This is a genomic window from Mesorhizobium sp. M0522 (assembly GCF_040321085.1).
In the GTDB taxonomy this organism is placed as follows: Bacteria; Pseudomonadota; Alphaproteobacteria; order Rhizobiales; family Rhizobiaceae; genus Mesorhizobium.
In genome coordinates this window covers 55245-112915 of the sequence record NZ_JAMYQW010000015.1, presented here as the reverse complement: position 1 = coordinate 112915, position 57671 = coordinate 55245, and the positions used below count along the sequence as shown (strand labels likewise).

General features: G+C 63.5%; 53 protein-coding genes, 1 pseudogene and 1 riboswitch (2 of these 55 cut by a window edge). Of the genes and pseudogenes, 35 read left to right on the top strand and 19 right to left on the bottom strand.

Annotation, left to right across the window (positions count from 1 at the left end; all coding sequences use genetic code 11):
* The 9 genes from mtnA to dhaL form a co-directional block, all read left to right on the top strand.
* A protein-coding gene (gene mtnA, locus NKI58_RS18055) for an S-methyl-5-thioribose-1-phosphate isomerase (RefSeq protein ID WP_352455228.1) crosses the window boundary here: on the top strand, positions 1–40 show its 3' portion. 1055 nt of this gene lie to the left of the window's left edge; 40 of the gene's 1095 nt are visible here — the last part of the coding sequence; the start codon falls outside the window, past its left edge; it ends in the stop codon at positions 38–40.
* A 181-nt stretch (positions 41–221) separates the two neighbouring features.
* Positions 222–1106 (top strand): helix-turn-helix domain-containing protein, encoded by an 885-nt coding sequence (locus NKI58_RS18050; protein WP_031211585.1) that lies wholly within the window; start codon positions 222–224, stop codon positions 1104–1106.
* Between the two features lie 130 nt (positions 1107–1236).
* Positions 1237–1896, top strand: coding sequence for a 2Fe-2S iron-sulfur cluster-binding protein (locus tag NKI58_RS18045; RefSeq protein ID WP_023676008.1), 660 nt, complete (start codon positions 1237–1239; stop codon positions 1894–1896).
* Positions 1897–1899: 3 nt separating this feature from the next.
* Positions 1900–2886, top strand: a complete 987-nt coding sequence (locus NKI58_RS18040; RefSeq protein WP_352786819.1) for an FAD binding domain-containing protein — start codon at positions 1900–1902, stop codon at positions 2884–2886.
* 71 nt (positions 2887–2957) lie between these two features.
* Positions 2958–3428, top strand: a complete 471-nt coding sequence (locus NKI58_RS18035) for a nuclear transport factor 2 family protein (RefSeq protein WP_352786818.1) — start codon at positions 2958–2960, stop codon at positions 3426–3428.
* A gap of 146 nt (positions 3429–3574) precedes the next feature.
* Positions 3575–5836: a xanthine dehydrogenase family protein molybdopterin-binding subunit gene (locus NKI58_RS18030; RefSeq protein WP_352621256.1), complete on the top strand. Its 2262-nt coding sequence runs from the start codon at positions 3575–3577 to the stop codon at positions 5834–5836.
* Positions 5837–5952: 116 nt separating this feature from the next.
* Positions 5953–6099, top strand: a riboswitch (FMN riboswitch).
* A gap of 77 nt (positions 6100–6176) precedes the next feature.
* The gene (locus tag NKI58_RS18025; protein WP_352621099.1) at positions 6177–6650 is read left to right on the top strand and encodes a 6,7-dimethyl-8-ribityllumazine synthase; all 474 of its coding nucleotides are present in this window, start codon (positions 6177–6179) and stop codon (positions 6648–6650) included.
* 66 nt (positions 6651–6716) lie between these two features.
* Positions 6717–7724, top strand: a complete 1008-nt coding sequence (locus NKI58_RS18020) for a dihydroxyacetone kinase subunit DhaK (protein WP_352704657.1) — start codon at positions 6717–6719, stop codon at positions 7722–7724.
* Positions 7725–7733: 9 nt separating this feature from the next.
* Complete coding sequence (dhaL, locus tag NKI58_RS18015; RefSeq protein WP_352704655.1) at positions 7734–8372, top strand: dihydroxyacetone kinase subunit DhaL; 639 nt, start codon at positions 7734–7736, stop codon at positions 8370–8372.
* Here the strand turns inward: dhaL and derI are convergent.
* Genes derI through NKI58_RS18000 form a run of 3 tightly spaced genes read right to left on the bottom strand, consistent with a single transcriptional unit; the run spans position 8369 to position 10372 of the window.
* A complete protein-coding gene (derI, locus tag NKI58_RS18010; protein WP_352704653.1) occupies positions 8369–8812 on the bottom strand; it encodes a D-erythrulose-4-phosphate isomerase in 444 nt (147 codons plus the stop codon). The two genes, dhaL and derI, sit on opposite strands and share 4 nt — an antisense overlap.
* Before the next feature lie 26 nt (positions 8813–8838).
* Positions 8839–9597 carry a triose-phosphate isomerase gene (locus tag NKI58_RS18005; protein ID WP_023676016.1) on the bottom strand — a complete coding sequence of 253 codons (759 nt, stop codon included), beginning with the start codon at positions 9595–9597 and terminating at the stop codon, positions 8839–8841.
* A 10-nt stretch (positions 9598–9607) separates the two neighbouring features.
* Positions 9608–10372, bottom strand: coding sequence for a DeoR/GlpR family DNA-binding transcription regulator (locus tag NKI58_RS18000; protein WP_023676017.1), 765 nt, complete (start codon positions 10370–10372; stop codon positions 9608–9610).
* A gap of 256 nt (positions 10373–10628) precedes the next feature.
* Here NKI58_RS18000 and fba point away from each other — a divergent pair, with 256 nt between their 5' ends.
* Positions 10629–11693 carry a class II fructose-bisphosphate aldolase gene (gene fba / locus NKI58_RS17995; RefSeq protein ID WP_023676018.1) on the top strand — a complete coding sequence of 355 codons (1065 nt, stop codon included), beginning with the start codon at positions 10629–10631 and terminating at the stop codon, positions 11691–11693.
* 47 nt (positions 11694–11740) lie between these two features.
* On the opposite strand, the gene NKI58_RS17990 is transcribed toward fba, so the two are convergent.
* The 10 genes from NKI58_RS17990 to NKI58_RS17945 form a co-directional block, all read right to left on the bottom strand.
* The gene (locus NKI58_RS17990) at positions 11741–12679 is read right to left on the bottom strand and encodes a sugar phosphate isomerase/epimerase family protein (RefSeq protein WP_023676019.1); all 939 of its coding nucleotides are present in this window, start codon (positions 12677–12679) and stop codon (positions 11741–11743) included.
* Positions 12679–14196, bottom strand: a complete 1518-nt coding sequence (locus tag NKI58_RS17985) for a glycerol-3-phosphate dehydrogenase (RefSeq protein WP_023676020.1) — start codon at positions 14194–14196, stop codon at positions 12679–12681. The genes NKI58_RS17990 and NKI58_RS17985 overlap by 1 nt, the downstream gene beginning before the upstream one ends.
* Before the next feature lie 19 nt (positions 14197–14215).
* Positions 14216–15256, bottom strand: a complete 1041-nt coding sequence (locus NKI58_RS17980; RefSeq protein ID WP_023676021.1) for a 2-hydroxyacid dehydrogenase — start codon at positions 15254–15256, stop codon at positions 14216–14218.
* Between the two features lie 7 nt (positions 15257–15263).
* Positions 15264–16826, bottom strand: coding sequence for an FGGY-family carbohydrate kinase (locus NKI58_RS17975; protein WP_023676022.1), 1563 nt, complete (start codon positions 16824–16826; stop codon positions 15264–15266).
* The gene (locus NKI58_RS17970; RefSeq protein ID WP_352680414.1) at positions 16826–17950 is read right to left on the bottom strand and encodes an ABC transporter ATP-binding protein; all 1125 of its coding nucleotides are present in this window, start codon (positions 17948–17950) and stop codon (positions 16826–16828) included. Before NKI58_RS17970 ends, NKI58_RS17975 begins: the two co-directional genes overlap by 1 nt.
* On the bottom strand, positions 17947–19065 hold the full coding sequence (locus NKI58_RS17965; protein WP_023676024.1) for an ABC transporter ATP-binding protein: 1119 nt from the start codon (positions 19063–19065) through the stop codon (positions 17947–17949). The genes NKI58_RS17970 and NKI58_RS17965 overlap by 4 nt, the downstream gene beginning before the upstream one ends.
* 4 nt (positions 19066–19069) lie before the next feature.
* Complete coding sequence (locus NKI58_RS17960; protein ID WP_023676025.1) at positions 19070–19927, bottom strand: carbohydrate ABC transporter permease; 858 nt, start codon at positions 19925–19927, stop codon at positions 19070–19072.
* A gap of 9 nt (positions 19928–19936) precedes the next feature.
* Complete coding sequence (locus NKI58_RS17955; RefSeq protein WP_352452414.1) at positions 19937–20860, bottom strand: carbohydrate ABC transporter permease; 924 nt, start codon at positions 20858–20860, stop codon at positions 19937–19939.
* 150 nt (positions 20861–21010) lie between these two features.
* A complete protein-coding gene (locus NKI58_RS17950; protein WP_352472259.1) occupies positions 21011–22456 on the bottom strand; it encodes an ABC transporter substrate-binding protein in 1446 nt (481 codons plus the stop codon).
* 44 nt (positions 22457–22500) lie between these two features.
* The gene (locus NKI58_RS17945; protein ID WP_023676028.1) at positions 22501–23475 is read right to left on the bottom strand and encodes a sugar-binding transcriptional regulator; all 975 of its coding nucleotides are present in this window, start codon (positions 23473–23475) and stop codon (positions 22501–22503) included.
* 228 nt (positions 23476–23703) lie between these two features.
* Here NKI58_RS17945 and NKI58_RS17940 point away from each other — a divergent pair, with 228 nt between their 5' ends.
* From NKI58_RS17940 to NKI58_RS17880, 13 genes are all read left to right on the top strand, one after another.
* Positions 23704–24747, top strand: coding sequence for a LacI family DNA-binding transcriptional regulator (locus NKI58_RS17940; protein ID WP_352569335.1), 1044 nt, complete (start codon positions 23704–23706; stop codon positions 24745–24747).
* 36 nt (positions 24748–24783) lie between these two features.
* Positions 24784–26052 carry an ABC transporter substrate-binding protein gene (locus NKI58_RS17935; protein ID WP_352455244.1) on the top strand — a complete coding sequence of 423 codons (1269 nt, stop codon included), beginning with the start codon at positions 24784–24786 and terminating at the stop codon, positions 26050–26052.
* Positions 26053–26127: 75 nt separating this feature from the next.
* Positions 26128–26973: a carbohydrate ABC transporter permease gene (locus NKI58_RS17930; protein WP_352452410.1), complete on the top strand. Its 846-nt coding sequence runs from the start codon at positions 26128–26130 to the stop codon at positions 26971–26973.
* Complete coding sequence (locus NKI58_RS17925; protein WP_352691225.1) at positions 26970–27812, top strand: carbohydrate ABC transporter permease; 843 nt, start codon at positions 26970–26972, stop codon at positions 27810–27812. The genes NKI58_RS17930 and NKI58_RS17925 overlap by 4 nt, the downstream gene beginning before the upstream one ends.
* A 21-nt stretch (positions 27813–27833) precedes the next feature.
* Positions 27834–28874, top strand: a complete 1041-nt coding sequence (locus tag NKI58_RS17920) for an ABC transporter ATP-binding protein (RefSeq protein WP_352786816.1) — start codon at positions 27834–27836, stop codon at positions 28872–28874.
* Between the two features lie 32 nt (positions 28875–28906).
* On the top strand, positions 28907–30187 hold the full coding sequence (locus NKI58_RS17915; protein ID WP_352786815.1) for an amylo-alpha-1,6-glucosidase: 1281 nt from the start codon (positions 28907–28909) through the stop codon (positions 30185–30187).
* 192 nt (positions 30188–30379) lie between these two features.
* Positions 30380–31780 carry an SWIM zinc finger family protein gene (locus NKI58_RS17910; RefSeq protein ID WP_023676035.1) on the top strand — a complete coding sequence of 467 codons (1401 nt, stop codon included), beginning with the start codon at positions 30380–30382 and terminating at the stop codon, positions 31778–31780.
* Entirely contained in the window at positions 31777–32421 is a 645-nt protein-coding gene (locus tag NKI58_RS17905; RefSeq protein ID WP_352786814.1) for a DUF5691 domain-containing protein, read from the top strand. The genes NKI58_RS17910 and NKI58_RS17905 overlap by 4 nt, the downstream gene beginning before the upstream one ends.
* On the top strand, positions 32409–33209 hold the full coding sequence (locus NKI58_RS17900; protein ID WP_352853575.1) for a hypothetical protein: 801 nt from the start codon (positions 32409–32411) through the stop codon (positions 33207–33209). Before NKI58_RS17905 ends, NKI58_RS17900 begins: the two co-directional genes overlap by 13 nt.
* 20 nt (positions 33210–33229) lie before the next feature.
* Positions 33230–34309 (top strand): ATP-binding protein, encoded by a 1080-nt coding sequence (locus tag NKI58_RS17895; protein WP_352853574.1) that lies wholly within the window; start codon positions 33230–33232, stop codon positions 34307–34309.
* 4 nt (positions 34310–34313) lie between these two features.
* Positions 34314–36572, top strand: a complete 2259-nt coding sequence (locus NKI58_RS17890) for a DUF5682 family protein (protein WP_352853573.1) — start codon at positions 34314–34316, stop codon at positions 36570–36572.
* Positions 36565–37821, top strand: coding sequence for a VWA domain-containing protein (locus NKI58_RS17885; protein WP_352786811.1), 1257 nt, complete (start codon positions 36565–36567; stop codon positions 37819–37821). Before NKI58_RS17890 ends, NKI58_RS17885 begins: the two co-directional genes overlap by 8 nt.
* A gap of 185 nt (positions 37822–38006) precedes the next feature.
* A complete protein-coding gene (locus tag NKI58_RS17880; RefSeq protein ID WP_352786810.1) occupies positions 38007–39407 on the top strand; it encodes an FAD-binding oxidoreductase in 1401 nt (466 codons plus the stop codon).
* Between the two features lie 35 nt (positions 39408–39442).
* Here NKI58_RS17880 and NKI58_RS17875 read toward each other — a convergent pair whose 3' ends face one another.
* From NKI58_RS17875 to NKI58_RS17865, 3 genes are all read right to left on the bottom strand, one after another.
* Positions 39443–40372, bottom strand: coding sequence for a pseudouridine-5'-phosphate glycosidase (locus tag NKI58_RS17875; protein ID WP_023676041.1), 930 nt, complete (start codon positions 40370–40372; stop codon positions 39443–39445).
* 12 nt (positions 40373–40384) lie between these two features.
* Entirely contained in the window at positions 40385–41494 is a 1110-nt protein-coding gene (locus NKI58_RS17870) for a carbohydrate kinase (RefSeq protein ID WP_352853572.1), read from the bottom strand.
* 238 nt (positions 41495–41732) lie between these two features.
* On the bottom strand, positions 41733–42581 hold the full coding sequence (locus NKI58_RS17865) for a MurR/RpiR family transcriptional regulator (protein ID WP_352575542.1): 849 nt from the start codon (positions 42579–42581) through the stop codon (positions 41733–41735).
* Between the two features lie 186 nt (positions 42582–42767).
* Between NKI58_RS17865 and murA the strand changes: the two genes are divergently transcribed.
* The 9 genes from murA (at position 42768) to NKI58_RS17820 (ending at position 53424) form a co-directional block, all read left to right on the top strand.
* Positions 42768–44024, top strand: a complete 1257-nt coding sequence (murA, locus tag NKI58_RS17860) for a UDP-N-acetylglucosamine 1-carboxyvinyltransferase (protein WP_352786809.1) — start codon at positions 42768–42770, stop codon at positions 44022–44024.
* The gene (locus NKI58_RS17855) at positions 44021–44911 is read left to right on the top strand and encodes a glucosamine kinase nucleotide-binding domain-containing protein (protein ID WP_352786808.1); all 891 of its coding nucleotides are present in this window, start codon (positions 44021–44023) and stop codon (positions 44909–44911) included. Before murA ends, NKI58_RS17855 begins: the two co-directional genes overlap by 4 nt.
* A gap of 185 nt (positions 44912–45096) precedes the next feature.
* The gene (gene murQ, locus NKI58_RS17850; protein ID WP_352786828.1) at positions 45097–46020 is read left to right on the top strand and encodes an N-acetylmuramic acid 6-phosphate etherase; all 924 of its coding nucleotides are present in this window, start codon (positions 45097–45099) and stop codon (positions 46018–46020) included.
* A 99-nt stretch (positions 46021–46119) separates the two neighbouring features.
* Positions 46120–47640 (top strand): ABC transporter substrate-binding protein, encoded by a 1521-nt coding sequence (locus NKI58_RS17845; protein ID WP_352786807.1) that lies wholly within the window; start codon positions 46120–46122, stop codon positions 47638–47640.
* Between the two features lie 33 nt (positions 47641–47673).
* Complete coding sequence (locus tag NKI58_RS17840) at positions 47674–48633, top strand: ABC transporter permease (RefSeq protein ID WP_352786806.1); 960 nt, start codon at positions 47674–47676, stop codon at positions 48631–48633.
* Complete coding sequence (locus NKI58_RS17835) at positions 48633–49472, top strand: ABC transporter permease (protein ID WP_352452396.1); 840 nt, start codon at positions 48633–48635, stop codon at positions 49470–49472. The genes NKI58_RS17840 and NKI58_RS17835 overlap by 1 nt, the downstream gene beginning before the upstream one ends.
* Positions 49469–51217: an ABC transporter ATP-binding protein gene (locus tag NKI58_RS17830; protein WP_352786805.1), complete on the top strand. Its 1749-nt coding sequence runs from the start codon at positions 49469–49471 to the stop codon at positions 51215–51217. Before NKI58_RS17835 ends, NKI58_RS17830 begins: the two co-directional genes overlap by 4 nt.
* Before the next feature lie 69 nt (positions 51218–51286).
* Positions 51287–52288: a serine hydrolase domain-containing protein gene (locus tag NKI58_RS17825; protein ID WP_352786804.1), complete on the top strand. Its 1002-nt coding sequence runs from the start codon at positions 51287–51289 to the stop codon at positions 52286–52288.
* Between the two features lie 5 nt (positions 52289–52293).
* Positions 52294–53424 carry an anhydro-N-acetylmuramic acid kinase gene (locus NKI58_RS17820; RefSeq protein WP_352786803.1) on the top strand — a complete coding sequence of 377 codons (1131 nt, stop codon included), beginning with the start codon at positions 52294–52296 and terminating at the stop codon, positions 53422–53424.
* Here NKI58_RS17820 and NKI58_RS17815 read toward each other — a convergent pair whose 3' ends face one another.
* Together NKI58_RS17815 and NKI58_RS17810 are read right to left on the bottom strand one after the other, a co-directional pair.
* Complete coding sequence (locus NKI58_RS17815; protein ID WP_352786802.1) at positions 53425–53853, bottom strand: GNAT family N-acetyltransferase; 429 nt, start codon at positions 53851–53853, stop codon at positions 53425–53427.
* A gap of 49 nt (positions 53854–53902) precedes the next feature.
* Positions 53903–55078 (bottom strand): MFS transporter, encoded by a 1176-nt coding sequence (locus NKI58_RS17810; RefSeq protein ID WP_352826826.1) that lies wholly within the window; start codon positions 55076–55078, stop codon positions 53903–53905.
* Between the two features lie 48 nt (positions 55079–55126).
* Here NKI58_RS17810 and NKI58_RS17805 point away from each other — a divergent pair.
* The 3 genes and pseudogenes from NKI58_RS17805 (at position 55127) to NKI58_RS17795 (ending at position 57262) form a co-directional block, all read left to right on the top strand.
* A pseudogene (locus NKI58_RS17805) lies at positions 55127–55655 on the top strand (Lrp/AsnC family transcriptional regulator).
* Between the two features lie 140 nt (positions 55656–55795).
* Positions 55796–56335, top strand: coding sequence for a dihydrofolate reductase family protein (locus NKI58_RS17800; RefSeq protein WP_352786799.1), 540 nt, complete (start codon positions 55796–55798; stop codon positions 56333–56335).
* A 9-nt stretch (positions 56336–56344) separates the two neighbouring features.
* Positions 56345–57262 carry a sigma-70 family RNA polymerase sigma factor gene (locus NKI58_RS17795; protein WP_352786798.1) on the top strand — a complete coding sequence of 306 codons (918 nt, stop codon included), beginning with the start codon at positions 56345–56347 and terminating at the stop codon, positions 57260–57262.
* 75 nt (positions 57263–57337) lie between these two features.
* Here the strand turns inward: NKI58_RS17795 and NKI58_RS17790 are convergent, their stop codons facing one another.
* Positions 57338–57671: the 3' end of an ABC transporter substrate-binding protein gene (locus NKI58_RS17790; protein WP_352786797.1), read on the bottom strand. It continues 926 nt past the right edge of the window; only the last 334 of its 1260 coding nucleotides appear in the window; its start codon lies off the right edge, out of view; the stop codon is at positions 57338–57340.

Below are 57671 nucleotides of genomic sequence, written 5' to 3'. Positions count from 1 at the left end.
GCGCGAAGGCCTGAGGGCGATGTTTCCCGAGCGCGGATGATCCGCTTTGCCGAGAGGGCGCTCCGGATTTGCCTGATCTCACGATTTCTTGAACGCGGCACGGTTAAAAACGCCCGTTGCCTGTCCCACATGGACGGCCGTATGCGTAGCGGCGGGGCGGCGCCCAACGCTCGAAGCCGGGGTTGCCCACGGCTCGGCGAGTGAACCAGCGGGATACCGCGATGTCATTCAGACCGTTGCTTGGTGACGGACGGGTTCGGAGCCAGGACGAGAAGTCGGAGCCCCTGCAAACCGCGTCATGGGTCAGCTCCTCGATCGTCTTCGACAACCGGCGGTGGGCGTGCCGGGAGGCGGAGCTCCGCTGGACAGCCCCTCATCATCTGATCGTGCTGACCGAAGAAGGCGGCACGTCCCATACATCCATCCGGCACGAGGCACGATCCCTTTACGACGGAATGGACCGTCCCGGAGCCCTCACCTTCGTCCCGGCAGGCGCGGAACGACAGGGCTTCTATCGCGATGTAAACCTCTCCTATTCAGCCCTGTGGATCGATCCCGATATCGGGCTTCCCGGATGCGAACGCCTGAGGAACCTGCCTATACTGGTAAACAAGAAAGACGCGGTCGTCGCCACGCTCTTGAGTTCGCTTCGTGACGAGATGGCACTCGGCCACAAGCCAGACACTGCCTATGTCGAGCATCTGGTCGCCCTCGTCAGTCTCCGCGTGGCCAACCTGAGCCGGGAGCAACCGCGGTTTGTACGTCACGGCTGTCTCAGCCGCCGGGCACTTGGTCGCGTTCGGGATTACATCGATGCGCATATGAATTCCGACATTTCGCTAAGCGAGCTGGCAGCCGCCGCGGGCATGGCCGTCGACAGTTTTGCGCGTCGCTTCAAGGCGACGACCGGCCTTGCACCCTACGCCTATGTGATCGAGGAACGGGTGCGGCGAGCGGAGGCGCTGCTGCGCGAAACGGGTTTGTCGATCGGTGTCATTGCCTTTCGGCTCGGCTTCTCAAGCCAGAGCCACTTCACCACGACCTTCCGACGTCTGAGGGGCATGACGCCTCGTGCCTATCGGGTGAATTCTTCTCCAGAATCCTGATAGTGCCGCCGGTTTCTTGAAAGAAAGCCGCCGCCCGCACTCCCACCTCCAGTGTCGTTGGGTGACAGAACCCGAGGGTTCGCTCGGGTCAAGTTGCCGTCTGCGCTTCATTGCGACTGGGAGATCATGCATGGCCAAAACGGACAACAGGAGCGGACCGACGCGTCGAATGGTATTGGAAGGCGGTGTCGCGACCGGGGTGCTCCTGGCTACCGGACTACCGGTTGACGCCGAGCCGGCCGAGACCGTCACGGCGGCTGCGTCGTCCTCACCACTACCGACGATGACGATGTCGTTACGGATCAACGCGAAGGATCTTGCCATCGAGCTCGACCCGCGGACGACGCTGCTCGACGCCCTGCGCAACCATCTCGGCCTCACCGGCTCGAAGAAGGGCTGCGACCACGGCCAGTGCGGCGCATGCACGGTGCTCGTCGATGGGCGCCGGATCAATTCCTGCCTGACGCTTGCCGCAATGCATCAAGGCGACGAGATCACCACGGTCGAGGGCCTTGCCGAGGGTGACCGGCTGCATCCGGTCCAGGCCGCCTTCGTCGCCCGCGACGGTTTCCAGTGCGGCTACTGTACGCCAGGCCAGATCTGCTCGGCGGTTGGCATGCTGGGCGAGGCGCGGGCCGGCTGGCCAAGCCATGCGAGCGCCGACGTGGCAGCGGCTTCCGTCGCTCTCACCGATGCCGAGATCCGCGAGCGGATGAGCGGCAACATCTGCCGTTGCGCCGCCTATCCGAACATTGTCGCTGCAATCCGCGACGCGGCAGAGGAGGCATGAGCAATGCAGTCCTTCACTTATGAACGTGCGACGAGTGCTGAGCAGGCGGCGGCCGCGGTTGCGGCCCTGCCGGACGCCAAGTTCATCAGCGGCGGTACCAACCTGCTCGACCTGATGAAGCTCGAGATCGAGCGCCCAGCGCATCTCGTCGACATCAGCCGGCTGCCGCTTGATCGGATCGAGGAGACGGCGGAAGGCGGGCTTCGGGTCGGCGCCCAGGTCCGCAATAGCAATCTCGCCGCCGACCCGCGGGTAAGGTCGCGCTACCCGATGCTCACGCAAGCGCTGCTGGCGGGAGCGTCCGGCCAGATACGCAACAAGGCCTCGACCAGCGGCAATCTCCTGCAGCGCACGCGCTGCCCCTATTTCTACGACCGCAACATGCCCTGCAACAAGCGCCAGCCGGGTTCGGGCTGCGCGGCACTTCAGGGCTTCAACCGCATGCACGCCGTACTCGGCGCGAGCGAAGCCTGCATCGCGGTCCATCCTTCTGACATGGCGGTCGCCATGTCCGGGCTCGACGCCAGGATCGAGACCGTCTCGCCCGGCGGCGAGACCCGTACGACCCCGATCGGCGATGTCCATCGATTGCCCGAGACGATGCCCCAGGTGGAGACCGTGCTCGGCCACGGCGAAATGGTCGTCGCGGTTGTCCTGCCGCCGCCGCCACCCGGCCGGCAGCTTTACCGCAAGGTGCGCGACCGTGCTTCCTACGCCTTCGCGCTGGTGTCCGTGGCAGCAATCGTCGAGAAAGGCGGCGACCGTATTCGAAGTGCTCGGATCGCCATGGGCGGCGTGGCAGCCAAGCCCTGGCGCGCGACGGAGGCGGAGCGCACGCTCGCAGGAGCGTCGGCGTCCGACGGTGCCTTTATCGACGCGGCCGAAGCCGCGCTCGCCGGAGCTGTCGGGCATGGCGCCAATGATTTCAAGATCCCGCTGGCGAAACGGACGATGCGGCACACGCTCGCTGCTGCCGTCGAGAGTGCGTGAGGTGACACGATGACAGAGACGACGACCCCGAACAGCGGTTCCCAGATGCAGGCGACGAGCAGGAGATCGATATGAAACTCACGCGACGCGCCGTTGCCGCCGCGGGTGGCGGCCTTTTTGTTTCTGCCGCAGCAGCTTGGGGCGCCACATCCGACCCGGGAGCTCGTCACGGGCTCGAGGCCGCCGTCGACGCCTTCTTTGCCGGCTGGGCCTCTGGCGACTGGACGGCATTCCTTGATTGTTGCGATGAGACGATGACCTTCCAATTCCCTGTCGGCGAGCAACGAGGCCGACACGGACCACCGGAAGGCAAGCGGGCACTCGCAGCCTGGACCGCCGCGCATCAGGCGCAGGGAAACAGGATCACGAAATTGACCGTCGATCTCAAGCTCTTCGCCGCCGACTGGGTCATCGTCTGCGACCGCGGGAGCGGGACAATCGGTGGCGCGCCCTACACTGGCCTGCATGCGATCCTCATCCGGGCCGGCCCGACAGGGAGGCTGGTCGAATTTCGCGAGTATTTCGGCGAGATCGCCGCGTGAGCTCCGGCCGCCGCGCGACGAACATAAAGGTGCGAGGAAGCGGCGTCGTCGCGGCCTCGATGCTTCCGAACTCCAGATGAAAAATCTTTAGGTGACTTATGAACGAGACCATACCCGGACTGCCCGGCTCCGCCACCCATTCAAGGATGAAACCTCGTCCCGATGCTGGCATCATCGGGAGGCCGATCGACCGCATCGACGGTCCGCTCAAAGTGACGGGCGGCGCCACATACGCTTACGAGAATGAGCTGGATGGTACAGCCTATGGCTACATTCTCGGCGCCTCCGTCGCCAAGGGCCGCATCGCCGAGATCGACACGACCGAAGCCGAACGGGCGCCGGCAGTGCTGCTCGTCATCACGCACCGCAATGCGCCGGCCCAGCCGGATTTCGGCCCAACGGTCACGCCAACGGTGCCGGAGGTCTTCACGCGCCCCCGGCCCGCGCTCAACAGCGATCGAGTACGGTATTACGACGAGCCGGTCGCGCTGGTCGTTGCGGAGACGTTCGAGGCGGCACGCGCTGCTGCGGGCCTCATCAGAGTACGCTATGACGAGGAGCCGGGCCTCTACGATCTACCGGGACATATCGCCGACGCCTACGCGCCAAAGCGGACCAATGCCGGCTTCGAGACCGACAGCGTGGTCGGCGACTTCGAGCGCGCCTTTGCGACGGCGCCGATCAAGATCGATTCCACCTACGGGACCCCCTTCGAACATCACAATCCGATGGAGCCGCATGCGACGCTTGCTGCCTGGTCAGGCAACGAGCTGACGATCCGTACATCGGCGCAGACCCTCGCGAACTTCCGGGCCGGGGTCGCCAGCACGCTTCGCATCCCGCTCGAGCGAGTGCGCATCGTCAGCCCCTTCATCGGCGGAGGCTTCGGTTCCAAGCTGATTGCCCATGCCGACACGATCCTGGCCGCACTTGCAGCGCAGGTGCTGCAGCGCCCCGTGAAGATCGCGCTGACGCGACAACAGATGTTCGCCAATGCCGGTCATCGCGCAGAGATGGTCCAACAGGTACGTCTCGGCGCGGACACTGACGGGCGGCTCACCGGGATCGCGCACGATGTCTGGTCCGCAACGTCCAGCTTCGAGGAGTACTGCGAACAAACGGCAGTTTTTGCGCGCTCGCTCTACGCCGCGCCGAACCGTCTCACCCGCCATCGCCTGGTTCCGCTGGACATCAACCGCGGCGAATGGATGCGCTCGCCCGGCGAAGCGCCCGGCATGCTGGCTTTCGAATGCGCCATGGATGAGCTCGCCGAGCGCGCCGGTCTGGACCCGATCGAACTCAGGATCCGCAACGAACCGGCACAGGATCCCGAGCGCGGCGTGCCGTTCTCCACCCGCAATCTCGTCGCCTGCATGGAGGAAGGCGCCCGCCGTTTCGGCTGGGAGCGGAGAAACCCGACACCGGGCCGAACTCGGGAGGGCCGCAAGCTTATCGGCCACGGCATGGCGGCGGCGATCCGTCCGAACTATATCGGCGCGGCGACGGCGCGGGTTGCGATCGACCGGGACTGTCGGGTGACGGCGCGGCTCGACATGACCGATATTGGGACCGGCACCTATACGATCCTGACCCAGATTGCCGCCGAGAGCCTCGGCCTGCCGATCTCGTCCGTCAAGGTGGAGCTCGGCGACAGCCGCTTCCCGCGTACCGCCGGCTCCGGCGGGTCCTGGGGCGCAGCAAGTGCGGGTTCGGCCTTGTATAATGCGTGCAACGTCCTCAAGGAACGGATCCTGGAGGCGGCGCAGTCGAACGAAGCCTCGCCGTTGCGCGGCGCGAACGCCACCGAGGCAAGCTTTGCCGACGGCGAGGTCAGGGTCGGCCAGCGATCGGCGAGCCTGGCCGATCTTATCCGAGGGATCTCTCCCGACGGGCTCGAAGCCGAAGGCTCCGTAGCCGCGGGCGCCACCACCCAGTCATACAAGACCTATTCGCAGCATTCCTATGGCGCGCATTTCGCAGAGGTCGCTGTCGATTGCGATACCGGTGAAATCCGGATGCGCCGGATGCTGGCTGTGATCGGCGCGGGCCGTATCCTCAACGCCAAGACCGCGCGCTCGCAAATCATCGGCGGCATGACCTGGGGGATCGGTGCAGCGCTGATGGAGCAGACGGTGCTCGACCCGCGCTACGGCCACTTCGTCAATCACGATCTTGCCGAGTATCATGTGCCGGTCAATGGCGATGTCCCCGATATGGAGGTCGCCTTCCTCGAGGAAGACGACGACAAGGCCAACCCGCTTGGCGCAAAGGGTCTCGGCGAGCTCGGCGTGTGCGGTGCGGGGGCTGCTGTCGCCAACGCCGTTTACAACGCGGCCGGCGTGCGAGTGCGTGAATTTCCCATCACCTTGGACAAGGTGCTGCCTGCCTTACCGGTGATCGCCATTTGACGCTCTCCTCCCTCGCCCTCAACGGTGACCAGGTCGAAACGAATCGCTATTTCTGCGCCATCGACGACGACGCCGGTGGTTGACAGCGCTTTCCGGCCCTTCCATACAAACGCCGTCAATGTTCTCAGGGCGGGGTGAAAGTCCCCACCGGCGGTAAGGGTCTCGGCCCAAGCCCGCGAGCGCTTTCCGGTTAGCCGGAGGGGTCAGCAGATCCGGTGTGATTCCGGAGCCGACGGTCACAGTCCGGATGGAAGAGAACGAAATGGAAGACGGTCCGCTTTCGCGGTTCGGACTCCGTATCGTGCGTCCTGATTCTGGTTCGAAACGGAAGGATGGACCCATGAATCAGCATTCCCACAACGACTATGAAACGATCCGCGTTGCCGTCATTCGCGCGCGTTGGCATGCCGATATCGTCGACCAATGCGTTGAAGCATTCGAGGCGGAACTGGCGGTTCTCGGAGAGAAACGCTTTGCCGTCGATGTCTTCGATGTGCCTGGCGCTTATGAGATTCCCCTGCATGCAAAGACGCTTGCCGTGACCGGCCGCTATGCCGCTATCCTCGGCGCCGCGTTCGTCGTCAATGGCGGCATCTACCGGCACGAGTTTGTTGCAAGCGCGGTCATCGACGGCATGATGAATGTGCAATTGTCGACTGGCGTGCCGGTGCTTTCGGCGGTGCTGACGCCGCACAACTACCATGACAGCGCGGACCATCACCGCTTCTTCTTCGAGCATTTCAAGGTCAAGGGCAAAGAGGCGGCCAGTGCCTGCATGCAACTGCTGGCAGCACGCGAACACATCGCGGCGTGAAACCTCCACCGCCGGGTGGAAATCCCGGTAAGGCGCTGTAGTATCTCACGAAGCAGGAGGATGCCGGTGCAGACCAAGAAGATCATCAATGACGGCAATCGCTCCGTCGACGAGATGCTGGAGGGCATCCTGGCTGCGCATCCGCGCCATCTCAAAAGCGCGGAGGGAAGTCCGCGCTCGATCATCGCCCGCGACGGGCCTCGCCAGGGCAAGGTCGGCCTCGTCATCGGCGGTGGCTCCGGCCACGAGCCGACATTCCTCGGCTTCGTCGGCAAGGGGCTGGTCGACGCGGCCGCGATCGGCAATGTCTTCGCCTCGCCGCCGCCGGACCCGATCCTCGAATGCGCCAAGGCGGCCAGCGGCGGCGCCGGCGTGCTGTTCATGTACGGCAATTATGCCGGCGACGTGATGAATTTCGACATGGCCGCCGAAATGGCGGCAATGGACGACATCGAGGTGCGTACCGTGCTGACCACCGACGATGTCGCCTCGGCGCCACGCGACCAGAGGCAGAAGCGACGCGGCGTCGCCGGCAATTTCTTCATCTTCAAGGCCGCCGGTGCCGCCTGCGACCGAATGCTCTCTTTCGACGAGTGCGAGCGCATCGCCAGGAAGGCCAACGATCACACCTTCACCATGGGCGTGGCGCTGTCGCCCTGCTCGTTGCCGCAGACCCGCCGGCCCAATTTCGAGATCGGGCCGGACGAGATGGAGATCGGCATGGGCATCCATGGCGAGCCAGGCATCGCGCGCGGAAAATTGAAAACCGCCGACGAGATCACCGACGAGATGCTGGACAATATCCTCGACGAGATGGCGCCGGCGCGCGGCGACAAGGTCGCGGTGCTGGTCGATTCGCTCGGCTCGACGCCGCTGATGGAACTCTACATCATGAATCGGCGGGTCAAGCAGAGGCTCGACGACATCGGCGTTTCCGTCCACGCGACCTGGGTCGGCAATTACTGCACCTCTCTCGAAATGGCCGGCGCCTCGGTGACGCTGATGCATCTCGACGGCGAGTTGCAGGCGATGCTCGACCATCCTTGCGACTGCGCCATGTTCCGCGCCGGCTGAGAAAGCATCATGACCTCGATCGATTCAGTCGGCTTGAAAAGAATGTTCGATGAGATCGCGGCGGCGATCGATGCCGACAAGGACCGGCTCTGCCAACTCGACGGCGTCATCGGCGACGCCGACCATGGCATCGCCATGGCACTAGGCTTCACTGCTGCGCGCGATGCACTAGCGCAACTCGACCTCGCGGCGACCGAGCCGACGGCGCTGCTCAACACTGCGGCGAAATCCTTCCTCAACGCGGTCGGCGCCTCGTCAGGCCCGCTCTATGCGACCGCCTTCATGCGCGGTGCCGCCGCCGTCAAAGGCAAGGCAATTCTGGAGGACGCTGACATCATCGCCATGCTCCGGGCGATGGCGCAAGGCATCCAGGATCGCGGCAAGGCCGAGCTCGGCGAAAAGACCATGGTCGACGCCTGGCTGCCGGCGGCGCAAGCAGCGGGTGCCGCGCAGCAAGCCGGCAAGAGCCTGTGCGAGAGCCTGGAAGCCGCACTCGCCGCAGCCGAACAAGGCGCCGAGACGACCAAGGGCATGATCGCCGCCAAGGGCCGCTCATCGCGGCTCGGCGAGCGCTCGCTCGGGCATATGGACCCCGGCGCCGCGTCGGCCGTGACGATCATCAGGGCGATGCGGAACAGTCTGGCTTAGCCCCGCTTCGCCGCGTCGAGCCTTTCGATGGCCTGGACATTGCCGGCCGATGGTCCCTTCTCATCGAATTCCGATGCGAGCCAGGCGTCGACGATCGACTTGGCCAGTTCCGGGCCGATGACGCGCGCGCCCATGGTGATGATCTGGGCGTTGTTGGATTTCGCGGCGCGCTCTGCCGAATAGGTGTCGTGGGTGAGTGCGGCGCGAATGCCGGGCACCTTGTTGGCGGATATGGATACGCCGATGCCGGTGCCGCAAAACAGGATGCCGCGATCGTTTTCGCCGTCCAGGATGGTCTGCGCGAGCTTCTGTGACAGGTCGGCATAGTAGCCCGACTGGCTGAGGTCGCTAACCGTGAGGCCGGGCTTGGTAGCGAGGTGAGCGGCAATGACGTCGAGCAGCGGCTTGCCGGCGCTATCAGCTCCAATGGCAATTTTCATGTTCCGTTTCCTTCCTGTTTGATGATTCAGATCGCCGCCGAGGCGCGCTTGAGGATGTCGACATAGCCGTCCGCCTGCCAGGCCGAGCGGCCGATGAACAAGCCGTCGATGTTGGGCTGGCCGACCAGTTCGGCGGCATTTTGCGGATTGACGCTGCCGCCATAAAGCACCGGCGGCACCATCGGCAGCAGGTCGCGTGCGATTTTCTTGATTAGCGCCTGCTGCCTGTCGGCATAGTCCGAACTGGCCGGCACGCCCTTGTCGCCGATCGCCCAGACGGGCTCATAGGCAAACAGGATCGTCGCCGCCTTCGCCGCGCCTTCGAGAAACTGCAGCGCGCCGTGCACCTGCAAGGCCAGCACCGCAGCGGCCTGCCCGCTGTCGCGTTGAGCCAAGGTCTCGCCGACGCAGATGAGTGGCACGAGACCGTGCTTCACCGCCGCCGCAGTCTTCAGCCCGACAGCCTTGTCGGTCTCGCCGAAATGCTCGCGCCGTTCGCTGTGGCCGAGCTCGACCATGTCGAGCCCGCAGTCTTTCAGCATGACCGGCGAGATCTCGCCGGTCCAGGCGCCGGCGTCGGTCCAATGCATGTTCTGCGCGCCGACCTTGATGCGCGTCGGCGACAGCGCTTTCTTGACCTCGCGGATCGCCGTGAAGGGCGGGATGACGAAAGGCTGGATGCGCTCGTCGAAACCGGGGACGAACTCCGCCAGCGCCTCGGCGAAAGCCATCGCCTCGGCGAGCGTCTTGTTCATTTTCCAGCTGGTGCCGACCCAATAAACCATGCGTGCCCTCCTATTCTGCGATCACTGTCAGCGAAACGCCGGCACCATCCAGCGCGGCGCGCATCTGCGGCTGCGGCTCGCGGCCGGTGAAGACCGTGTCAAAGGCCTTGAGATCTGTCAGGAAGTGCAAGGCAGTGCGGCCGAATTTCCCATGATCGACCAGCAGATATTTGCGCGCTGCTGCGGCCATCATCAGCCGTTTGGTCTGGACCACTTCCTGATCCTGGTGAAAGGCAGAGGCACCATGGATGGCCGATGACGACAGGAACGCGACATCGGCGCGCAATGATTTCAGCGTGTCCTCGGCGAGCAGGCCGAAGAAGCCGTGAAACTTCTTGTTGTATTGGCCGCCGAGCGCAATCAGGTTGATGCCGGCAACGCCCGCCAAATCCTGGATGACAGCCAGATTGTTCGAGATCACCGTCAGCGGACGCAGATCGGCAAGATGCCGAGCAACGCCGCCCGCGGTTGAGCCGTCGTCGATGATCACCGTCTGACCCGGTTCGATCATCGTCACGGCAGCGGCGGCGATGCGCTTCTTTTCGTCGCCGGCCAGCCGCTGGCGGTAGCGGAAATCGCTCTCGAAAAGGCTGCTCGGCTGGATCGAGGCGCCGCCGCGCACCTTGCGCAGGAAGCCGCTTTCCTCGAGCTCGTCGAGGTCGCGGTGGACAGTCATCTTTGACACGCCGAAGCGTGAGGCAAGATCGTCGACACTGGCGGTGCCGATGTCCATCAGAAAATCCATGATGCCTTGCCGACGGCCGTCGCTCTTCATTTCCGCGGCTTCCTCGTGCAATCCGGTTCCGAGATATAACAGCAAACGTCGCACAAGCCACCAAATTTTTTGTGATAATGTTATATCTCCATGGGATATCATGACGCTTCTGCTCGCGTCCTGTAACAAGAATTGCTGCCGGCCGAGCGCCCAGCGGTTGCGGTGCCGCGGAAATCCGGCCAGAAGCATCAGGGGCTCGACGACAACCGAACGGCCCGCAAACACTGGCTCGAAACCGGATACGGGAGACTACTGAGTGGCTCGCATCACACTGAGACAATTGCTCGATCATGCCGCCGAATACGGCTACGGCGTGCCTGCCTTCAACATGAACAATATGGAACAGGGCCTCGCCATCATGGAGGCAGCCGAGGAGACCAAATCGCCGGTTATCCTGCAGGCGAGCCGCGGCGCGCGAGCCTACGCCAACGATGTGGTGCTGGCCAAGCTGATCGACGCGCTGGTCGAAATCCATCCCGATATCCCGGTCTGCATGCATCTCGACCATGGCAACAACGAAGCGACCTGCGTCACCGCGATCCAGCACGGCTTCACCTCCGTGATGATGGACGGATCGCTGAGGGAAGACGGCAAGACGCCGGCCGACTACGCCTATAATTCCGGCATCACCCGCCGCGTCGTCGACATGGCGCATTGGGGCGGCGTCTCGGTGGAAGGCGAGATCGGCGTCCTTGGATCGCTTGAGATGGGCGGCGGCGAGCAGGAAGACGGCCATGGCGTCGAGGGCGTCATCAGCCACGACCAGCTGCTGACCGACCCGGTGCAGGCCGAACAATTCGTGCGCGACACCCGTGTCGATGCGCTGGCCGTCGCCATGGGCACCAGCCACGGCGCCTACAAGTTCAGCCGCAAGCCGGACGGCGCTGTGCTGGCCATGAACGTCATCGAGGAAATCCACCGCCGTCTGCCGAGCATGCATCTCGTCATGCACGGCTCGTCCTCGGTGCCAGAGGAGTTGCAGGAGATCATCAACAAATATGGCGGCCAGATGAAGCCGACATGGGGCGTGCCGGTCGAAGAGATCCAGCGCGGCATCAAGCACGGGGTGCGCAAGATCAATATCGATACCGACAACCGCATGGCGCTGACCGGCGCAATCCGCAAGGTGCTGACCGAGAACCCGAGCGAATTCGATCCGCGCAAATATCTGACGCCGGCAATGGCCGCGATGCGGAAGCTGTGCAAGGAGCGCTTCGAGCAGTTCGGCACCGCCGGCAACGCACCGAAGATCAAGCCGCTGCCGCTGTCGGAAATGGCCAAGCGCTACAAGTCCGGAAGCCTCGATCCGAAATTTGGCTGACGTATTCCGGTTCTGAGCAGGAGCTGCCTCAGCTCCTGCTCATCCGATCATGCTCGCGGCAAGAGATCGGCCCTGCCGGTCTCGATAAATGGTGCCCAGTAGTCGACCGACTCGCGGATCATGGCGATGACCTCGTGGTCGACGGGCTCGCGCTCGCGGAACGACAATTCCAGGCAGATCTCGTTGTCGACGCCGCCGCCGCGACGCACTGTCTGAAGGAGCTTTTCCGGCGTGATACGGCCGTCGTTGTTGTAGGTCGCAGTGAACGGCCAATGGCCGCCCTTGTTCATCGACGACTGCTTGACGTGGATGATCGGCGATTGCCTGGGAAAGGCTTCGGCCCAGGCATAAGGGTCGGTGTCCGCCGGATTGCTCGAGGTCACGTCGCCATGGTCGATGTCGACCATCATCTTGAGCGGGACGGCCATGCCGGCCGCTTCGATCTCGCGCTGCAGTGCCCGGCAGCTTTCGATCGTATGGCCGAATTCGCGGCCGACCGACATCGGCTCCCAGAACAGGTAGGTCAAGCCGGCTGCTTTGGCATGCTCGGCGACCTCGCGCCAGCATTCCAGCGCGATGTCGAAAAGCCGCGCGCGACGTTCAGGATTGTCGTAATCCCGGTGGGTGAAGATCGCGAATTGCGTGCCCATGCCCGCGGCGCCGAGCTCGGCCGAAACTTCTGAAAAGGTCTTGAACCAGTCGACGTAGTAGCGCCGCACGTCGGCATCGGGATGGCCGAAATGATTGAGCCGGCCGTAAGGGCCGGTCATCGCGGAGGTCACGCGCACACCGGTGCGGTTGAGCGCGGAGCGGAACAGGCGGACGAATTTGGCGATCGTCGCCGCCGGCCAGCCGGGATTGACGAATTCATGGGTGAGTTGGACGTCCCTGATACCGATCTGATAGGCGATCGCGTCGATCAGGTCGTCCGGCTCCGCAAAGCGGTTGACCAGCGGATTGGTGTTGAGCGAAAGCGTAAAGGCCATCAGCCGGCCTTTGCCAGCCGGCTCGAGCACCAGTCCTCGAAGGCGGTTCTTTCCGCGGCGGACAGATGCAGGCCGTGCTTGGTGCGCCTTTCGAGAATATCGGCGGCGGTCTCGGCCCATTCATGCTCGAACAGGTAATTGGCTTCGCGCTCGAAAAAATCCTTGCCGAAGCGCCGGCCCAGTTCGGCGAGCGAGGTGGCCGCGCCGACCAGATCGCGCGTCCTTGTGCCGTAGAGCCTGCCGTAATGCTTGACCAGCGATGCCGGCATCCAGGGAAATTCATGGCCGAGGTCGCCCAGAAACTGCTCGAAATCGGCATTGGCGATATCGCCGCCCGGCAGGTGCCCTTTCGAGGTCCACGGCTTGCCCATTTTCGGAAAGAACGGGGCGATACGGTCGAGCGCGTGCTCGGCCAATTTGCGGAAGGTGGTGATCTTGCCGCCGAAGACCGAAAGCAGCGGCGCCTGCCCAGCCGGTGCGTCGAGTTCGAATATGTAATCGCGGGTCACCGCGCTCGGATTGTCGGCATTGTCGTCATAGAGCGGCCTGACGCCGGAAAACGAGTAGACGACGTCGCTTCGTGCGAGCTGGCGCTTGAAGTAGCGATTGACCGCCTTGATCAGGTAATCGATCTCGCTCGCATCGGCGGTCACGTCCTCCGGCCGCCCGTCATAGGGAATGTCAGTGGTGCCGATCAGCGCCAGATCGTTCTGATAGGGATTGATGAAGATCACCCGCTTGTCGCTGTTCTGAACGAGATAGGCCTGCCGCCCTTCCCAGAATTTTGGCACGACGATGTGGCTGCCCTTGACCAGGCGCACGTTGCGCCTGGAATTCTGGCCGGCGACGCGGTTGATGACGTCGTCGACCCAGGGTCCGGCGGCGTTGATCAGCGCCCGTGCCCGGACTGTGGTCCTGACGCCGGTTCGACCGTCGCGCATCTCGATCGACCACAGGCCGTTTTCGCGACGGGCGGCTATGCAGGCGGTGCGGGTGAATATCCTGGCTCCGCGCTCAGCGGCGTCGAGCGCGTCGATGACGACCAGGCGAGCGTCATCGACCCAGCAGTCAGAATATTCGAAGCCGCGCTTGAAGGCGTCCTTGATCGGCGCGCCTTCGGGCGCGGTGCGCAGGTCGAGCGTACGCGTGGCCGGCAGCCGCTTGCGGCCGCCAAGATGGTCGTAGAGGAACAGGCCGAGCCGGACCAGCCAGGCCGGCCGGTCATCGGGGCTGTGCGGCAGCACGAAGCGCATCGGCCAGATGATGTGCGGCGCGGATTCGAGCAGCACCTCGCGTTCGATCAGCGCCTCCCGCACCAAGCGGAACTCGTAATATTCGAGATAGCGCAAACCGCCATGAACGAGCTTTCCCGATCGCGAACTGGTGCCCTCGGCGAGATCGTCTTTTTCGCAAAGAATGACCGACAGCCCCCGGCCTGCCGCATCGCGCGCGATACCGGCGCCATTGACGCCGCCGCCGATGACGAAGAGGTCGACGATTTCGGTTTCACCGCTCATCTCGCTCTATGCCCTGTCGTCAGCATGGATTGACCGGAGGCAGACCGGCGATGAAGCGGCGCACTTCCTCGGCCGCCTGCTCGGCCGCGTAGGTCACGGTGCGTACCGACGCGCCGGCGATATGCGGCGTCAGCGTCACGTTCGGCAGTTGCAACAGCGGCCAGTCGGCAGGCACTGGCTCGACGGCGAACGTCTCCAGCATAGCACTGCCGATGTGTCCCGAGACGAGCGCCTCGTAGAGCGCATCGTAGTCGACCAGCGGTCCGCGCGCGGTATTGACGAAGATCACGCCGGGCTTCATCCGGGCGATGGCGTCCTTGCCGATCAGGCCGCGCGTCTCCTCGGTGACCCGGGAATGCAGCGTGACCACATCGGAGCGCGATAGGAGATCGTCCAGCGCAACCAGTTCGACCCCGGCATTGCGGTCCTCGGCGTTCAATTGCACATAGGGATCGCAGACCAGGATGCGGCAGCCGAAGGCGCGCAGCAGCCGTACCAGCCTGGTGCCGATATTGCCGTAGCCGATGACGCCGACGGTCATTTCGTTGAGCTCGCGGCCGGTACGGTCGGCGCGGTAGAGATCGCCGCGCCACTCGCCCTTGCGCAAGGCTTCGTGGCCGACGCGGATCAGCCGCGTTTCGGCGAGAATGGCGCCGATGGTGAACTCGGCTACGGCGCTGGCATTGCGGCCGGGCACATTGACAACGGTAATGCCGTGGGCCTTGGCGGCGGCCATGTCGATGTTGATCGGTCCGCCGCGCGAGACCGCAACCAGCTTGAGCGTGGGCAGGCGCTGCATCATGCTTTCGGAGAGCGGCGCAAGCTGGGTGACGAAGATTTCGGCGTCGCCGATGAAATCCACCACCTCGTCGGGATCGCCGAAATACTCCTTGACCTTGTCCAGACCAAGCGCGGCATTGCCGAATTGCATCGGCTCGTCGGGCCAAGCGGTCTCAATGCTGCGGATGTCGAGATTGTCGCCGCAGGCCGCCTCGATTTTCTCGCGAAACACTTCCGGAAGCATGAAGCGGTCGCCGATGATCGCAATTTTCTTGGGCATGCTCTTCTCAATTCACGTCGGTTTGCCTGGACGCGGCCATCGAGCGCCAGACCGGCCGCAGCGCCTCATGCGCCAATGTGTAGGACGGAGCCATCGCCTCATAGGCAGCGGCAAGTTTCCGATCGCTGGGTTCGGCCGTACGGAGCAAAGGCGTGACCCATTCGCTGACGCAATCGTCCATCGATGCGTATTGGCCGACGCAGACCGCAGCAATCATTGCGGCGCCCGCAGCACCGGCCTCCTCGCGTTCGCTGGTGCGAATGTCGGCTCCGACCGCAGCACCCAGGATTTTGCGCAGAGCCGGGCTCCTGGCCGCTCCGCCGGTCAGGCGGATTTCCTTGGGCAGTGGCCCCATGGCGGCGTAGCAATCGCGTGCCGCGAAAGCCAGTCCCTCGAACACCGCGCGGACCATGTCGGCATAGCCGTGCCTGGACGAAATGCCGATGAAGCCGGCCCTGGCATTGGCATCGACGAACGGCCCGCGCTCGCCGGCCTCCGAGACATAGGGCTGGTAGAGCAGCGAGCCTGGCTCGGACGACGATATCCACTGGTCGACCAGCGCGATCATCTCGCCATTGGTCCGCGTAATACCTTGCGAGGCGAGAATGCCGGAGGCGAGGCCAAGGACCCAGTCGATATTGAGCGTTGCCGCCATGTTCGACTGCATCTGCGCAAAGACGCCGGGTGCCGGCATCGTCATCGTGTAGCCGGTTGCAGCCTCGTTGAGCAGAACCTCGTCCGGCGTTTCGGCAAGCCGCATATGCATTCCGGTGGAGCCGATGATCGAGCATCCCGGCTTGCGTTCGCGATCGAACAGGCCGGCGCCGAGCGCCGTGCAGGCGACATCGACATAGGCCAGAACGACCGGTGTGCCGGCGAGCAGGCCAGTCGCATCGGCTGCTGCCACCGACAGCGAGGTGCTTTGCCTGGTGCCATCGACGATGGGCGGCAACAGATGCCGGAGATCGGTGACGCCGAGTACCTCGAGCACATCATCGCAATAGCCGCGCGTGCGGAAGTCGCCGAAGGTGAAGGTGCCCTCGGACGGGTCGGTGGCGCGGTGGCCGGTCAACTTGAAATAGAGCCAGTCCTTGCAGTGGAACGCCGTCGCTGCATTGGCAAGCATCGCGGGCATGTGGCGCTTCATGAACACGAACTGCGATCCCTGCTGGCAGGCAGCGAGCCCGCTGCCGGTCTTTTCGAAGCGCAGCCGGTCCTCCGGCCGCGCGCGGATCTCCTCGACGACCGCGGCAGCGCGCGCGTCGAGCCACAGCCAGCCCTTGGCAACCGGCTCGCCATCCTTGTCGATCAGCCAGGTACCGTCGCCCTGCCCGGTCACGGCGATGGCAATGGTCCGGCTGGCGAGATCCGGCACCTTATCGGCAAGCTCGCGCAAGGTCGTCGCGGTATCGGCCCAGGTGCGTGTCAGGTCCTGCTCGGCGCCGCCGCCCGGCAGTGTCTCGTATTTATTGGGCAGCGCGGCGGACGCGATCTGCCTGCCCGCCGTGTCGAAGGCGACGGATTTTATGACAGACGTGCCGGCGTCGATGCCGATCAGCACATCCTGCATCAAGCAAGCTCCGTGCCGTGCGAAATGGCATTGCCGCTCGCCTGATCGAAGACGTGAAGGTTTTTCGGATCGATGCTGATCTTGATCGGCGCGCCAAGCTCCAAGCGGGTTCGGTCATGTTCGACCAGGACCAGCGAACCGCCGGCGAAATCGGCGGCGATATGGGTCTGGTCGCCGAGCCATTGATTGGCCGAAACCGTCGCCGGCACACCATCCTTCGAGCGGCGGACCGCATAGGGCCTGACGCCGATGACGACGCGCTGCCGGTTGAGCAATTCGTCGCGAACCGGGCCGCTGAACGCATCCTTGTCGTAGTCGAGCGAAAGCCCGTCGGGCAGCTTGAGACTGATCTTGCCGGCAGCCGTGCCGACATAGGCCTCGAAGACATTCATCGGCGGCTCGCCAACGAAGGTGCCGGTGAACAGGTTTGCCGGCCGCTCCTTGAGCCTGTCAGGCGTATCGAACTGCTGCAGCACGCCGCCCTCCATGACGGCGATGCGGTCGGCCAGCGCATTGGCCTCGGTCTGGTCGTGGGTGACCAGGATCGCGGTCAGGCCGCGCTCCTTGATGAAATGCTTGATGCGGCCGCGCAGCACGGCGCGAAGCTGCGGCTCGAGCTGGCCCATCGGCTCGTCCAGCAGATGCAGGTCGGCCTCGCGGATCAGCGCCCGGCCGAGGCTGGCGCGCTGCTGCTGGCCGCCGGAGATCGAGCTCGGATAGCGCTCGAGAATGTCCTCGATCTCGAGCAGCTTGGCGATGTTGGCAACCTTTGCATCGACCGCACTCTTCGCCAGCCTGGCGGCCTTGAGGGCGAAGGCCATGTTCTCGCGCACGGTCAGCGGCGGGTAGAGCGAATAGCCCTCGAAGGCCATTGCGACGTTGCGCCTGACCGGCGGCAACGTGTGCACCTTGCGGCCGGCAACCGAGATGCTACCCCGCGAGACCTCTTCGAAGCCTGCGATCATGCGCAATGTCGAGGTCTTGCCGCAGCCGGACGAGCCGAGCAGCGCCACGATCTCGCCCTTGGCGATTTCCATCGTCAGGTTCTTGACGGCGTGTACGCCACGGTCGATCGGACCGTAGAACTTGTCGACGCCCGAAATGGTGATTGCGGTCGGGCTCATGCCGCTTCTCCGCTGCGCAAATTGACGACGTTTTTCGAGCCGATGCGCTCGCCGCTTGTGCGATCGAACAGCAGGGCGCTTTTGCTGTCGACGGCGATGTAGACCTTGCCCTCGGATTGGCCCGGTGTCCCGGACGGACGCGAAACCAGGATTTCACGGCCGCGCACGGTGCGCACCAGCGTGACGATCTTCTCGTTGAGCGGCGTCTCGGCCTCGACCGTCACCGGGATGGCGCCGGGCGTGCGTTCATCGACAAACGCCAGCGCCTCCGGCCGCAGCCCGATCACGCAGTCGCGGCCGACCGCCGCCTCATGCGCGCCGGCAAGATGGACCTGGACGTTGGACAGGCCGACATAGATGCCCTTGGCGTCCCGCGCCGGCTTGACGTCCAGAAGGTTGATGGTCGGGTCGCCGAACAGCCGGGCAATCTCGACGTTGGCCGGCTCGCGATAGATCTGCTCGGGCGTGCCGAGCTGTTTGACGACGCCCTGCGACATCACCGCGATGCGGTCGCCGAGCGCCATCGCTTCCTTGTAGTCCTGGGTGACATAGATGACGGTCGCGCCACGATCCGCCAGCAGTCTTGGCAATTCCAGCCGCATTTCGAAGCGCAATTTGGCATCGACGTTGCGCAAGGGATCATCGAGCAGCAGCAGCGGCGGCGAGCCGACCAGGGCGCGGGCAAGCGCGGTGCGTTGCTTCTGGCCATTGGACAGCGCCCGCGGCTTGTGGCTGAGCACATGGCCGATTTTCAACAGCTTGGCGACGCTCTCGACGCCGGTCTTTATCGTGCCTTGCGATGAGTGCTTCGCCTGCAGCGGCGTCGCAATGTTATCGAACGCCGTCATATGCGGGAACAGCGCGAAGTTCTGAAATGCCATGCCGACGCCGCGGAACTCGGCGTCGAGATCGGTCATGTCCTCGCCGCCGATGAGTATCTTTCCCTCGTCGGGGTCGATGACGCCGGCCACCAGCCGCAGCAGCACGGTCTTGCCGGCGCCGGACGGCCCGAACAGGACCAGCGTTTCGCCGTCGGCGACGGTCAGCGACAGATTGTCGAGAACAGTCTGGCTTTTATAGCGCTTGACAATGTTTCGCAGTTCGAGGCTTGCCATCGGACTATCCTTTCACCGCGCCAAGCGACAGGCCTTCGACGAGATAGCGTTGCGCATAGAGCGCGAGCGCCAGCGTTGGCGTGATCGACAGCACGATCGCCGCCGAGATCTGGCCATACTGGATGCCCGAGGAGGTGATGAAGGCGAGCGCGCCGACCGTCACCGGCTGCTTGTCGGCCGAGGCGAGCACCAGCGCAAAGACGAAGTTGTTCCAGGCAAAGATGAAGGCGAGCAGACCGGCAGCGGCAATGCCTGGGCCGGCGAGCGGCAGCGCGATCTTGCGGAAGGTGGCAAACCAGGAATGTCCGGCGATGCGGTAGGCGTATTCGATGTCGGCGGGAATGTCCTCGAAATAGCCGCGCACGATCCACAGGATCAACGGCAGGCAGATCAGCTGATAGACCCAGATCAGCCCGATATAGGTGTTGGCCAGCCCGAGCTTCTGGAAATAGAGGGTGAGCGGCAGGAGCACCAGCAGCGCCGGCGCAAACCGGAACGACAGCAGCGTAAAGGCAATGTCCTCCGAGCCGCGGAATTTGTGCCGCGCAAAGGCGTAGGCCGCCGGAACGCCGAGCAGCAACGCGACGGCAACCGAGGTGACCGACAGGAAGACGGAATTCCAGAGGTTGCGCATGAAGGCGATGTCGAGCGTGCCGGCCGCCGTCATCAGCTTGCCGGTGATCAAGGCAGTGTAGTTGGCGAGCGTCGGCTCGAAGACAAGCTGCGGCGGAATCCGCAGGATTGTCTCATTGGTCTGGAACGACATCATCAGGATCCAGACGATCGGGAACATGAAGAAGATCACGACCAGCGCCAGGGCAATGCCGCGCAGGATGCGTTCGAGAAGCGAGGTGTGTTCCACGCCAGCCTCCTATGCCTGGCCGCGGGCGCGTTCGCGCAGTCGCAGCCAGTTCTTGATGAAAATGTTCGAGAGGAAATAGGTGATCGCCCACAGGATGATCATCAGTGCCGCCGAGCGGCCGACATTGGTCGACTGGAAGAAATTGAGATAGGCCTCGACCTGGAACACGGTCAGCGTGTCGCCCGGACCGCCCTGCGTCATGGCGTAGATGATGTCGAACTGCTGGATGGAATCAAGCAGGCGGAACAGGGTCGCCGTCAGGATGTAGGGGGTCAGCATCGGCAGTGTGATGCGGAAGAAGACGAAGCTGCGTGGCACGCCGTCGAGTGCTGCCGCCTCGAAGGGCTGCGTCGGCAGGCTGCGCAGACCTGCAAGCAGCAGGATCATGATGAAGGGCGTGTAGACCCAAATGTCGACGAGCACGACGGTGAGCAGCGCCGTCGACGGAGACGAGGCCCAGCGGAAATCCTGCAACCCGATCAGGCTGGCGAGATAGCTGAGCACGCCGAAACCGGGATTGGTCATCAGCTTCCACATCAGCGCGGCGAGCGCCGGCGCCGTCATCAGCGGCATCAGCAGCATGATCGAGATGAAGTTGTTCAGCGTCGAGCGCTTTTGCAGTAGCATGGCGATGCCGAGACCGAGAAGCAGTTCAAGCACAACGGTGATGCCGGCGTAGAGCAGCGAGATCTCCAGCGTGTTCCAGAACTTCGGGTCGGTGAAGAAGGAGATATAGTTGTCGCCCCAGTTGAACTGCCGCGCCCAGGGTTGGCTCAACCGGTAGCGCTGGAACGAATAGACCACCGACGTCAGGAACGGGATCAGGATGCCGATGCAGACCAGCAGAGCCGGCAGGCTGAGGAGATAGGGCAGCACCCGCTTGCTGATCCTGAAGCCCGACGGCCTGTTTCTTTGTATTGTCGCCGCAGTCATCGGCTGCTCCGTCATCCTGTTGCTTCGCCGTCCCGGCCGCCCAAGGGAGCAAGGCGGCCGGTCGGGCGAGCAGGCGGCACCTTTCGGGACCGCGTCGCAAACGTCACATCTCAAAGGCTGGCCCGCGGACGGGTCAGCCTTGGCCGCGGCTTAGCCGAGCCCGGCTTCCTTGAGCTGGCTGTTGATGCTCTCGGCCAGCTTGTCGAGGCCCTCGTCGACCGGCACTTCCTTGGCCACCATCTTCTGCAGCGTCGCCGCCCATTCGGTGGTGAGATCGAAGAACAGCGGCTGCGGGGTGAACTTGATGCTGGCGCCCGGCGCCGAGACGTCGAACATCTCGACATAACCCGGATAGCTCTTGTTCAGCTTCTCGCGGAACATCTCGTCGTTCCAGACCGACTGACGAACCGGATTGACGAAGTCCATCTTGGTCGCACCGAACAATGCATGCTCGGGTCCGGATGCCCATTGCATAAAGTACCAGGTGGCGTCCTTGTCCTTGGAGAAGTTGGACATCGACAGCGACCAGATCCAGATATTGGGCGTCGGCGCCTTGGCGGCAGGATTGGCCTTGAATGCCGAAAAGGCGAGCTTGCCGGCCATCTTGTTGTCGCCGCCATTCATGAAGTAGCCAAGGATGTCGGCGTCGTAAATCATCGCCGAAGCACCTGCACCGAGATCGGTGCCGACCTGGTACCAGGTGTAGGTCGACCAGTCCTTCGGGCCGCTCTCCTGGATCATCTGGACCCACTGCTTGTGGAAAGCCTTGGATTCGGCGGTGTTCATCGCGGCCGACAGCTTGCCGTCAGCCGAGACGTTCAGGTCCTTCTGGTCGAAATTGGCGTAGGCCGACAGGAAGCCCGGGTGGATCGTTGCCCAGGAGCGCGAGCCGCGCACGCCGATGCCGTAGACGCCACCGCCGACGTCCTTGGTGAGCTTCGCCGCCGTAGCGACCATCTCATCCATATTGCCGGGAACGCTGACGCCGACCTTGTCGAACATGCCCTTGTTGTAAGTGATGTTGTTCTGTTCGAAGCCCCACGGAATGCACCATTGCTTGGCGTCTTCCGAACCGAGCGCGCCGCCCGGCTGACCGTTCCAGGCGCAGGAATTCTTGACGCCTGGCAGGAAGTCGTCCCAGGCATATTTCGGGTTGGTCTTGGCCGGATCCTTGATCCATTCGTTGAGGTCGGTGATCCAGCCGGCCGGGCCGTAGGTCCAGGTCATGTAGGCGCCGGTCATGAAGGCATCGTATTCGGGCGAGCTGGCCGACAGCGCGGCGGTAACCTTGTCGAAATAGACGTCTTCGGGGAACACGTCATAGACGACTTCCATGCCGGTCAGCTTCTTGAAATTGTCGAGGTTGGCGATCATCGCATCGGCGTAAGGATGCTTGTTGAGCAACAGCTTGATGGTTTTGCCCTTATGCGCCTGCCAGTCGAAATCAGCCGCCAGGGCGCGGGTCTGCCCGAAATTGAGCAGTGTGCCGGCGGTGCTGGCGGCAAGGCCCATTGCACCGAGGCCCTTGATCAGCCCACGGCGGTCGACTTGTCCACGCAGGAATGCGTCGATGAGGTCTTTCTCTTTCTCATGCATTTCTCTTCTCCTCCACAGGGTAGTTTCAACGAAATGGTTGCCGGCTACCCGACCGGCGTCTGTTCCACGAGCGATCGCGCCGTCCGCTCGTCGGTTATCAAGCCTTTGAGATAACGGCCCTCCAGCACTGACTTGATGGCGCGAACCTTCACCTTGCCGCCGGCGACGGCGACAATCCTGCGGTTGCTGATGTCTTCGCGCGCCAGTGCCAGCGCCCGGTCGGAAAGCGTCGTCGCAACGGCCTTTCCGGCATCGTCGAAGAAATGGCCGAGCAGTTCGCCGACACCGCCGTTGCGGCGGATCTCCTCCATCTCGCCCTTCTCGATCATGCCGGTGGCGACAAGCGAGGCCTCACGTTCGGCGGTGCCGATGCCGGCGATGAGCAAGTCGGCGGACTTGGCAAGGTCGAAGACATCGCTGACGCCTTTCTGCCCGAGCAATACTGTTCGATCCTCGACCGTGTTGGCGAACATCGGTACGGGCATCACATAGGCCTCCGCACCAGTCCGCTCGGCGACGCGGTGGATGACGTCATGGGGGTTGGCCGAGAACTTGCGCGTCAGGCCGCCAAGCAGCGAGACGAAACGGATCCTGCCGGCCGATATGCGCGGCAGATATTCCACGCAGGCGGCAAGCGTGCGGCCGTGGCCGACGCCGATCAGCGCCTCTTCGCCGCGTTCGATCTCGCGCTTGAGAAACTGCGCGCCAGCAATGCCGAGCGCCTTGAGCGGCAGGTCTTCGGCATCGAAGTCCGGAACCACCTCGCAGTAGTCGAGGCCGTACCGGCCGGACAACTCATCCTCAAGCTCCACGCATTCTGAGACTTCGCCGTCGATGTAGACTTTGACCAGGCCTTCCTGATTGGCCTTGGTGATCAGGCGATGCGCCTTGAGACTGGTCAGGCCAAGCCGTTTGGCGACCTCCGACTGGGTCAGGCCGCCGGCATAGTGAAGCCAGGCGGCACGGGCTGCCATGCCGGTCTCATCGTCGCGCAGCAGGCCGTTGCCAAAACCAACCATTTCCGCCCTTTGATATTTTTATCAGTTGCTGCAAAATTTTTCACAAGGCGTCGCCCGAGTCAAGCAACCGCTGCGTTTAAATCTCCGGCCAGGAGCTTGCCGGCCGGGGCCGAATAGGGCCGCGCTAACCAACGGGCAAGAAATAACACCGACCGCGCGCCATTTAAAACGTTTGCAATTTCGCTTGAAGTGATTACAAACGTTTCAAAACTTCGTTCGGGAGGAACGATGCCGGCCCGCGTTACCACCCTCAAGGAACTTGCTGCGCAGCTCGGCCTGTCGATTACCACCGTTTCGCGCGCCCTTGCCGGTCACGAGCAAATTGCCTTGAAAACGCGCCAACGTGTCGCCGAGGCTGCGCATCAGGCCGGCTATGTGCCGAACACCGCAGCCCGCACGCTGGTCTCCGGCCGCAGCGGCTTTGTCGGCATGGTGCTTCCGATCCGCGGCCCCAATCTGGTCGATTCCTTCCTCGGCGAATTCGTCACCGGGCTCGGCGAAGGGTTGGTTTCGCACGGCTCCGACCTGATCCTGGCCGCAGCGGCGCAGGGCCAGTCGGAACTTTCCGTGCTTCGCCATGTCGTCGAATCCGGACGCGCCGATGGGGTCGTCGTCACCCGCATCGCCGAGGTCGACGAGCGGCTTGCCTATCTGCGTCACCGCAATTTCCCGTTCGTCGCGCATGGCCGGCTGCTCGACGGCGACTTTGCCTACCATTGGCTCGATACCGATGGCGCGCACGCATTCGGCGAGGCCTTCGACATGCTCTACGATCTCGGACACCGCCATTTCGGCCTGGTGACGATTTCCGAGCCGATGACATTTCGCCATCTCAGACAGGACGGGCTCGCCGCCGCGATCGCCCGCCGGGGCGATCCGTCCGTCAGGCTCGATGTGGCGACGGCGCCGCGTTTCGATCGCGGTGCCCGCATCCAGGCAATCAACCGGCTTCTGCACGCCACCGAGCGGCCGACGGCGATTGTCGCGCTGTTCGACGAGCTGGCGCTGACTGTGATGGAAGAGGCGGGGCGCGCCGGACTTGCCATTCCTCGCGACCTTTCGGTGATCGGCTTCGACAACATAGCCGCCTCCGCCTATGCGCCGCCGGGGCTGACCACTTTCGACGCCTCGATCCGCCGGTGCGCGCGCGAGATCGGCGAGATGCTGCTGACCGTCATCGGCGACAGGCCGGACGCGCCACTGACGCGGCTGGTCCGGCCGACACTTGTCTCGCGGGCAAGCCATGGCCCGGCACCCACAGGACGGAACTGACGCCTTAGCGGCGCACAACCAGGGAGGAAGACGACGATGAATGCGTTGAGGACATTGGCAGGTGCGGTGCTGGCGTTGTCGCTTGCTGCCGGCGCAGCACAAGCCCAGCAGGTGTTGTTCTGGTCGACACAGGCGCGACCAGTGGAAGAGACACAGAAGATGCGCAGCGAAGTGCTGAAGGGGTTTGACGGCCAGGTCGACTATCAGGTCGCCGAGGACGGGCCCTGGCTCACCCGCCTTCAGGCCGAACTGCAGGCCGGCTCCGGCACCATAGGCGTGCTCGGCGGCCTGCACGGAGACTTCTCCACCGTCGGCGCGAACCTTGTCGATCTCTCTGGCGTCGATCTCGGTGGCGTCAAGGTCAACGAGACCTACAAGAAGCTCGGCATGCTCGGCACCGGCGAGCAGAAGTACCTGCCATGGATGCAGGCCACCTTTCTGATGGCGGCCAACAAACAGGCGCTGCAATATCTGCCGGCCGGCACCGATCTCAACACCATCACTTATGACCAACTGATCGAGTGGGCGAAAAACATCGCTGAAAAGACCGGTTCGCCCAAATTCGGTTTTCCGGCCGGCCCGAAAGGGCTGAAGCACCGTTTCTTCGAGGGTTTTCTCCTTCCATCGTATACCGGCTCGATGGTGACGAAATTCCGCTCGGCGGAGGCCGAGACGGCGTGGAATAAGTTCAAGGAATTGTGGCAATACACCAACCCGAATTCGACCAACTATGCCTTCATGCAGGAGCCGCTGCTGACCGGCGAAGTCTGGGTGGCATTCGATCACGTGGCGCGCCTCGCCGACGCCTTCAACCAGAAACCCGACGAGTTTGTCGCCTTCCCGGCGCCGGCTGGCCCGGCAGGCCGCGGCTACATGCCGGTGGTGGCCGGTGTCGCTATCCCGAAGACCTCGCCTGACATGGACAAGGCCAAGGCGCTGGTCGCCTATATGCTGAAACCGGAAACCCAGATCGCGACGGTGAAGGCGACAAACTTCTTCCCCATCGTCGACGTCAAGCTGCCCGACGACATGCCGGCCTCGGTGAAGGCCTTCAGCCCAGTGATCGCCACCATGACCGGAGCTCCCGATGCGTTGCCGGCGCTGCTGCCGATGGGACTTGGCGGCCTCGGCGGCAAGTTCAACCAGGTCTACACCGACAGCTTCGAGCGCATCGTGCTCGGCGGCGACGATGTGCACGGCGTGCTCGACGAACAGGCGACGGCGCTGAAGGCGATCATCGATCAGGCGAAGGCGCCATGCTGGGCGCCCGACAAGCCCTCGCAAGGCGCCTGCCCGGTCGATTAAGAATCCTCCCGGGCGTCCGGATTTCCAGCGCGCCGGGCGCCCACCCCTTTTGAAGCTTCGAATAGAGAGCGCTCCATGCACAGCAAGGCCCTGCCCTATCTGCTGCTGACGCCGGCGACGCTGTTCCTCTGTGTCTTTTTCCTCTACCCGTTCGTGTTGGTCGCCTTCGAGGCGTTCACCCGCGACGGCGGCTTTACGCTCGACAATTTCCGCACCATGGCGGGCAGCTGGAAGTTTCCGGTCACTGTCCGCAATACGCTGCTGCTGAGCGCCATCGTCGTGCCGATCCAACTGGTGATGGCGCTGCTGATGGCAACGGTGGTGTCGCGGCTTGAAACCGGGCGCAGCGCTGCGCTTTACATCTTCGCTATTCCGCTCGGCATCTCCGATCTCGCCGCCGGGCTGATCTGGCTCGCCATCTTCGACCAGTCCGGCTTCCTGAACACCTTGCTCTCCAATCTCGGCGTCATCGACAGGCCGGTCATGTTCCTCGGCTACCAGAGCAAGCTGACGATCTTCATCGCCGTGGCGCTGGCCGAGATCTGGCGCGCGACCGCCATCATGATGGTCATTCTGGTCGCCGGCATGGGGCTGATCCCCCGGGAATACTACGAGGCGGCGGAGGTTTTTGGCGCTAGCCCGTGGAAGCGCTTCATCAAGATCACGCTGCCTCTGCTGCGCCCAAGCCTGCAGACGGCGATCATCCTGCGCGTCATCCTTGCCTTTGAGGTCTTTGCCGTGGTTGCAGCACTCGGCGGCACCAATCTGCCGGTGCTGATGGGCGAGACCTACAATTGGCAGTTCACGCTGCAGGACCACAATGTCGCCGCCGCCATGGCGCTGTTCATCCTCGCCATCTCGATCGGCTTCACGCTGTTCTTCCTGCGGGTGCTGCGTGTGCCGAAGGAGACTCGCATATGAGCACTGTCGCGGAGATCTCGATTGCCGCGCCTGAGGCCCGCAAAGCCGGCAACTGGTTGCTGGTCGCAACGGTCATCCTGCTTTGCGTCTGGGTGCTGCTGCCGATCTATCTGTTGATCGTCAACGCGCTGTCGTCGCCGGAAGAGGTGACCGCCTTTCCCAAGCGCTTCTTCCCGTCATTCGATTTCGGCAGCCTTTCTTTCTTCATCAATTTCGCCGGCGTCGCCAAGGCGCTGTGGAACTCCGTTCTCGTCGCCACGCTGACGATGCTCCTCTCGATCGGCTTCGGCGCACCCGCGGGCTACGCGCTGTCGCGCTTCGAATTCCCGGGCAAGGAAACGTTCCGTTTCCTTGTGCTGATGACCCGCGCCTTCCCGCTGCCGCTGCTGGCGCTGCCGCTGGCGGTGATGTTCATCCGCACGGGCCTCGACGACACCGCGATCGGGCTGGCGCTGGTCCACACCACGCTGGCGCTGCCGTTTGCGGTGCTGATCACCTTCTCGCTGTTCTCCGGCATTCCCGTCGAGCTGGAGGAGGCGGCCTGGACGCTCGGCTGCACGAGATTGCAGGCATTCCGAAAAGTCATTCTGCCGCTGGCGCTGCCGGGCATCGCGGCGTCGGCGGTGTTTGCCTTCACCATCTCCTGGAACGAGGTGTTTGCTGCCGCAGTGCTCACCATAGAGAACCGGACGCTGACCGCCTTCCTGTTGCAGAGCCTCGGCGAATCGCCGCTCTACCTCAAATTTGCCGGTGGCGCGGCACTGGTCATTCCGGCGCTGATCTTCATCTTCGCCGTTCGCAAATATCTGTTCGCCATGTGGGGGATCGCCAACCGATGACGCGCATAAAAGAGAACGCCGATGGCTGAGATCGTCATCAAGCAGGTGGCAAAACGTTTCGGCGGCTTCACCGCGCTGCATTCGATCGACCTGACCATCGCCGACCAGGAATTCATGGTGCTGCTTGGCGCCTCGGGTTGCGGCAAGACCACGCTGCTGAGGATCGTCGCCGGGCTGGAAACGCCAAGCCAGGGCGAGGTCTGGATCGGCGGCCGTCGCGTCGACCATCTGCCGCCGCGCGAACGCGGCATCGCCATGGTGTTCCAGAATTACGCCGTGTTTCCGCACCTGACGGTATTCGAGAATATCGCCTTCGGCCTGCGCATGAAGAAGCTGCCGCAGCAGGAGGTCGACGGGCGCGTCAACCGCACCGCCGAGCTCATGCATATCGAACAGCTTTTGAAGCGCTATTCGGGCCAGCTTTCCGGCGGTCAGCGCCAACGCGTGTCTGTGGCCCGGGCCCTGGCGATGGAGCCTGACGTGATCTTGATGGACGAGCCGCTGTCCAACCTAGACGCGCTGCTGCGGCTCGAAATGCGCGCCGAGCTCAAAGGTGTGCTCGCGGCGTCCAAGACCACCACCATCTACGTTACCCACGACCAGGTCGAGGCGATGAGCCTCGCCGACCGCATCGCCGTCATGCATCAGGGCCGTATCGTCCAGGCCGCCTCGCCGGTAGAGGTCTACCGCAATCCGGCGGCCCGCTTCGTCGGCTCCTTCATCGGCAACCCGCCGATGAATTTCATCCCGGCGACGAAGACGGCCGACGGCAGTTGGACCGTCGCCGGGCTGACGCTGCCCGGCCCCAAAACGGACAAGCAGACGATAGAATTCGCCATTCGCCCCGAGGATGTGGACGCCGGCAACGAAGGTATTAACGCCACCGTGCGCGTTGTTGAGCCGCTCGGACCGCACACGCTGGTCACCTGCGACGTCGAGGGCGGCCTGTTCCGCGCCATCCTCGAATCGAATGCCACGGTCGCCGTCGGCGATCACTTGCGGCTTTCGCCCAAACCCGATCGCATCCGCTGGTTCGATCCCGAAACCACCAACGCCCTTTGATCTCCTTCGATTCTGAAAGTACGAACGCCCCGATGATATCTCTTGCTGTCGACGAAACCATCGCCCGCGCCGTCGAGGTGCTCAGGGAAAATGACCAAGGCACCTATACCATACCGACCAAGGGGCTCTACCCGTTTCAGTGGAACTGGGATTCCTGCCTGACCGCGCTCGGCCTTGCCCACTATGACGAGGCGCGCGCCTGGACCGAGATCGACACGCTGTTCGCCCACCAATGGCCAGACGGCATGGTGCCGCACATCGTCTTCCATGTCTGGAGCGACGGCTATTTCCCCGGGCCGGAGGTCTGGCGAACCAACCGCCCGACTGCCACCTCCGGCATCACCCAGCCGGCGGTCGCCGGCTTTGCCGTGCGCCGCTTGTTCGACCAGGCCAAGGACAAGACCCTGGCGGCCGAGCGCGCCCGCGCGCTGTTGCCGAAAATCGATGCTTGGCACCGCTGGTTCTACGAAAATCGCGACCCGGACGGCGAAGGGCTGGTCGCCATAATCCACCCATGGGAGTCCGGCCGCGACAACTCGATCGACTGGGACGAGGCGTTCGAGCGCGTGCCGACCGAAGGCGTCGAGCCCTACACCCGCCGCGACATCCTGCACGCCGATCCGGCGCATCGTCCAACCAAGGCACAGTATGACCGCTATGTCTGGCTGTTGCAGCATTTCCGCGGGCTTGGCTGGGATAATGCCCGGCTGCACGATGCCTCGCCATTCCAGGTCGTCGATCCCGGCTTCAACGCCATCCTGATCCGTTCCGCCGCCGACCTTGCCGATCTCGCCGAGGCACTTGGCGAAACCGAAATCGCAGAAGCCAATCGCGCCCGTGCCGAAAAGGGGCTTTCGGCAATGGAACGGCTGTGGAGCGACGCGCATGGCCAGTACATTTGTTTCGACCGAGTGGCCGGAAAGCATGTTGACAGCGCGTCGGTCGGCGGCATTCTGTCGGTATTTTCGGCCATCCCGGAAAGCCGGGCAGCGACCATCGCTGCAACGATCGAGCGCATCGCCGGCAAAGCGCGTTACATCGTCCCGTCGCACGATCCTGAGGATGGGCGCTTCGACCCAAAGCGCTACTGGCGCGGCCCGGTCTGGCTGGTGGTCAACTACATGATCGCCGACGGCCTTGCCGCCGCCGGCCACAGCCAAATCGCACAACGGATCACGCAATCCAGTCTCGAGCTGATCGCCGAGAGCGGTTTTGCCGAATATTACGATCCCCTCAGCGGCGAGCCGCTCGGCGGCAATCGCTTCACCTGGACCGCGGCAATGGTGATCGAGTTCCTGAAGGGCAGAGCCTGAACGCTTCCGCCTAGGCCGCCGGCTACCAAAGCCCGTTCTGTCTGCCGAATAACAGTCGACCCCATTTGCGTCTGAGGCATGTCCCGGCCCATCAAAACAGGGCCAAGGCATGCCAATCTTCACCATGCCAGAGCTATAATAATTCTTCACAAACCGCTATCTATACTGCGTCGGGGCGGGGAGAAGCGCGGCTTGGAATTCGATCTGAAAACCATTGAGGCGCTTGCTCCCGATCAGGCGTCGCTGAGCGCCGCCTCCAAGCTCACCAAACGAACGAACTGGCCGCGGCTCGAAAAGCATGAGCAGCAGGCGCTCATCTGGGGCGAATGCCAGGGCTCCGGCTCCAATCCTTATCGAGTGGTGGTCGACACGGGTGATCACGGCTACAAATGCACCTGCCCTTCGCGCAAATTCCCATGCAAGCACACTCTGGCCCTGATGTGGATTGCCGCCACCGCGCCAGCCAGTTTTGCCGCTGCCAATACCACGCCGGAATGGGTGAATGACTGGCTTGGCCGACGCAGGAAGACAACGCCACAGCCGGCGCAACCGGTACCCGGTGCGGAAGCCAAGCGCATCGGCGAAGCCTCACAAGCCGACGAGAGCACCGCCATTGAAGACATCGCGGCGCTGGAGCGTCGCGAGGCGGCGCAGCGCAAGCGGGCGGAAAGCACACGAGAAGCAGTGTCGGCTGGGCTCGATGAGCTTGACCAGTGGATTGCCGACCAGTTACGGCTCGGTCTGTCCGGGTTTGTCGACGCCAGCAGCGACCGTTGCCGGCGGATTGCTGCGCGGCTGGTCGATATGAAGGCAGCCGCGCTCGCCGGCCGTATCGACGAGATTCCGTCGCGGCTGATGGCGCTGCGCAGCGAGGAACGGTCTGATGCGGCAATCCGCGAGCTCGGCAAGCTCGTGCTGCTGGCCAAGGCGTGGCGGTCCGAGCCCGACGACCCCGAGCTGAAGCGCCTCGTATCAACGTCGGAACCCCGCGAACAGGTTCTCAGCAGTCCGGATGCAAGACAGGTTGAAAGCCTCTGGGAAGTTCTCGGCGAGAAGATCGAGAGCCGCCGCGATGGTCTGGTCAGCCATTCGACCTGGCTGCTCGATTTGAAAAGCGCCACCCCGCAATTTGCCGTGCTGCTCGACTTTTTCCCGGCTTCGGCCGGGCGCCGGTCCAACGCTTTTGCACCAGGCGACCGTTTCAATGCCCGACTGGTGTTTTATCCATCACGCCTGCCGCTCCGCGCCCTCGTGGTGGAGCGCATGGGGGAGGTTGTGCCCGGCGCGTGGCCCGATTTTGCTTTTGGCACCGCGAAGGATCCGCTCGCCACGCATGCTTCCCATCAGGACGCCGCGCCCTGGATCGCCGATTGTCCCCTCATGCTGCCGCCCGGTGCTATCCTGCTCGACGATCGGGGCACGGCATGGTGGCAGGCGGAGGATGAACCGCAGGGGATCGCCTTGCCGATCGCCGGCGCGGTAGATCAAACCTTGCTCGGCCTCGACCTTGCAGCCACGGCAGCGCTCTGGAACGGCGCCCGGCTTGAGCTTCTGGCGGCGCAAAGCGAGTTCGGGAGGCTTGATCTGGCGTGAACGAAAGCGAGCAAACAGGCCTGGCGGCAATGCGCGATTGCTGGATCACCGGCGGTGCTACGTTCGATCTGGCTCCGGCCGGATGGAAGGCAATCGCCGGCGGTGCAAGTCCCGACGAACAGGAGCGCCGGCTCCTGGCAATCGCAGCACAAGCGCTCGACGTCGCGCTGCGGCCGGCCGCGCCGACGACACTCAAGCGTCGTCCGCCGCTGCCCAGACTTGCCCTGCCCATTCTGCCGGCACGATTTCGGCCGTTGTTGAGAGCCGCTCTGAAGCACGCCGCCGACGCGAGGCGAAAGGCACGCGTGGCGGCGCTCGTCGCCAGCCGCGGCTTTGTGCTCCATCCCATGGACTGGATGCCCTCGGATCAGAACAGCCCGGACGTCTACGCACCATGGGTAGACTGGCAAGCAAGCATGAACGGGGAAAGGCTTGCCCCACAAGAGAAACTGACTGCGGAAAACTGGGATGAGTTCTATCCCGCCGCGCGACGCTTGGTCCTTGCCGATATGCGCCGTACCGACCCGACATCGGCTCGAATGTTGATCGAAGCCAAGGCGTCGGGCGAACCGGCGGAAGTCAGGCTTGCGCTGGTCGAGCTTATGCGCTTCGGCCTGAGTGCGAGGACGTGCCTTTCCTGAAAAGCCTTTCCGCCGACAGGTCCGGCAAGGTGCGCGAACTGGCTGGCCGGCTGCTGGCAAGATTAGGAGAGCACGTTCGCCCGAGCGACGGTGGACCGGACGATCCCGTAGCCGAACTCGCCGCCTTTATCACTGAAGGCAGATCGGGCTTCATCCGCCGCCGGACGATCTACACTCCAGCAAAACTAAAATCCCAAGTGCAGGAGCAACGCCGCGCCGAACTGTTCGAGATATGCAACCTCGTCGAGGTTGCCGAACGGTTCAACACTACGGAAGCCGAATTCATAGGAGGCTGGCAATTTGGTGCCGACAATAAAGCCGACATCCTGATCGCACGAATGGTCGCCGCCTCAGGGAGCGAAGCCGCCCTTACGCAGATGGCGGATATGCTTATCGCCGAAGGCGGCAAACCGGCGCTGTTCGTGCTTCACCTCATGCCGCGCCTGGACAGCCGCAGAAAGCGTGTCCTCATCAGGCTGATCCTCAAGGAGACAACTTATCTTGGCATGATCAACCTGGCGGAAGGCATCGATGTCGACCGGCTGGAATGGGACGACCTGACGAATGGACAGGCGCTCGCCGCACTGCGTTCCGCCGCCGGCGGAAAAGACGACGCCGCGCGGCGGGGTCTCGACGATGTACTGGAGACGATCGGCTTCCTTGCCACCGCGACCACGGCAGCGAAATTGATCGACGACATGGTCGCGGCGGGCGTGCCGCCCGCGGCTCCTTCACTCGGGCTTCTACGTCTCAATGCATCACTGGCGGGGCCTGGAAGCAACACATGACCAATCCGGAGAACAGCAAAATGAACGCAGCCATCCGCCTCCCGGTCGAGCAGGCCTACGCTTCGGAATTGCAGGCGCTGGCGCGCGATGACGACCGGCAGAGGCCTGCCGGCTGGAGCCTGTCGCCACAGGCTGTGCTGACCTATTTGCTAGGCGGGAAGGCCGGTGACGGCACCTTGGTAACGCCAAAATATGTCGGTCGCCGCCGGTTGATGGAAACCGCGGTAGCGACGCTCGCCACCGACCGTGCACTCTTGCTGCTCGGCGTTCCCGGAACCGCCAAGTCCTGGGTGTCTGAACATCTTGCCGCCGCCATCATGGGCGACTCGACGCTGATCGTGCAGTGCACGGCCGGCACCGACGAGAACCAGATCCGCTATGGCTGGAACTATGCGCAGCTACTGGCAAAGGGCCCGAGCCAGGAAGCGTTGGTGCCGACGCCGCTCTACCGAGCCATGCAGAACGGCAAGCTCTGCCGGCTGGAGGAACTGACCCGCATGGGCTCAGACGTGCAGGACACGCTGATCACCGTGCTTTCCGAAAAGATGATGCCTATCCCGGAATTGAACACCTCGATCTACGCCCAGCGCGGCTTCAACATTATCGCCACGGCAAACAACCGCGACAAAGGTGTCAACGAGCTCTCCTCGGCGCTCAAGCGTCGCTTCAATGTCGTGGTGCTGCCATTGCCGGAAGACATGGCCGAAGAGGTGGCGATCGTCTCCAAACGGGTCGACGAGATGGCTGGCGGACTCGACCTGCCGGTGCCGAAAAATGTCGGCGAGGAGATCGCCCGTGTGCTGACCATTTTCCGCGAATTGCGCTCCGGCGCGACTGCCGACGGCAAGGTGACGCTGAAGACGCCTTCCGGCTCGCTGTCGACCGCAGAAGCGATCGCCACGATGGTTGGCGGGCTCAGCCAGGCGGCGTGGTTCGACAGTGGCAAGCTCGGCGCCGAAGGTCTCGCCGCCAGCCTTGTCGGCGCGATCGTGAAGGATCCGGTACAGGACAAGGTGGTGCTGGAGGAATATCTGGAAACCGTGCTCAAGAAGCGGGCCGACTATGCCGGCTGTTACGCGGCGCTGAACGCAGCGATCTGACGCCATGGGCCACGGCGACATTGCCTATTTCGGGATAGGCCATCACGGGCCGGGTTCCGCCGACAGCCTGGTGCAGGCACTGAAGGATTTGAACCCGGTCGCCGTGCTGATCGAGGGGCCGATCGACGCCTCTGAGCTTCTGCCCATGCTGGCCCGCCCCGAAATGCAGCCGCCTGTGGCGCTCCTTTGCTATCCGGAGGACGATCCGGCTTCGACAAGCTTCTGGCCTTTTGCCGAGTTCTCGCCCGAATACCAGGCGGCGCTTTGGGCTGTGGGCAATAAGGCGACGTTGCAGTTTATCGACCTGCCGTCATCGGCACGGTTCACCACTGCTGCGATCGGTGGCGCGGAGGACACCGATGCGACCGAAGCTACCCAAGCCCCCGAGGATGGTGACGCGGCTCCGCTTCCGCGTGATCCGATAGCCATGCTGGCACACGCCGCCGGTTATGAGGACGGCGAAAGCTGGTGGTCGGACATCATTGAACAGAACCCGGAACCCGGCCCCATATTTGCGGCCATCGCCGATGCGATGACGACACTGCGGAATGGTGAGGGTCCGATCGCGCAGTTCGAAGCCAAGCGCGAGGCGCATATGCGGCTCGAAATCGCCAAGGCGCGTAAGCAGTTCGACGGGCCGATCGCCGCCGTCTGCGGGGCATGGCATGTGCCGGCGCTGCAGGCCACCCACACTCAGAAAAACGATCAGGTCCTGATCAAGGGAATTGCCCGGCGCAAGAGCACAATGACATGGGCACCGTGGACGGGACCGCGCCTGGCGCTGGGATACGGCTATGGCGCGGGCGTCGTCGCACCGGGCTGGTGCAAGCATCTTTGGCGCACGCGCGGCCGGCGCGATGCGGCGACCCTGTGGCTTGCGACGATCGCCGCCGTGCTGCGGGCGAAGGGTCACCTGATCTCGACCGCTTCGTTGATCGAAGCGGAGCGGCTCGCCCGGACGCTTGCCGCGATTCGCGAACGACCGAAACCCGGATTTGAGGAATTGCGCGACGCCGCGATCGCCGCCCTCTTCAACGGCGAAGCGTTGCTGTGGGGGCTGGTCGAGGCCGAGCTGCTTCTGGGTTCGGACGTCGGCGAAATTCCGCCCGACACACCGCTGGCGCCGCTGATCGAGGATCTGCAGCGTAGCCAAAAGGCGGCGCGCCTAAAACCCGAGGCGCTGGAGCGGGAACTGTCGGTCGACCTGCGAAGCGAGAGCGGGCTGTTTCGCTCGACATTGCTGCATCGGCTGCACGTGCTTGGTGTGCATTGGGGCAGACTGACCGATGCCGGTCGCAGCCGTGGCACCTTCCGCGAGCGGTGGACCCTAGCGTGGGAACCGGAATATGCCGTTCGTCTGGTCGAGAACCTGATCTACGGGCCGACCATCGAAAAGGCTGCCAATGGCCGCCTGATCCAGATGATCGAAACGGCGGCGACGCTCGATACGCTTGCGGCACTGGTCCAGAGCGCCATCACTGCAGGCCTGTCGGAAGCATCGACTGCCGGCCTCACGGCGTTGGAGGCACGCGCGGCGCGCAGCAGTGAATGCCTGGAGATCCTGGCGTCGGTGCCGCCGCTCGCCGACATTGTCCGCTACGGCGAGGCCCGCAAAACGCAAACGGACCGGCTGTCCGGCCTCATGGAGTGGCTGATCGTCGAAGGTGCGATCGCGCTTCCCTACGCTGCGCGCGATCTGGATGAGCAGGCCGCCGCGACACTGGTTGGTGCGATGCGCAAGGCCGATGAGGCGATCAGGCTGGTCGAACCCGGCCAAGACGTGCTGGACGGATGGCGCAACGGGCTGGCGGCCGTGCTGGAGGCGTCACGGTCGACGGCGCTGCTGGCCGGGTGCGCCGCACACCTGCTGTATGAAGCTGGTCGCCTGTCCGCCGAAGCCGCTGCCGGGCTGCTCGGGCGACGCCTGTCACCGGGGACGCCTGTCACTGACGCGGCCGGGTTCTTCGAAGGCTTCTTCAGCACAGCCGGTCAACGGCTGATTTATGACGAGGGTCTGCGCGGTGCGGTCGATGGGTGGCTCAGATCCCTGGACGAAGATGCTTTCATTGCGCATCTACCGCTGCTGCGCCGTGTCTTTTCCAATCTGGACAGCATGGAACGCCGCCGGCTGATCGAAGCGGTCCTCGGCCGCGCGGCGCGCTTGCCGGCTGGCGTGACGCCGACGCCGGATGGCGGCGAGGCATGGCGCCGGCACCTGGGGCTGCTTGGACCGTTGCTCAACGGAGAAACCGGCAATGGATGACGAGGCCGAAATGAACGAACCCGGCCCGCTCACTTCCGATGGCGGAAGGGAGCGCCGCTGGCGACTGGCGATCGGCGCCGATGACGAAACGTCTGGGGCACTTTCCAGCGACGATAAACGGCTTTCGGCGGCACTCGACGCTCTCTACGGCGACGGCGTTAGCGCCGCTTCTGCCGACCCGCGCAAGCGGCGTGGCGGCCTTGGCCGGTCGGCGCCGCGCGTCGCGCAATGGATGAGCGACATTCGCTCCTTCTTTCCGGCGCAGGTCGTCCAGATCGTCCAGAAGGACGCGTTCGAACGGCTGGACCTGAAGCAGATGCTGATGGAACCGGAATTCCTCAAAGCGATCGAGGCTGACGTCAATCTCGTCGCCGACCTGATTTCGCTGCGCTCGGTCATGCCGGCCAAGACCAAGGACATTGCCCGGACGATCATTGCCGATATCGTCGGCAAGCTGATGCAGAAGCTGGAGCAGAAGACCGCGGAGGCGATACGCGGCGCTCTCGATCGATCGAGACGCACCAACCGCCCGCGTGCACGCGATATCGACTGGCAGCGCACTATTTCGGCGAACCTTCGCCACTATCAACCCGAGCATAGGACCATCGTGCCGGAGAAACTGGTCGGCTTCATGCGCAAGCAGCGCCGGCTTGTCGATCTGGATGAGGTCGTTCTCTGCGTCGACCAGTCCGGCTCGATGGCAAGCTCGGTGGTCTACGCCTCGATCTTCGCGGCGGTGATGGCCTCGCTGCCGGTTGTGCGCACGAAGCTTGTCTGCTTCGATACGGCGATCGTCGACCTGACCGAAGAGCTCAGCGATCCCGTCGAGGTGCTGTTCGGCGTGCAGCTTGGCGGCGGCACCGACATCAATCAGGCGGTCGCCTATTGCGCCGACCGTATCGAACGGCCCACCAAGTCGCATCTGGTGCTGATCACCGATCTCTATGAAGGCGGTAATGGCCAGGATCTGCTGCGGCGACTGGCAGCGCTGGTTCGATCCGGCGTAAATGTCGTCGTGCTTCTGGCGCTGACCGATCAAGGCCGGCCCGGCTACGATCCCACAATGGCAGGCTCGGTAGCAGCCCTTGGTATTCCCGTCTTTGCCTGCACGCCGGATCTGTTTCCGGACATGATGGCTGCGGCCTTACGCCGCGACGATATCGGAGCATGGGCGGCAGGCGCCGACATCAAGGTGGTCCGCGCCGAAACGCAGGCGTCGAGCTACCCATCACCAACTGCCACAGTTTGACAAAACGCGGTCCGCGCCTATGGTCGACCTGTTACACAGGAGCGGTGCATGGCGACAGCAACCGACTGCATTTTTGGCGGGTTTTCCGCATGTTTTCTTTCCAGCGAAATTCGCGTCAAGCCGCTCCTGCAATCCTCGCCGGTCTTCGCGTGCGTTGCATCGATATCTGCGCGCCAATAGCATCCGTGAGCGCCCTCTCCTCGCGAACCGCCGAGCTTCTGTCGCGACTTGAGGGTCGGCTCGATCGGTCGGCGATCGTCTCGGCAGATGAGGCCGGGCCGCGTTACAGGGAAGACCCCGACGGCAAGACCGGTGCGCGGCCGGAGGTCGTGCTGCGACCGCGCACTGCCGGCGAGGTGTCGGACATACTGCGCCTGTGCAATGAGGCGGGGCAGAGGCTTGTGGTCCAGGGGGGCCGGACCGGGCTTGCCGGCGGCGCTCGCATCCAACCCGGCGAAGCTGTGCTGTCGCTGGAGCGCATGACTTCCGTTGAAGCTCTCGACCGCGAGGCGGCGACCATCATCGCCGAGGCCGGCGCGCCGCTGCAAGCGGTGCAGGAAGCCGCCGATGCGGCCGGCTTGCTGTTCGGCGTCGACATCGGAGCGCGCGGCACGGCCACCGTCGGTGGCAATGTCGCCACCAATGCCGGCGGCATCCGTGTGCTGCGCTACGGCATGTACCGGGCGCAGGTGCTTGGGCTGGAAGCGGTGCTTGCCGACGGCAGTATTCTGACCTCGCTCAAGGGTTTGGCGAAGGACAACTCCGGCTACGACCTCAGCCAATTGTTCATCGGCAGCGAAGGCACGCTCGGCGTGGTCACACGCGCATGCCTGCGGCTGCATCCGAAGCCGGCCACCGAGATCAACGCCTTCTGCGCGCTTGCTTCGCTCGACGCGGCGATCACGTTGCTTGCGCTGCTCAGGCGCAAGCTCGGGCCCTTGCTGTCGGCCTATGAGGTGAATTTCGCACCGCTTTACGGCGCCATGATCGCCGGCATGGAGGCGCCGGCGCCGCTACCCGCCGGCTCGCCCGTCTATGTGCTTGCCGAGATACAGGGCAGCGAGCCCGACCGCGACGGCGAACGTTTTGCCGCGGTGCTGATGCAGGCGGTTGAGGATGGCGTGATCGAGGATGTGGTCGTCTCGCAATCGCCGCGCGAATTCCGGGCGCTCTGGGCGGTGCGAGAAGAGGCCAACCGTTTCCTGTTTTCGATGGCAGGCCTGATCGGCGTCGATATCAGCATCCCACTGGCGAGAATGGCGACTTTCCTGGGCGAAACAGAAGCCGCCATCAGGGCCGTCGACCCTGGCGCCGACATCTACGTCTTCGGCCATCTCGGCGATGGCAATCTGCATTATCAGGTCCGCACCGCGGATCCGGCGGCCGCATACGGCATCGTGTACCGCGGTGTTGCCACCGCCGGCGGTGGCGTTTCGGCCGAACATGGCATCGGCCTCGACAAGAAGGAATGGCTGCACCTTGTGCGCAGCGACGCCGAGATCGCGGCCATGCGCCGCCTGAAAGCAGCCTTCGACCCGAACAACATCCTCAATGCCGGGCGCATCTTCGACCTGGCGCCGGGCTGAAATCGAAGGCCGGTAGCGCTGGCCGGATGCTGTCTCTATCTGGTCGCGCTCTTCAATTCCGCATGCGCCACCGCAATGCGGGCAGCAAGCGCGGCGTTGTTGCGGACCAGCGCGATGTTGGCCTTCAGGCTGCGGCCTTGCGAAAGCTCATTGATGCGTGCGAGCAGAAACGGCGTTAGTTCCTTGCGCCCGATGCCGCGCTTCTCGGCCTCAGCCACGGCCGCTGCGATCGTGCCGTCGATGAACGCCGGATCGAGCGCGTCCGCTTCGGGGATAGGGTTGGCGACGAGAATGCCGGTGCCGGATTCCATCTCGTCATGCAGCAGCATGGCTCGCGCGATCTCGTCGGGCGTGTCGAGGCGATGATCGGCCTTGAGCCCGCTGGAGCGGGTGTAGAAAGCCGGAAAATCATCGCTCCCATAGGCGATCACCGGCACGCGCTGAGTTTCCAGATATTCCAGCGTCTTCGCAATATCGAGGATCGACTTAACTCCGGCGCAGACGACGGTCGTGCCGGTTTGGCCGAGTTCGGTCAGGTCGGCGGAGATATCGAAAGTGGCTTCGGCGCCGCGATGCACGCCGCCGACGCCGCCGGTCGCAAAAATGCCGATCCCGGCTAAAGCGGCGATCCGCATCGTCGCCGAGACGGTGGTTCCGGCCGAGCCGCCGCGCACCATGATGGCGGCGAGATCGCGCCCGGAAGCCTTGACCACGCCCTTTGCCGCTGCCAGCTCTTCCAGTTCACGGTCGTCGAGGCCAACCTTGATCTTGCCGGCGACCACTGCGATCGTGGCGGGCACGGCGCCGTTTTCACGCACTACGGTCTCGACACCACGGGCAGTTTCCAGATTGGCCGGATATGGCATGCCGTGGGTGATAATCGTCGATTCCAATGCCACCACCGCGCGGCCTTCATCAAGCGCAGCAGCGACTTCATCGTTCAGGTGGACAAGGAAAGGTTTCATATCATCTCGCTTTCAGGCAGGAATGCGGTACATGCCGGCGGCAAGGAAGCGCGGCGACAGATCGGGATGGACGCTGGATTCGCTCTCGGTGGTCAGTGTGGCAAGCAGCGCGCCGGTGCGCACGGCATGAGCGACCGGCTCACCCGAAAGCACCTTGTACAGTGTGCCGGCGATCATCGCGTCACCGGCGCCGGTGATATCGACGGGCTGGGCCGGGACGGAGTGCATGGTCGTCACACCGCTCTCGGTCGCAACGGCAAATCCATGCGCGCCCACGGTCACGATCACCTCGCCGGCGCCGGCCGCGCGCAGCGCTGCCGCTGCTTCCTCCGGCGTCAGCCGCCTGTCGGCATCCGTCATGCCGAGCATCGTATTGGCCTCGTCATGATTGGTGAACAGAAGATCGATGCCGGTCAGGTCCTTCGGCAGGCGCGCTGATTTCGGCGCCGATACCGTGTCGACTGCGAGCTTGAAGCGCGCACCCTGCTTGCGCGACATCAGTGCTGCGAGGGTCGCGGCCGGCAGATTGCAGTCGATGAACACCCATGTCGCCGCAGCCAGATGCGGCCAGAAGCGGTCAAGATAGGACGACGAAAACAGATCGAAGATCTCCATGTCGGCAATGCCGAGCACGAGGTCGTTGTTGCGGTCGAGGATGGCCGCGTATTCCGCCGTCGGCCGTTCCGTGGTGGTGATGACCTGGCTGACATCGGCGCCGAGGTCGCGCAGATGCCGCACCAGTGAGCGGCCGGTTTCATCGTCGCCGACGATCGAGACGAAGCTTATGTCGACGCCGAGGCGGGCAAGGTTTTCGGCGACGTTGCGGGCAACCCCGCCGAAGCTGCGATAGCCGTCGACCGGGTTCGACGTCTCGAAAATCAGATCCTTCTTGGCGTGGTATTTGCGGTCGAGCACCGCGCCGCCGACGCAGACCATGCGCTTGGACGTCGGCAAGACGTAACCACGGCCGAGAATGTATCCCTTGTTGACGAGTTGCACGATGTGGGCCGCGACCGTCGAGCGGGCGATGCCGAGTACCGTTGCTATGTCCTGCTGGCCGGCGAATGGGTTCGCCTCAATGAGGTCGAGAACCGCTTGTTCCTGTGCTCCAAGGTCGTCCATTGTCTCGGCCGTCAAATTCGAGGCTGAACGCTTTCGCAACAACAGATGGCATTGTCAACATTTGTTTCGACCGGCGGCATTTGACCAATCGGCGCTCCCGCGACTCTCTGCCAGCCGGACGAAGAAAGCGGGTGAGCACATTGAAGAAAGCTATTTCACCAAGGAGGCCGAAAGTTGCTCTTGTCGGCGTGCAGCGCCAGGGAGGAACTGAGGCCTTAACGCGAGACGGCGAAGAGCGCTAAGCCTTCAGCACTGAGACGGCCAATTCGCTGTTGTGGACGTATTCGTTGGCGTCAGGCTGCTTCTGCACGAGCAGGATGAACAGCAGGTCGGTCAGCGTCAGTTGTGCATCACGCGCAGTTATCGATGACGAGCGCGCGCGCTCTTCATCGGCGATCGTGTGGAGGCGAATGTCGGCAACCCGGTTCAGCGGATTGTCGCGAAGTCCGGTGACGGCGATAACGGTGGTGCCACGTTTGCGGGCAAGTTCAGCTATCCGCAGGGTTTCGATGCTCGCCCCGGAATAGGAGAGCGCGAACAGCACGTCACCTCGTCCAAGCGTCGAGACATTGGCCATTTGCACATGGCTGTCGCTGTCGTGCAGCACGTTGCGGCCGAGCTTCATCAGCTTGTAGGAAAAATCGCGCGCCACCAGCGAGGATGCGCCGACGCCGGCCAAATGAATGCGGCGCGCACCGTTCAACGCTTCGAGGGCCTTGCCGATTTCCTGCTCGGTGTTGGCCGCGACGGTCTGTTGCATCGACAAGAGCTTGCTGCCGATCAGCTTGCGCAAGATGACCAGATAGCTGTCGTCGACCTCGATCGAACCGTGGATCATGCCGGCCGGCACGTGCCATTCCTGCGACTTTGCCTCACTGACGGCGAGCTTAAGCTCCTGATAGCTGGAATAGCCGAGCTTCTGGCTGAACTTGACGACGCTCGACTGGCTGCGGCCGATCTCGGCGGCAAGCGCCGCCGTCGACAGGCGGAGCATCTGGTCGGGATTATCGACGATATACCGACCGATCTCGCGGTCGCCGGGCGCCATGACTTCGAGCTTGGCCTCGATCTTCTTCAGGACGGACATGCGTTCCTCCATTGCCTGTCATCGACAATGCCAAGCCAAGGAATAAATTATTCCGTCTCTGATTGACAGCCAAGAATGAACCATCAAATCTCGACTGGTGCGGTTGCGGCCCAGCCTTCGGGCATGTCGACGATTCGGACATGAAAGATCGTAGACTCGCCGACAGCTCGGGATTAGGTCAGAGCCATGGACAAATTGCGGATCGTCGGCGGGCACAGGCTTGAGGGCGCGGTGACGATCTCCGGCGCCAAGAACGCGGCCTTGCCGCAAATAGCGGCGGCGTTGCTCAGCCCCTATCCGCTGCAGCTGACCAACCTGCCTGAGGTGACGGATGTCGACAACATGCTTGGCGTCGTCGGCCTTCATGGGGCCGAAGTCACCAGATCGGCGCATGCCGCCACAATCGATACCAGTGCTGCCGCTTCCAGGGAGACAAGCTACGATACAGTCAGGCGCATGCGCGCGACGGTGCTGGTTCTCGGCCCACTGCTTGCCCGCTTCGGCCATGCCCGGGTCTCGCTGCCTGGCGGCTGTGCGATCGGCACACGGCCGGTCGACATGCATGTCGCCGCACTTGCCGCACTTGGCGCCGATATCGCGATCGAAAACGGACTGATCGTCGCGTCTGCGCCGGGCGGACTGAAAGGCGCGCGCATCGTTTTGAGCTCGCCGTCGGTCGGCGCGACCGAAACGGCGATGATGGCGGCGACGACGGCAAACGGCGAGACCGAGATCCTCAACGCGGCCCGCGAGCCGGAGGTGGCCGATCTTGCCGCCTGCCTGAACGACATGGGCGCGCGGATCGAGGGCGCCGGCACGCACCGCATCCTGATCGGGGGCAGCACAGACTGGCGCGCCGCTACGCACGACATCATCCCGGACCGGATAGAGGCCGGCACCTATGCCGTCGCAGCGGCCATCACCGGCGGTCAGATCGAGCTGACCCACGCGCGGCTCGAGCACATGGCATCCATCGTCCAGCTGCTCGAAGCAGCCGGTGTGAAAATATGGCCGGGCGACCGCGGGCTGATCGTATCGGGAGACGGGCCGCTCAAGGCGGTCGACGTGACGACGGAGCCCTATCCGGGCTTTCCGACCGATCTCCAGGCGCAGTTCATGGCGTTGATGTGCTGTGCCGAGGGCGCTTCGCTGTTGCGCGAGACGATCTTCGAGAACCGCTTCATGCATGTGCCTGAACTGATGCGGCTCGGCGCCAATATCAAGCTGCAAGGCACCATGGCGCTGGTGCGCGGAGGCGAGAAGCTGAAGGGCGCGCAAGTGATGGCGACCGACCTGCGCGCCTCCGTCTCGCTGGTGCTGGCAGCGCTGGTGTCGGAGGGCGAGACGACGATCAATCGCGTCTATCATCTCGACCGCGGGTACGAGCAGTTGGACCGCAAGCTCCGGCTGTGCGGCGCCCAGATCGAACGAATAAGGCAATGAGTGCCGGTCGGGCGTCTCCGCATTATTTCCTGGGCGTCGATGGCGGCGGAACCGGCTGCCGGGCGCGTATCGAAGACGAGGCAGGAACCGTGCTCGGGCAAGGCCTGTCGGGCCCGGCGACAACGCGACTCGGTATAGAGGTGGCCTGGGCCTCGATTGCCAAAGCCTTTGGCGCGGCGATCGAAGAGGCAGGGTTCGCGGCGGCGGAAATCGCCAGGATCCGCGCGGGTATCGGTGTTGCCGGCATCGGCCGTAAGGGTGCGCTCGAGGCGTTTCATGGCATCGAACAACCCTTTGCGAGCATCGACTTCGTCAGCGACGGCGTCGCGGCTTGCCTTGGCGCGCATTCGGGTCAAGACGGCGCCATCGTCATAGCCGGGACCGGTTCGATCGGGCTCGGCTTTGTCGAAGGGCGCGACCTGCGCGTCGGCGGCTACGGTTTTCCGATTTCCGACGAGGGCAGCGGCGCCGATCTCGGACTGAAGGCAGTGCAGCTTGCCTTGCGAGCCCATGACGGCCGGCATGAGCGGACGGCGCTGCTGGCCGAGGTGATGCAGCGCTTCAAGGACGATCCGTTCGAGGCGGTGGCCTGGATGGACCGCGCCAGCGCGACGGACTATGCCGCCATGGCGCCGATGGTGATCCGCCATGCCGAACAGGGCGATCCGGCCGGTCGGCGGATCGTGCAAGGCGCTGCCGAGCAGATCGACACCTTCGTGCGGGTGCTGTTTGAAAAAGGCGCGCCGCGGGTTACGTTGCTCGGAGGGTTGTCCAGCCCGCTTGAGCCATGGCTCGCTCCCGACGTCCGCCGACGGCTGAAGCCGGCCGACGGCGATGCGGTTTCGGGAGCCATAATCCTGGCCAGAAAATCCCTCTGCCGCCAGTGATGCCTTGCTCGGCAAGGAATATAATATTCCTACTTTCTGTTGACAGAGGGAATATCGAATTCTAAAAAGTTAACGAAACAGAACCGGCGCAGCCGGTACGGAGCCGACGGCCAGGTGCAGGCACTGGACGCCGCTTGCCGCGGGCATCACAGTCCTGCTCGCAGTCGCACTTGAAAGTAAGCGAAGTGGTCGAACAAGGGTTGATGTCGGAGCTGGAGCGGCTGGTTTCCGAGGACCGGAACCCGAAAACCATGGACATCGATCTGTTGCCGACCCTCGAGGTGCTGCGCAAGATCAATGACGAGGACAAAGGCGTTGCGGCGGCCGTCGAGAAGGTCATCCCCGATATTGCTGCGGCCGTGGACCGGATCGTGAGCGCGTTCCAGAACGGTGCACGCCTTGTCTATATGGGGGCTGGCACCAGCGGCCGGCTCGGCGTCCTCGACGCCTCGGAATGTCCGCCGACCTTCGGCGTACCCGAGGACATGGTGGTGGGCCTGATCGCCGGCGGCGTCGACGCGCTGGTGCACTCTGCGGAAGGCGCTGAGGACGATCCGAAACAGGGAATAAAGGCGCTGCAGGACATCAAGCTGACCGCTGGCGACGTGGTGGTCGGCATCGCTGTCAGCGGACGCACACCTTATGTGATCGGTGGCCTGACCTATGCCAAGGAAGTGGGAGCTACCACCGTGGCGTTGTCCTGCAATCCTCGATCGACCATTGCCGGCATTGCCGATATTGGCATCTCTCCGGTAGTTGGCCCGGAGGTCCTCACCGGCTCGACCCGGCTGAAATCGGGAACCGCGCAAAAGCTGGTGCTCAATATGCTGTCCACCGCCAGCATGATCCGCATCGGCAAGAGCTATCAGAACCTGATGGTTGACCTCAATCCAAGCAACAAGAAGCTTGTCGCAAGGGCGGTCAGGATCGTGATGCAGACGACCGGCTGCGCGGCACAGCAGGCACGACAGGCACTCGACCAGACCGGCAATGATGCAAAACTGGCAATCCTGGTGACGATCACCGGCATGGGTGTCGAAGAAGCACGTAAGGCGCTTGCCAACGCGGGAGGTTTCCTGCGCAAGGCGATAGGCGAAAAGACGGGGTAAGACCGCATGGATACTGGGCCGATGTTCCGGGGCGTGTGTCCCTTTGAAGCGGTCCGGGGAACTGCAAGGCATCTGGTTTAACAATAATGGGAGACGACAATGGTACGGCACATTGGCAAGAAACTGCTTTCCGGCATGACGCTCGCGGCAATGGTTGCCATCGCCGCGCTACCGGTGCAGGCGAGTGCGGCGACGCTGCATATGGCGTGGTCGCAGGACGCCACCGGTCTTGATCCGCACAAGCAGACGGCATTCTCCTCACTGCGGCTGCTGGAGCTGATCTACGAACCGCTGGTGCGGCTCGACGCAAACCTGCAAATCACGCCCGCGATTGCCGACTCATGGCAGTTCTCGCCGGACGGCAAGGAACTGAGCTTCAAGCTCAATCCGAAAGCAAAATTCCAGAACGGCGCCGCCGTGACCTCGGCCGACGTCAAGGCATCGTTCGAGCGCATACTTGACGAGAAGACGGGTGCTGCGGCGCGCGCCAACTTTCTCTCGATCGCCAGCATCGACACGCCCGATCCCGCCACCGTCGTGTTCCACCTCTCGCAGCCGGACGTGCCGATCCTGACGGCGATGAGCGACGTCAATGCGGCGATCGTCCCGGCAAGCGAAATTGCGGCCGGCTCGATCGGCACGACAACGATCGGCTCGGGTCCGTTCAAGCTCGAAAAATGGGATCCGAATTCCAAGGAAGTGCTTGTCGCCAACAAGGACTGGGCAGGCGGCGCGACCGGCGTCGACGGCATCGAAATCAGCGTGCTGCCGGACGAGACGGCGATCCTGGCGGCGATGCGCACCAAGCAGATCGATTTTGCCCTGCTCAACGATCCGCTTGTCGCCACGCTGGTGCCCAAGGAAGCCAGCCTGCAGTTGAATCGTGTGCCGGTGCTTGCCTATCACGTGCTGCAGCTCAATCCCTCCCGCAAGCCGATGACCGAACTCAAGGTGCGTCAGGCGATTTCCTGCGCCATCGACCGGCAGGAAGTGCTGGACACCGCCTCGCTCGGCGAAGGCAAGGTCACCGGCCCGCTGACCATCCCGGCACTGGCGACCGATCCGAAGCAGTTGTTCTGCTATAAGCGCGACACTGAGAAGGCCAAGCAGTTGATGGCCGAAGCCGGCTATGCCGACGGCTTTTCGGCGACCGTGATCGGCGCCACCGGCGAGCCGCCGACGGCAGCGGCGGAAGCCCAGGTCATCCAGTCGCAACTCGCAGAAATCGGCGTCAAGCTCGACATCAAGATGATGGAGCTCAACGTCTATGTCGACGCCTGGCTGAAGGGCGATTTCGACATGGCCGTCGCGCTGAACGGCGGCAGGGCCGATCCCTACACTATGTACAACCGCTACTGGACCAAGACGGGCAATCTGCAGAAGGTGGCGAACTATATCGACGACACGCTGGACAGCCTTATGCAGAAGGGCCGCACCGAGACCGACCCGGCAGCGCGCAAAGCGATCTTCGCCGACTTCGAGAAGCACATCACTGAGATGTCGCCCTGGATCTGGCTCTACACGTCCTACAGCTACACGGCACAGCAGAAGAATATCGCAGGATTCGAACCGGTGCCGACAGGTTCGCTGTTCAGCCTCGCCAAGGTGACGATCCAGTAGCTGCTTTGATGCCGGACGAGAGGAATTCTTCGCGTGAACTATCTGATGCGGCGACTGGCGACCTTCCCTCTCGTCCTGCTTGGCGTGTCCATCGTGGTGTTCCTGGCGATCCGGATGGTTCCGGGCGATTCGATCACGGCAATGCTGGGGACCGAAGCCGGCCTGCTGACGCCGCAGCAGCGCGATGCGCTTGCAGCTTATTTCGGCATCGACCAGCCTTGGTTCATCCAGTACTGGCGCTGGCTGCTTGGTCTTTTTCAAGGTAATCTCGGCATTTCGTCCACCTATGGCAGGCCGGTGCTCGACGTCATCCTCGAGCGTTTCCCGCTAACGTTGGAACTCGCCCTGCTGTCGATGGTCATCGCCCTGCTTGTCGGCATGCCGGCGGGGATCTTTGCCGCCACCCGTAACGAAAGGCTGTCCGACCTCGGCGTGCGCGTTGTCGCAATGATCGGGCAGTCGACGCCGAACTTCGTCCTTGCCCTGCTGATCATCTACACGCTGTCGGCGGGGTTTGGCGTTTTGCCGGCGATGGGCGAGTATTCGCCGCTGTGGCAGGATCCGCTGCGCAATCTCGGCCAGCTGTTGCTGCCTGCGGTCACGCTTGGATTTGCCTTCGCGGCTTCGGTGACCCGCATATCGCGTTCGGCGATGCTCGACGTGCTCAGCGACGACTATGTCAGGACGGCGCGCAGCAAGGGCGTTTCGGCGCGCGGCGTCATCTGGCGGCATGCTTTGCCCAACGCGCTCATCCCAGTCGTGACGCTGAGCGGCATAGAGTTCGGCTACCTCCTGGGCGGAGCTGTCATCGTCGAGCAGATCTATGCGCTGCCCGGTCTCGGCCGCATGGTGCTGGATGCCATCCTGCAGCGCGACTACGCGCTGGTGCAGGGAAGCGTGCTGTTCATCGCCTTCAACTTCATGATCGTCAATCTCCTCGTCGACCTCGCCTATGTCGCGCTCGACCCACGTATCCGGCTAAGCGAGCACTGATGGCGACATTGCGGGCTATATTTGCGCATCCCAGCGGCCGCATCGGCGGTGCCATCGTTGCGCTTTATCTGCTGCTTGCCGTGCTTGGCATGCTGGGGCTGACGCCGCACAATCCGCTGACGCAGCACCGGGTCGAGCGACTGCATGCGCCTGACGGCACCTACTGGATGGGCACGGACCTGTTCGGCCGCGATGTCGCAAGTCGGCTGATGACCGGGATCGGCCAGTCCTTCATCGTGGCCTTCTTTTCGGTCGCCGTCGCGACACTGGCCGGCACCGTGCTCGGGCTGGCGGCAGCCTGGTTCGGGCGCCGCTGGGACGGCCTAGTGATGCGCATCATGGACGTTGTGCTGGCGTTCCCGGCGATCCTGCTGGCGCTGCTGATCGTCGCGGTTGCGGGACCGGGAACCTCGACCAGCGTCATTGCCATCGCCATCGTCTACACACCGATCTTCACGCGCGTCGTGCGAGGTCCGGCTCTGTCGCTGAAGGCGCGCGAGTTCGTCGACGCGGCCCGCACGTTCGGCAGCAGTGCGGGCTATATCGTAACACGGCATCTGCTGCTCAATTTGGTGGCGCCACTGACGGTTCAGGTGACGCTGGCGCTAGCCTGGGCACTGCTGACCGAAGCCGGCTTAAGCTTCCTCGGGCTCGGCACGCAGCCGCCCGCCGCGTCGCTCGGCCTGATGCTGAGCGACAGCCGCAATCTGATGGAGACAGCTCCCTGGCTGATGATCTTCCCGGGCGTGGCGATCATGATCGGCATCCTCGGTTTCAACCTGCTCGGCGATGCGTTGCGCGATGTCCTCGACCCGAAGATGCGGAGATCGATCGCATGATCCCGCTGCTGTCCGTCAGCGGATTGCGCGTCGGCTTCGGTCGCAGCCCGCAAGCCAATGAGGTCGTGCGCGGCGTCAGCTTCGATCTCGCCGACGGCGAAACGCTGGCCATCGTCGGCGAAAGCGGCTCGGGCAAATCGGTTACGGCGCTGTCGATCAATCGCCTTGTCGATTACGGCGGCGGCCGCATCACCGGCGGGTCGATCAAGCTGAGGCGGGCCGACGGCAGCACCTTCGACCTGACAGCCGCAGCCGAGCCGCAATTGACGAAGATCCGCGGCGGCGAAATCGGCATGATCTTCCAGGAGCCGATGACCTCGCTCAATCCGGTGCTGACCATTGGCTGGCAGATCGAGGAATCATTTCGCCTGCATCGCGGCCTGACCGGACGACAAGCAACGGCGGCGGCCAAGGACGCGCTCGACCGCGTCCGTATTCCGGACGCAGCGAGGCGGTTGGAATACACGCCCAACCAGCTGTCGGGCGGCATGCTGCAGCGGGTGATGATCGCCATGGCGATTGCGTGCAACCCGCGCCTGCTCATTGCCGACGAGCCAACGACGGCGCTGGATGTTACGGTGCAGGCGCAGATCATGGCGCTGCTCGCCGAGTTGAAGCAGGAAACCGGGATGTCGATGATCTTCATCACCCACGACATCGGTCTGGTTGCAGGCATCGCCGACAAGGTGATGGTGATGCAAGGCGGAGAAGCTGTCGAGCAGGGCGCATTGAACCAGATATTGGACGATCCGCAGCATCCCTATACGCGGCATCTGCTGCATGCGGTGCCGCATTTCGCCGGCGGCGGTGCGACACGCAGGGACGCGCAACGCGAAAAGCAAAAAGCTGCCGAGCCGGTGCTGAAGGTCGATGGCCTCGTGGTGCGATTTCCGGTCAAGGGTGGTTTTCTCAGCCGTACCAGCGGTGCCGTCCATGCCGTGGACGGTGTGGATTTCGAGCTAATGCCGGGCGAGACATTGGCGGTTGTCGGCGAGAGCGGTTCCGGAAAGTCCACCACCGCCCGCGCGATTCTGGGGCTGGTGCGCTCGACGCGCGGCACAATCTCGGCCAGCGCGCGCAAGGCCGCCGCCGGGCAGAGCGCCCTTCCCGTGCAGATGGTGTTCCAGAATCCCTATGGCTCGCTCAATCCCAGACTCACCGTCGAAAACCTCCTCGCAGAGCCGGTGATCGCTACCGGCGGACGGATAACTGCTGAAACGCGGGCGAAAATGGCCGCGCTGCTGAAACGCGTCGGCCTTCCGGAAAACAGCCTGCAGCGCTATCCGCACGAATTCTCCGGCGGCCAGCGGCAACGCCTGTGCATCGCTCGCGCGCTGATGCTCAATCCTTCGGTTATCGTCCTCGACGAAGCGGTTTCGGCGCTCGATGTGTCGGTGCAGGCCAGGGTGTTGAAGCTTTTGATCGAGCTGCAGCGTGAATTCGGGCTGGCCTATCTGTTCATCTCGCATGACATGGCTGTCGTCGAGCGGATCGCCCATCGCATCGCGGTCATCTATGCCGGCCAGATTGTCGAGATCGGCGATGCCAGATCGGTGCTCTCGGAGCCGAAGCACTCCTATACCAAACAGCTTATCGCGGCCGTTCCTACTATAGACCGGCGGCATGAACGTTTCGAGCTGGACACGCGCCAGGTCCCCTCGCTCGTGCGTCCGCTGGGGTTTGAGCCGAGCCCGGCCAATTGGCAGCAATTCGGGCCGGATCATAGAGCACGGGTGGAAGTGTGATGATTGTCGCCCAAGGATACGAAAGGCCGGAGGGACAGCCCCATCGCTGCCTTCCAAACGGAGGCGTAGTTGATCGACCATGATCTCTTCTCCCGCGCATTCGCCCCGCTCGAAGCGGCCGTGGCCGCATCGCGCATTCCGGGCGGCGTGCTCAGCATAGTTGACGGGGACGGCGAACGCATCGTCCGGGCAATCGGCTCAGCCCAAGTCGTGCCCAAGATACGGCCGATGCATGTCGGGACATGGTTCGACCTGGCATCCCTGACCAAAGTCATCTTCACCACGTCGCGTATCCTGGCACTGGCGGAAGAAGGCGTCATCGACCTCGACGCGCCGCTGATTTCCGTCCTGCCCGACCTTCGCCAATATGACGAAAAAGCCTGGGAACGGAACGTAACGTTTCGCCAGTGTCTCGGCCATCAGACACCATTTCCCGCCGTCGCGCCAATCTACACCTATGGGCGTGACCCCGAGCTGCTGCGCGCCTTCATCCTGCAGCGCGAATGGCAGGCTGGCGAGCCGGTCTATTCCGATATCAACTTCATCCTGCTCGGCTTCGTCCTGGAGCGCCTGTCTGGCAAGACCATTCGCGACATAGATCCCCGTTCGGGCTTCGCGTGCTCCGCCGAACCGGATCAAGCGGCGGCGACCGAAGACTGCACATGGCGCCATCGCGTGCTCTGCGGCGAAGTCCACGACGACAATTGCTCGGCCTTGCAAGGTGCCGGTCACGCCGGCCTGTTCGGAACGGCGGCTTCGGTCCTCGACTTTGCGCAAGGGCTGCTGGACGGGACCGGCGCGTCGCAGCGTTCGATCGCGCTAATGCGCACGCCCTTGTCGGCAACCCGCACCCATGGCTGGGAGCGACCCTACGAAGGCTGGTCCGGCGGCCGGTTATGCAGCCCCGAAACCATCGGGCATACCGGCTTTACCGGTGTCGGGCTGTGGGTCGACTTCGACAAAGGCAGAGCCTGGACCTTGCTCACCAACCGGATCCATCCGACACGTCATTTCAACAGCGGGATCGCAGCGCTTCGCCAAGCGGTCGGCGATCTCGTCAACGGAGCCTGACAACCATGAATCCGAAAAATGGCGAACCGATGTGGGCCGTCGGCCTGATGACCGGCACCGTGCTGGACGGCAATATCGACGTCGCGCTGATCAAGACCGACGGCGAACGGATCGTGGATTTCGGTACCTACACGCTGGCGCCTTACCCCAGGTCGATCCGCAGTCTGTTGGAGAAGACGTTGCGCCAGGCCAGGATCTGGAATTTCACCGGACCGGAACCGGCGATTTTTCGTGAGGCAGAGGAAGCGCTGACGCGCGCCCAATCCGCGGCGGTCAAGGATCTTGTCGAAAGTCACGGTCTGACCATGGCCGATATCGGCGTCGTCGGCTTCCATGGCCAGACCGTGCTGCACCGTGCCCCGCAAGTGGGCCGACTGGGCCAGACCCGCCAACTCGGCGACGGCGAGCTGATGCATGCCATCCTTGGCACCAAAGTCGCCTATGACTTCCGCTCGGCCGACATGCGCGCCGGCGGCCAGGGTGCGCCGCTGTCGGCCGCCTATCACGCCGCGCTGCTGCGCGAAGCCGACGCCAGCGGCGACACGGCGGTGCTTAATCTCGGCGGCGTCGCCAACATCACCTGGTGGGACGGCACGGACAATGTTGTTGCCTTCGACACCGGGCCTGCCAACGCACCGCTGAACGACTTCATCAAATCGAAGGGTCTTGGCGAAATGGACCGCGACGGCGCGCTGGCCCGCGCCGGGACGGTCGACGAGGCACGGCTGGCCAAGCTCCTGCAGCACCCGTATTTGACCAAACCCTACCCGAAATCGCTGGACCGTTTCGATTTCGGCGCCTCGATGGCGGACGGGATGAATGCCGAGGATGGTGCAGCCCTGCTGACGGCCTTCACCGCGGCCGCGGTCGGCAAAGCGCTCGATCTTCTGCCGCGCCGGCCGAAGCGGCTGGTGGTCAGCGGCGGCGGGCGCCACAATCCAACGATCATGGCCATGCTTGCCAGCCGCGCCGGTGTCGAGGCCGTGCCGGCCGAGGTGATGGGCTGGAAGGGTGATGCGGTGGAGGCGGAGTGCTTTGCGTTCCTGGCAGTGCGCGTGCTCAGAGGCTTGCCGATCAGCTTCCCCAGTACGACCGGCGTGCCCCAGCCGATGCGCGGCGGACGCCTTGCCGGCTAACTAAGCCAACAATTTCTTCTGCAGGAAGATGCGGCTGCGGCCAATGGGGAAATCGGCAAGCACGCCGAAGGGCTGATAGCCCTGGCGCTCATAGGCCTTGGCGGCCTTGGGATTGAACGTGTCGATCCAGGCGCCGTGACAGTCGCGCGCGATCGCCTCCCTCTCGGCCGCCTCGAGCATCCTGCCGGCCATGCGGTGACCGCGCAGTTTTTCATCGACCCAGAGCCATTGCACATAGAGCCAGCCCCAGGCTGTATATCCCGAGATGCCGGCGACAATAGCGCCGTGCTCATCGCGCACGAACACGGCCAATGCCTTCCTGCAGGAGGCGCCGACATCACCGTCGTTGAACGCCGCAAGCCGCTCTCCGAGAAAAGCCAGCTCGTGCGGCAAGGGATCGGCGGTTGTCTCAAGCGTTGTATTGTCCATCCACCAAGCATCTATCGAAGGACGGGGCCGAGACGCAAGCCTTGCTGCGCTATAGCTTCGGCGAACGCCACGCCGCTGCAACAGCAGCGATCAGCATGAGCAAGGCTGCAACCACCGCCGACGCCGCAAAACCGAATGTGGAATAAAGCGGTCCGAACGCCGTGGTGCCGACGAACACCGCGAGATAGGTCACCGCGCTGTTCAAGCCCATGATCGTGCCGCGCCGCGCAGGATCGAGCGCCGACAGGCGCATCACCAGGACGTTCAGCCCGAAATGATTGGCAAGGCCCCAGACGGCTATCATAGCTATGGTCAGGCCGAAGCTGCCACTTGCCGCAGCAATCGCGACATAGACGACCGCGACGAGCAGGTAGGCAAATGGCATGACACGCCGCGCGCCTAAGCGATCGATAACGCCGTCAAGAAGCGCCGCCGCACCAAAGCCGACACCATAAGCGAGCGCGGCAAGCCCATTGGCACTGACCGGCCGTCCCAAGCCGTTGTGAAGGTGATCGCCAAGATAGCCGTAGATGCCGTAGAACGCGGTCATGAAGGCGGCGCAGGCAACCAGAAGCGGCACGATGCCCGGAACGCTCAAGGCGCCCAGTGGCGTCGGCGCCGGACCGCTCTTCCTGACATCGCTGAGCGACGTCAGCGACAGGCTGGCCAATGCGAGTGCTGCGAGCACCGCGACCGCCGCGAAAACGGCGCGCCAATGCACCAGGTCGGCAACTACGGCCGACAGCGAAACCCCGGCGACCATGCTCAGCGTCCAGCCGGTCAGAACGACGCCTATGGTGCCGCTTTCGCGGCCGGGCGGCGCAATCGCGGCGGAGCTGGCATAGATTGCCGGCATGGCGACACCGGCGGCGATGCCGGCGAGAAGCTGGGCCGCGACCAGCGCCGTCACCGTCGGCGCGGCGGCGCTGGCGACAAGCGCAATCGCCAGCAGCAGCAACGCTCCTTGCAGCATGCGGCGGGCACCAAGCCGGTCGATATAGCGCGCCAGGAACAAGGCGCTCGCCGACGTACCGAGCCCGAACGCGGCGGACGCGATCATAACCGCCGGCACGCTTGTGCCGAAGGACTCGGCCAGCGCCGGTGCGATCGGACCGAGCACCAGCGAGTTCGAGCCGATCACGGCAATGCATCCGGTGAGGAGGTAAGCGAGCGCCGGGATAGGCGGCCTTGCCGTAAATGTGGCAACTTGATCAGTGTTCGACATACGGCGATAATGGCCGTATTAAATTCTGCATCAATCGGGAATTTTAATATGGATGAAGAAACAGATGGCATTCCGCAGAACAGGCCCGCCGCCCGCGATATCGATGCAACCGACCGAAAGATATTAGGCGTTCTGGTCGAAGATGCCACGATCAGCTATGCCGAGCTCGGCGACCGCGTCGGCCTTTCACCGCCGGCGGCCCATGAGCGCGTCAAGCGCCTGCGGCGCAGCGGCGCCATCCGCAACACCGCGGTCATCATCGGTGCACAAGCCGCTGCTTGCCTTCGTCCATATCGACACCAAGGGGTGGGGAAAGACGCCAGAGCTGATGGCAATCTCCGAACACCCCGAAGTCGAGGAGATCCATTCGGTGGCCGGCGACACATGCATGCTGATCAAGGTCCGCACCGAGGACACGCGGGCGCTCGAGGGCCTGCTGTCGCGCCTCTACGAAACACCCGGCGTCACCTCGACGCGAAGCTACGTCGTGCTCTCGACTTATCTCGAGCGGCCGGTGCAGCCGGGGATTACGACGGAGTGGCCGACGCCCCGGCACATGGCCAAGCCGCTTTATTAGCTCAAACGGTCCTCACGCGTATCCAAAGTCGAACCGGGAAACGTCTTAGGCACTGCATCCTGTGGTCATCCGTCGGGCCGGTTCGTTTGCGCCGGTTCTTGGATCCGACGGGATGCCTGTTGCGCAACCGGAGACACGCGATGAGAAAATTGATCGTGGGCAGCTTCATTTCGCTGGACGGCGTCATCGAAGCACCAATGGAATGGGCGTCACCGTTCTTCGACGAGGAGATGAAGGAGCATTCATATGAAAAGGCCGGCGAGGCGGATTTTTTCCTGCTCGGCCGCGTCACCTACGAAATGTTTTCGGCGCGTTGGCCGCAGGTCAAAGGCAGCAAGTACATGGACCGCATGAACGGGCTCAAGAAGCTCGTCGCGTCGCGCAGCCTCAAGGCAGTGAGCTGGAACGCATCGCTGATCGAAGGCGACGTCGCTGCCGAAATCGCCAGGATCAAGCAGCAAACCGGCGGCAACATATTGAAGTATGGAGTGAGCAATCTCGACCAGACGCTGCTCGCCAACAGGCTTGTCGACGAGTATCAACTCTCGATCGTGCCGACCCGCGTCGGCCCTGGCAAACGCGCTTTCCAGGATGTTGACCCGTCCTTGGTCAAGCTGGAGCTTATAGATACGCACCGTTTCAAGAACGGGGTCATTACGCTGACCTATGTCCCGATGTGATCGTGTGCCATGAAGATGCAGCCAAGACTTGACCCGACCGGGCTTTTCGACGTCCGCTACGCCGGCTTCCTGGAGACAGTCGCGCATTTGCGTGGACGGCTGCACCGCTACTGTGCACGCATGACCGGTTCAACGCTCGACGCCGAAGACGTGATGCAAGAGGCGCTGTTCGAGGCCTATCGGAAGATCGAGAAGCTGGACGATGCGAGTGCTCTTCGCCCTTGGCTGTTTCGCATTGCGCATAATCGCTGCATCGATTTCCTGCGAAGCCGGCAGGTGGGTCGGCATGCGGAGGCCAATTTCGCCGAAGACGAGATCGTCCTGCCGGTCGAGCCGGCGGGCCAGGGCGCGGATCGCGCGATCGAACGGCTGGTGATCCACCTGCCGCCCAAAGAACGCGCCTGCGTCCTGCTCAAGGACGACTTCGACTATTCGCTGGAAGAGATCGCCGACCTCGTCGGCTCGACTGTGGGCGGCGTCAAGGCTGCGTTGAGCCGTGGCCGTTCGAAATTGGCCGCCTTGTCAGGCGAGCCAATCGTCCGTTCGGAGCCCCAACGCGATCCGGAACTCCTGGAATTGCTCAGCCGCTATGTCGAACTGTTCAACCGCCGCGACTGGGATGGGGTACGGGCGTTGACCAGCGCCGACGCACAATTGCGTGTCGCGGATTGCTTCAAGGGCAGGCTGTCGGAATCACCTTACTTCGTCGAATATGAAAGAGCCTCGGCGACCTGGAAAATGGCGATTGGCGAGATCGATGGCCAGGCGGTGCTGCTCGTGCTCCACCATGGCGAAAACGGTTGGAAGCCGGCCCATCCGGTTCGGATCGAAGCCGCCGGCGGGATCATAAATCGCATCACTGATTACTATGCCTGCCCCTGGATCATGCCGGCGGCTGGTGCGGTAGTCGTTTCCAGGCCGGCCTAACCAGCAGCAGGACATGCAAGTGTCCGGCATCAACCTCAATGGAATGGGATCGATGCCGAACAAGACATAGGCGGCTTACTGAAGCTTCGCCTGCAGGGCGTTGACGTCATCCGTAGTCATTTCGCCGTCGGTCGTCACCTTGCCATCGACGATCCTCCAGAGGCGGAACGGGCCGGTGATGTCGCCGTATTTGTCGAAGGCGACCGGGCCGATGACGCCTTCGTAGCGGATCGGCTTGCCGTCCTTGATCAGGCCGAGCGCCTTGGCGAACTCGTCCTTGCCGGCATAGATCGGCGTGCCGGCCGGGTCGACCGCCTTGTACATCGCCTCCTTGATCTTGGCCGGATCCTCAGAGCCGGCAATCGCGATAGCCAAGCCAACGATGGCGCCGGCATCATAGGACCGATCA

Bases quoted from the DNA above. Each gene is read 5' to 3' on its own strand.
- NKI58_RS18050 (WP_031211585.1), top strand. From the start codon at position 222: ATGTCATTCAGACCGTTGCTTGGTGACGGACGGGTTCGGAGCCAGGAC.
- NKI58_RS18045 (WP_023676008.1), top strand. From the start codon at position 1,237: ATGGCCAAAACGGACAACAGGAGCGGACCGACGCGTCGAATGGTATTG.
- NKI58_RS18040 (WP_352786819.1), top strand. From the start codon at position 1,900: ATGCAGTCCTTCACTTATGAACGTGCGACGAGTGCTGAGCAGGCGGCG.
- NKI58_RS18035 (WP_352786818.1), top strand. From the start codon at position 2,958: ATGAAACTCACGCGACGCGCCGTTGCCGCCGCGGGTGGCGGCCTTTTT.
- NKI58_RS18030 (WP_352621256.1), top strand. From the start codon at position 3,575: ATGAAACCTCGTCCCGATGCTGGCATCATCGGGAGGCCGATCGACCGC.
- NKI58_RS18025 (WP_352621099.1), top strand. From the start codon at position 6,177: ATGAATCAGCATTCCCACAACGACTATGAAACGATCCGCGTTGCCGTC.
- dhaL (WP_352704655.1), top strand. From the start codon at position 7,734: ATGACCTCGATCGATTCAGTCGGCTTGAAAAGAATGTTCGATGAGATC.
- derI (WP_352704653.1), bottom strand. From the start codon at position 8,812: ATGAAAATTGCCATTGGAGCTGATAGCGCCGGCAAGCCGCTGCTCGAC.
- NKI58_RS18005 (WP_023676016.1), bottom strand. From the start codon at position 9,597: ATGGTTTATTGGGTCGGCACCAGCTGGAAAATGAACAAGACGCTCGCC.
- NKI58_RS18000 (WP_023676017.1), bottom strand. From the start codon at position 10,372: ATGAAGAGCGACGGCCGTCGGCAAGGCATCATGGATTTTCTGATGGAC.
- NKI58_RS17990 (WP_023676019.1), bottom strand. From the start codon at position 12,679: ATGGCCTTTACGCTTTCGCTCAACACCAATCCGCTGGTCAACCGCTTT.
- NKI58_RS17985 (WP_023676020.1), bottom strand. From the start codon at position 14,196: ATGAGCGGTGAAACCGAAATCGTCGACCTCTTCGTCATCGGCGGCGGC.
- NKI58_RS17980 (WP_023676021.1), bottom strand. From the start codon at position 15,256: ATGCCCAAGAAAATTGCGATCATCGGCGACCGCTTCATGCTTCCGGAA.
- NKI58_RS17975 (WP_023676022.1), bottom strand. From the start codon at position 16,826: ATGCAGGATGTGCTGATCGGCATCGACGCCGGCACGTCTGTCATAAAA.
- NKI58_RS17970 (WP_352680414.1), bottom strand. From the start codon at position 17,950: ATGAGCCCGACCGCAATCACCATTTCGGGCGTCGACAAGTTCTACGGT.
- NKI58_RS17965 (WP_023676024.1), bottom strand. From the start codon at position 19,065: ATGGCAAGCCTCGAACTGCGAAACATTGTCAAGCGCTATAAAAGCCAG.
- NKI58_RS17955 (WP_352452414.1), bottom strand. From the start codon at position 20,860: ATGACTGCGGCGACAATACAAAGAAACAGGCCGTCGGGCTTCAGGATC.
- NKI58_RS17950 (WP_352472259.1), bottom strand. From the start codon at position 22,456: ATGCATGAGAAAGAGAAAGACCTCATCGACGCATTCCTGCGTGGACAA.
- NKI58_RS17945 (WP_023676028.1), bottom strand. From the start codon at position 23,475: ATGGTTGGTTTTGGCAACGGCCTGCTGCGCGACGATGAGACCGGCATG.
- NKI58_RS17940 (WP_352569335.1), top strand. From the start codon at position 23,704: ATGCCGGCCCGCGTTACCACCCTCAAGGAACTTGCTGCGCAGCTCGGC.
- NKI58_RS17935 (WP_352455244.1), top strand. From the start codon at position 24,784: ATGAATGCGTTGAGGACATTGGCAGGTGCGGTGCTGGCGTTGTCGCTT.
- NKI58_RS17930 (WP_352452410.1), top strand. From the start codon at position 26,128: ATGCACAGCAAGGCCCTGCCCTATCTGCTGCTGACGCCGGCGACGCTG.
- NKI58_RS17925 (WP_352691225.1), top strand. From the start codon at position 26,970: ATGAGCACTGTCGCGGAGATCTCGATTGCCGCGCCTGAGGCCCGCAAA.
- NKI58_RS17920 (WP_352786816.1), top strand. From the start codon at position 27,834: ATGGCTGAGATCGTCATCAAGCAGGTGGCAAAACGTTTCGGCGGCTTC.
- NKI58_RS17915 (WP_352786815.1), top strand. From the start codon at position 28,907: ATGATATCTCTTGCTGTCGACGAAACCATCGCCCGCGCCGTCGAGGTG.
- NKI58_RS17895 (WP_352853574.1), top strand. From the start codon at position 33,230: ATGAACGCAGCCATCCGCCTCCCGGTCGAGCAGGCCTACGCTTCGGAA.
- NKI58_RS17890 (WP_352853573.1), top strand. From the start codon at position 34,314: ATGGGCCACGGCGACATTGCCTATTTCGGGATAGGCCATCACGGGCCG.
- NKI58_RS17885 (WP_352786811.1), top strand. From the start codon at position 36,565: ATGGATGACGAGGCCGAAATGAACGAACCCGGCCCGCTCACTTCCGAT.
- NKI58_RS17875 (WP_023676041.1), bottom strand. From the start codon at position 40,372: ATGAAACCTTTCCTTGTCCACCTGAACGATGAAGTCGCTGCTGCGCTT.
- NKI58_RS17870 (WP_352853572.1), bottom strand. From the start codon at position 41,494: ATGGACGACCTTGGAGCACAGGAACAAGCGGTTCTCGACCTCATTGAG.
- NKI58_RS17865 (WP_352575542.1), bottom strand. From the start codon at position 42,581: ATGTCCGTCCTGAAGAAGATCGAGGCCAAGCTCGAAGTCATGGCGCCC.
- murA (WP_352786809.1), top strand. From the start codon at position 42,768: ATGGACAAATTGCGGATCGTCGGCGGGCACAGGCTTGAGGGCGCGGTG.
- NKI58_RS17855 (WP_352786808.1), top strand. From the start codon at position 44,021: ATGAGTGCCGGTCGGGCGTCTCCGCATTATTTCCTGGGCGTCGATGGC.
- NKI58_RS17845 (WP_352786807.1), top strand. From the start codon at position 46,120: ATGGTACGGCACATTGGCAAGAAACTGCTTTCCGGCATGACGCTCGCG.
- NKI58_RS17835 (WP_352452396.1), top strand. From the start codon at position 48,633: ATGGCGACATTGCGGGCTATATTTGCGCATCCCAGCGGCCGCATCGGC.
- NKI58_RS17830 (WP_352786805.1), top strand. From the start codon at position 49,469: ATGATCCCGCTGCTGTCCGTCAGCGGATTGCGCGTCGGCTTCGGTCGC.
- NKI58_RS17820 (WP_352786803.1), top strand. From the start codon at position 52,294: ATGAATCCGAAAAATGGCGAACCGATGTGGGCCGTCGGCCTGATGACC.
- NKI58_RS17815 (WP_352786802.1), bottom strand. From the start codon at position 53,853: ATGGACAATACAACGCTTGAGACAACCGCCGATCCCTTGCCGCACGAG.
- NKI58_RS17810 (WP_352826826.1), bottom strand. From the start codon at position 55,078: ATGTCGAACACTGATCAAGTTGCCACATTTACGGCAAGGCCGCCTATC.
- NKI58_RS17800 (WP_352786799.1), top strand. From the start codon at position 55,796: ATGAGAAAATTGATCGTGGGCAGCTTCATTTCGCTGGACGGCGTCATC.
- NKI58_RS17795 (WP_352786798.1), top strand. From the start codon at position 56,345: ATGAAGATGCAGCCAAGACTTGACCCGACCGGGCTTTTCGACGTCCGC.